Source organism: Bacillus sp. AFS029637 (assembly GCF_002584985.1).
Classification (GTDB): domain Bacteria; phylum Bacillota; class Bacilli; order Bacillales; family Bacillaceae_G; genus Bacillus_A.
Window position 1 is genome coordinate 1 of record NZ_NUPZ01000038.1, and the last position, 44,776, is coordinate 44,776.

Sequence of the window (44,776 nt, forward strand, 5' to 3'; positions counted from 1 at the left end):
ACTACTATAATTTCATAACCGTTATTCAATAATTCAACACATGTATGACTACCAATATATCCTGCTCCACCTGTTACAAGTATTGCCATAATTCTAGTCCCCCATATCATATTTAATATGAATTCACCAAATTATACCATGTATTTCTTATCACATGTTTATTATGTGAACACAGAAGCTCACATTTATTTTGTACAACACACCATTCTACTCCAACAATCAAAAACGCCACATAATCTTTGTTATGTGGCGTTTTTATATTAAATTACGTAACAATATACACTTAGAAAATGCGCAAGACTACCTAACAATACAAAAACATGAAAAATTTCATGGTGTCCCATATATTTAAACTCCAACCATTTTGGCTTCGCACCGTAAATAAAACCACCAATTGTATAAAAAATACCTCCAAGTACTAAGAAAAAAATACCTCCTGTACTTAAATTCTCAGCTAGCGGTGCAAAGAATAGAACAATTAACCAACCCATCAAAAGATAAATTGCAGTTGATAACCATCTCGGGCAATTAAACCAAAACATTTTAAAAACAATACCACAAATCGCGGTTGCATAAACTAAACAAAATAATAGCAAACCATTTGCCGAATGTAATGTAATTAAACAAAAGGGTGCATATGTACCTGCAATTAATATAAAGATCATAGAATGATCTAATTTCCTAAAGAAATAAATAACACGTTCACTGGCTACAACACTATGATACACAGCTGACGCCATATAAAGTACCATCATCCCGATACCAAATAAAATAACTGCTGTAATTGCCGCAAAAGATGGCATCTTAACAGAAACCTTTACAAGCATAGCTAATAATGCAACAAATGATAATACTGCTCCTCCTAAGTGCGTTAATGCATTAACCGGTTCTCTTACATAAGCATTCATATAAACACCCCTCATATAATTACATGTAGTTTTGATAACTACATGTAATTATATACACATTATTCATGTGGGTCAACATTTACAATTCATTTGTTTCGTAATACCATATTTAAAGATATACTAAACATTAAGTTCCACTAAGTTATAAAAGTGAGGGGTTCTACGTGGAAAATATAAATAAATTACTTGAATCATTACATTTAGAAAAAAATATTAAACTTGAGGATATCCCAAATGTCGACTTATATGTAGACCAAGTTGTTCAACTATTTGAGAATACTTATGCGGATACAACAAGAACCGATGATGAAAAAGTATTAACGAAAACAATGATTAACAATTACGCAAAAGGGAAATTATTCATTCCAATCAAAAATAAAAAATACTCAAAAGAGCATATGATTTTAATCAGCTTAATTTATCAATTAAAAGGAGCCCTCTCTATTAACGACATTAAAAGCTCCTTAGAAAATATAAATGAATCGTTATTAACTGATGATACCTTTGCATTAGATACACTATATAAAGATTATCTTGCTCTTACTAAAATCAATGTTGAAGGCTTTAAGCAAGACGTAAATAACCGCGTTTCAGAAGTAAGCGATATCTCTTCCTTAGAAGATCCAAACTTAGAGAAATTTTTATTACTAACATCTTTCGTCACTATGAGTAATATGTATAGACGTTTAGCTGAGAAGTTAATTGATGATTTAAAAGGATCTTACTAACGATAAAATGCTACCTAATTGTTAGGTAGCATTTTTATCCCGCACTATCTATTGGAGTAATGATTAGGTTTTAATAACTAACACATGTAGCTATTCCAAGTATTATGCTTTTACGTTCTCTCTAACGACGTTTCAAAAAAACTATCCACCTTTACAGTGGATAGTTTCTCCTATTTAATCGCCTCATGAACTTTTAATTGTTTACCTTTTATTGTTGTATTCTTCATGACCTTTAAAACAAGTGATCCTTTTCCATTTAATATCTCAACGTACGAAACATTATCTTGGATTGTAATAATACCTATATCTTCAGCCGAAACACCTTGAATTTTAGCAATTGTACCGACGAAATCTACAGCCCTAATTTTCTTTTTCTTCCCGCCATTAAAGTACAATTTCATAATTCCTTTATTTATATCAGCATTTTTATCTTTCTTTATCATTGGTTTAGCATGTATTTTTTCTTCAAATACAGCCTTACCATTCATCACTTCTTCTTTTGAAGGTGCTTGTGCCTTCGGAATTGCAAATCCGATGTACGTCTCAATTTCTTCTAAAAATCTATTTTCATACGGCGTAATAAATGTAATGGCTTTTCCTTTCTTACCAGCTCGTCCTGTTCTTCCAGTACGATGCACATAACTTTCTTTTTCTAATGGAATATCATAATTAATAACATGTGTAATATTATCAATATCAATACCTCTCGCAGCTACATCCGTTGCTACTAAATAACGGAACTTTCCTTTTCTAAAATCATCCATTACCTCAAAACGATCTTCTTGCACCATGCCACCATGTATTTTGTCACAAGGGTAATTCACTCGTTTTAACTGTCTATATACATGATCTACGTTTTCTTGTGTACGGCAAAAAATAATGCAACTGTCTGGATTTTCAATTGTTGTTACATCTTTAAGAAGTGAAAGCTTTTCTTCTTCTCTCACTTCAAAAAGGGTATGTTCAATTTTATCTGTTGTAATCCCAGCCGCCTTAATTTCAATATGCGTTGGTGAATTCATATATGTACGAGATAACTTTTCAACATCTTCTGGAAGCGTTGCTGAAAATAGCATTGTCATTCGCTTTGTAGGTAACTCATCAATAATTGCTTCTACTTGATCGATAAAACCCATATTTAGCATTTCATCGGCTTCATCGATAACTAAGTACTTTAGACGCTCTAAAGAAAGCGTGCCTTTTTCAATATGATCTAATACACGACCAGGAGTACCCACTACAATATGTGTTTTTTGCTTTAATTCTAATTTTTGACGCGCAAATGGAGATTTTCCATAAACTGCTGCAGCCTTAATTCTTTTGAATCGACCTATATTTGTAATATCTTCTTTTACTTGAACAGCAAGTTCTCTCGTTGGCGTTAAAACTAATGCTTGTGGTTTATTTTCTTCCCACTCTACCATTTCACAAAGTGGTATACCGAACGAAGCTGTTTTTCCACTTCCAGTCTGCGATTTTACAACAAGGTCCTTCTTTTGCAATGCAACTGGAATAACCTCTCCTTGCACTTCTGTTGGATGCTCGTATCCTAAGCCAGTCAATGCTTGTACTATTTCTTTACTTAATGCATAATTACTAAAGTTCTTTTTACTCATATATTAACCTCATTTGATTTTAAATTTAAATAATTATATTCTTCATGCCTCACGTTGAATTATACCGCAATACTATTGTTTTTAATTCATTTCAGTCGCAATTTATCTAAGTATACTTTACAAATAGTAAAGGGCAGTCTTAATAATAAGTCTGCCCCATCTAAACCGTATTAATTTTTACGGAACTAATCTTTTTACAACAGGTATCCTTTGCAATACTAATGTAATCACCATGCTAAGAACAAGTGTAATTGTTACATTGATCGGTATTGCTAATATTGCGTGCACACGTTCATTTACCTTAGGAAAAATGATGTACAGATAGTTATTTAATAAGAAGAAGTGGAGAATATAGATTCCAAGGCTTGCTTGATTTATAAAACGTAATACGAATGGTAATTCTCGTTCTGAGTTTTGGAAAGCATATTTGAAAAATACAAATAATCCAATCGCCATAAGTACAACACCTGGCGCAAAATATCCGTACCAGAACTGATCTAACTGTCCATTCGCTTTTACTGTATAGTGATATGTAATAAAGAATGTACTAATAAATCCTACAAGTCCTCCAATATAAGAAATATTTCTCCATTTTTTCGAAATATCATAATTAGATAAATAATAACCAAGTAAAAAGTATCCTACATAATTTGTAACGTAAAATAATTCAATATTAAAATTGATAGGATAATAATATTTCACTAAATTGACTACAACAGATGCATATAGCCATAAAATTAAAAAGTATTCTATCTCTCGTTTTTTAGCGTTCTTCACAAAGATTTTTAGTAGAGGTGTAATTAAATATATACCTACAATCATGTATAGGAACCATAAATGTCCCCCGATCGTATCTGTTAAAAAGTGTTTTATCCCTTGCTTTAAAGATGCTGGAAAATATCCTGCATATGCTCCATATGCATAAAATATAGCACTCCAAGCGATAAAAGGTATAATCACTTTACTTGCACGCTTCTGTAAAAATTCCCCGATAGCAATATCTTTCGTTCCCTTTAATAATAACGCTCCACTAATCATCACGAAGATTGGAACACTGGCACGTGAAATAGATTCAAAAAAGTTACCAGCCAGCCAGCGCGACACGTTATTTGTATCTAACACGGAAACATAACCAGCAGTAACGTGAATTGTAACAACTGCTATTGTCGCTAATACACGCAACCAATCCATATATACTAAACGTTTCATTAATGCCCCTCCTAAATTTACCTATTTAACTTTTCTTTTCCAAACATAATTTTACATGAAATGATGTTATGTTAAAACACATTTTCATCATATGGACCTATAACATACGTATATAAAATTAAATTTTTAAATATAAACATGAAAACCTTTGACTTATGCGTGAAAATAATGTAAATTATCCTTTGGACGAACATTTTTAAATGAAATGAATAAAATATTCGTATTTTAGGGGTGTAAATGATGGAAAACGTATTCGACTATGAAGATATTCAATTAATTCCTGCAAAATGTATTGTAAATAGCCGCTCTGAATGTGATACAACTGTCACTTTAGGAAAACATAAATTTAAATTACCTGTCGTACCTGCAAATATGCAAACGATTATTGATGAGAGAATTGCAACTTATTTAGCTGAAAACAATTACTTCTATATCATGCACCGTTTCCAACCAGAGAAACGAATCTCATTCATTAGAGATATGCAATCACGTGGATTAATCGCTTCTATCAGCGTTGGTGTGAAAGAGGACGAGTATGAATTCGTACAACAATTAGCTGCTGAGCAACTAACACCTGAATACATCACGATTGATATCGCACACGGTCATTCTAATGCTGTAATCAACATGATTCAACATATAAAAAAACACTTACCAGAAAGCTTCGTTATCGCTGGAAACGTTGGAACTCCAGAAGCGGTAAGAGAATTAGAACATGCTGGTGCTGACGCAACAAAAGTTGGTATCGGACCTGGTAAGGTGTGTATTACTAAAATTAAAACTGGCTTTGGAACTGGTGGTTGGCAGCTAGCTGCACTTCGCTGGTGTGCAAAAGCTGCAAGTAAACCAATTATCGCTGACGGTGGTATTCGTACACATGGCGACGTAGCTAAATCTATTCGATTTGGGGCGACTATGGTTATGATCGGTTCTTTATTCGCTGGTCACGAAGAGTCTCCAGGGGAAACAATCGAAAAAGACGGCAAACTTTATAAAGAGTACTTCGGTTCTGCTTCTGAATTCCAAAAAGGCGAGAAGAAAAACGTTGAAGGTAAGAAAATGTTCGTTGAGCATAAAGGTTCTTTAGAAGATACGTTAATCGAAATGGAACAAGATCTTCAATCTTCTATCTCTTACGCTGGCGGAACAAAATTAGACTCGATTCGTACTGTAGATTATGTTGTCGTGAAAAACTCTATTTTCAACGGTGACAAAGTATACTAATTTTCAAATTTAACTCGAAGGACAAGCACACAAAATGCTTGTCCTTCTTTTTCATGTATTCATACGTTGAGGATTTTTAAATATGAGAAATAGGGGAGATATACTGGAGTAGATATGTCCAAACTAGATGCGTTCCGTAAAGCCATTTCTTACGTCGGTTCCTTCATTGATGAATTAGAAAATAAAAATAAGCCCTCGCTTTACGAGGGCTTATCCTATATTTACTTCCCAAATCTTTTACGGTATCCACATTTTCTACAGAGTTCTTCAACTGCAACTCTTTTCGAAAATCCATCAACAATATTTTGCGCTCTTTCACCTTCTATAATATTAGAAAATGAATCACTATTAATATTTCCAAGGTTGATAATCCCCTCACCATCTAAGCAACAAGGAATAACTGTTCCATTCGCTAAAATACCTGCTTGATTTCGAAGACCATGACAGAATCCTTTTCCATCATCCTCTTCCTCATGTAATGCTGGCCACTGGAATTCATAGTCCTGATTAATAAAAACGCGTTCCGCAATTTTTATACCTTTTCCCGGAGTAAGCTTCTCTTCAATTTGATAAGACAAATCAAACTCATTTTCAATTATGGATAATAACTCTCTATTTTTCTGAATTTCGGCATTTGTTTTATTATCCTGAGTTAAATTCCATAACCTTAATGAAACAATTAAATCCGATTGGCTAGTCGCCTCTCTAATGAAAGAAAGTATACTTCTTACATATCCTTCTTTGTCTTGTGATCCTGGGTGCCCATCAAAACTGTGCAGTGAAAAATTCATTTGTCTTAAAGCAGGCTTATTTAACAGTCTATGCCTTCTCTTATTAATTAACGTTCCGTTCGTTGTAATATTAACTTTAAACCCTTTTTCATGGCTTAAATCTAACAGTTGATCTATTTTCGGATGTAGCAACGGCTCACCCTTCACGTGCAAATAAATGTAGTCTGTATGAGGTTTAATTTGGTCTAATCTTTTAGCAAAATCCTCCACAGAAATGAACTGCTTCTGCCTTTCCGTCGGCGGACAAAAGCTGCACGCAAGATTACATACGCTCGTAATCTCCAAGTAAAACTTTTTAAACTTCTTCACCTTTAATTCCTCACTTCTCTGACTACTTATAATTTTTTCCTCTTCATATTACAGCATACTTTTTTAGAAATAGAAACATACTTATTTTAGGAAATCGATATACCACCTATTAATGTGTAAAAGACCATCGGTGATTTTTGTCCAATGGTCTTTTTTACTCTTTTTATATACAAAAAGTAATTTTATTTATGATACGGTTCACCGCGATTAATACGATATGCTCTATACACTTGCTCAAGCAATACTAATCGCATTAATTGGTGTGGCAATGTCATCTTTGAAAAAGAAAGTGACTCATTTGAACGCTTCATTACTTCTGAACTTAGTCCAAGTGATCCACCAATTACAAATGCCACTTTACTCTTTCCATATGTAGCAAGACGATCTAGACTTACCGCAAATTCTTCTGATGATTTTTGTTTTCCTTCTATCGCTAACGCAATCACATGCGTATCATCAGAAATTTTATCCAGTATACGTATACCTTCTTTTTCCTTTACAATTAGCATTTCAGCTTCACTTAAATTTTCTGGTGCTTTTTCATCTGGCAATTCAATTACTTCTACTTTTGCGTATGCAGATAATCGTTTTAAGTATTCTGCTATACCTTGTTTTAAATATTTTTCTTTTAATTTCCCAATTGAAATAATCGAGATATTCACACGTATTCCCCACCTTACAAACATGTTATCCACACAACTTATCCACATATCCACAATTGTTACCCACATATTGTGTGGGAATCTGTGTTCGATACAACATATGTCGCCTCGTTTTGACAAAATTCACATGTTTTTTTCTCATTTTCAGAGTTATCCACATTGTTGATAACCGGCGCGACTTCACATTCATCCACAATAATATCTAGCGCTAATTCCACGTGTTCTAAACAACAAGGTAAATTCATATTCTTCACCTCACTTTTCTACAATAGAAAACAGGAGGTAGGCCCTCCTGTTTTTAATACTTTTGAATGCCTAATTTCACCGTTGTTGTTGCTCGTTTTGTACCACGATAAAATGTCAAAGTCATTTTATCATTAATTTTCTTATCATATAAGGCCGTGCGGAACCCAATAATATCGCGGATCGGTTTTCCATCTACCGCCACAATAACATCATGTTCTCGTAAACCAGCTTCTGCACCTGGAGAAGGGCTTTTCACATCTAAAATACAAACGCCCTCCGTCACATTTCCTGGTAACTGTAATGTTTTTGACCAATAATAATTCGGAATTTCATTTAATGACCTAAGTTCAATGCCAACATAAGGTCTTCTTACTTTTCCGTACTTCTCAAGTTCATTCATAATCGGAACCGCTCTAGTAACCGGAATTGCTAGTCCAATTCCTTCTACTTCCTTTGCAGCAATTTTCATTGAGTTAATACCGATTAATTGTCCTGCTGCATTTACAAGCGCACCACCACTATTACCTGGATTAATCGCTGCATCTGTTTGCAATACTTCTACTTGCCAATCATAATGCCCATCTTGATCTAGATCTACAGGAACAATGCGTTCACTAGCTGAAATAATACCTTGTGTAACAGTCCCAGAAAATTGCAGTCCAAGCGGGTTTCCAATCGCAATGACTGGTTCCCCTCTACGAACAGTATTAGAATCGCCAATTTCAATTACCTTTTTCACATACTTCGCATCTATTTCTAGTACTGCTAAGTCCGTGACTACATCAGTTCCTAATACTTTACCTGGAACTTTCTTACCGTCACTTAAGCTCACTTCAATGCGATTCGCCCCAGCAACAACGTGGTTATTTGTTACAATATACGCATGTCCACCTGTTTTCTTATAAATCACACCAGAGCCTGTACCGGCTTCCGAATCAGCCTCCGAAAAATCGTCTCGTTGAATATTAATAACACCAACAACAGCCTCCGAGGCACGATCAACAGCGTCTACAAAGCTAACTTGTTTAACAGGTACATTTCCATTTTGAGCTTCAGCCATATTTTTTTCACTTGCTTCAGCTTGCGGAAGCTTACCTGCATCATTTGAAAATAAAGGAGCTCCAAATGCAAACAATGAAGCCCCTACAATTGTTCCGGCTATACTAGAAATAACAATACCTTTATGTTTCTTTTTCCCTGCACGTTTAATACGATATTTTTCTTCATCAATAAAGGACATATTTGTTCACCTATCTTCCTGAAAACAACTATATTCACCTTTATTGTTTACTAAAATGAAGAATTATACGTATTGAATTTTCGTAGGCATTTTTGGATCTGTATCATGTATTTCAAAGGATTCTCCTACTCCAAATCCCTTTTCCTCTAATACTTGTGATACAGACATACGTGCTAATTCTTTCATATTGTTATCTAAGCTTAAATGGGCTAAATAAATATGTTTTGTTTCATCTGTAATTACATCTGCCATCGCCAATGCAGCATCCTCATTACAAACGTGTCCCACATCGCTTAAAATACGTCGTTTAATACTCCACGGGTAACGCCCCATACGAAGCATTTCCACATCATGATTACTTTCAAATACGAAAGCATTCGCTCCCTTAATAACACCTTTCATACGGTCACTTACGTATCCTGTATCTGTAATAAGGGCTAACTTTCTATTGTTGTTATGAAAAGCATAAAACATCGGTTCTGCCGCATCATGAGAGACCCCAAATGATTCAACCTCAATATCCCCAAATGTTTTCACATCTCCAACTGAGAAAATAAACTTTTGCTCAGTTGGGATATTTCCTATTAAATGTTCCATTGCATTCCATGTTTTCTCGTTCGCATAAACCGGTAAATCATATTTACGCGCCAATACACCTAATCCCTTAATATGATCACTATGCTCATGTGTCACGAGGATGCCTGATATGTCATTTATATTCAGTTCAGCTTGCTTAAATAAAGCCTCTGTAGCTTTACCACTTAAACCTGCATCGACGAGTAATTTTTTTTCATCTGTTCCTACATATAACATATTCCCTGTACTTCCACTTGCAAGTACACTAAAATGCAACCCCATTCTTTCTCACTCCAGTATGTTCATCAACCACTTGATTTTCCTTTTCTCCTAATTCCATAACCTGTCCTTCAATCGCATTCACAAAGAAATCCTGCTTCTGATCCGTTTTTAAATTCCATGTTGGAGCGAGCACTTGGTTATTAGAAGTAGAAGCGGTAAGTGTGGCATAACCAATTTGCGCTTCTTTTACATGCGTATTTCCATGAATTTTATTTTTTAAATACAAATTTTCTAAAGCCGTTTGAGCAGGAATAATTTCTTGCTGTTTCGTTTTCTCACTCTCGCCCATTTCTTTTAAATCCGTTAGCATCGTCTGGGTGTACGAAACAAGCTCATTTTTTTCATTTAATTCCACAACAATCATTGCCTGATCATTATAGAAAATAGGCTTATCTTTATATTTCTGGAAGAAGTAAATTTTAGAGTCTTTCATCGCTCCAAACTCATACTTTTGTCCATCCAATACATAGTTCTTCAAAAATTCATTATACTTATCTTTTGATACTGATTTTGTATTTAAAAACGGTTCTTTTAACTTACTTTCTATCTTGTACATATTTTGTAGATGCGCCGTTTGATTTTTTAAAGACTGTATATCTTCTTCTTTAAAGGCCTTGTTCTCCGCCCTAATAAACGACTCTTTTTTCGGTTCTTTAGGGAAATTACCCATTGTAATTTTGTTTGCTTTTAATTCTTGATCTATTTTTGTTTCTGCAATAAGCTCCAATTGATTACTATCTTGCTTTTGAATGAATTGAAAAATGAGAAAGAGGTCCAAAACAAAAAAGGTCACAATAAATATAGTTTTAATCCGATCCCAATCCATTTAGTCCTCCCTCACTCCACTCATATATTTTTTGTTTACCAGCTTCATCTTCAGCAAGCTTTACATACCAAATTGGCTGTAGTCGAACTACTTGCCCATCTAGTGATAACTTATATCCAATACCAATGTCTTTAATTAATCGTTTATCTATCTCTGCATTCTTTTCTAAGGATGCTATTACAACATGCCCTGATGGAAGAGTAACATTTTGTTCTATGCCCTTCGTATTTAAAGACAGCAATGGTCTTTCATATTCCATCACTTCTTCTGATCCCCATACTTGTTTCAATTCAGCTAACCCCTCTGTATTGAATACGGAATATCCATCTTCATGCAAACGAAATACTGAATGGCCTTTATTCACATAGTCCAAACGATAGGAATCCAAGCTCCCACTGTGACCACTCACAAATTCAAAACTTTTTTGTAAAAGCATTAAATTATCTATAGCTTTCTCGCTTGAGACAGAAGAGTTTTTATACTTTAGCATGTGATGATCGTTTTCAATCTCCATGGACCTAATACCATCTGTAAATGTTTCTTTCGATCCCTCGGTAATAGGGCTTAAATAACGTGGATCACTAAAAAGAGAATTCTTAAATGTATCCACTGCCAAATTAGATGAAATATATGTGATATTGTTTAATTCTGTCGTTCCATCTGGTAAAAATATCTTTTTCGTATCATTAATTTGATAATCAAAATATGGTTTTGCTGATACTATAAATTGATTTTGCGCATTAACAATATCTTTTAAATACACACCACTTAATTTTGCTTCATATATTCTAAAGTTATCGTCATAAGACACAAAGTTAATTTTAATTTCTTGATCCCTACTTCTAGAAGGGTCGAGAATAATGCGATTAAAATGTTTAGGCCTATCTATACTTTTTTCTTTCAGATTAAACATAGATTTAACTGCATCAAATGGGATATTGGTAGGGAAAATAAGCTCAATTTTCCCTTCACCATGTACATAAGAAAGGAAATCACCCTTAGCGATCGAGATTTCTCTAAAATCATGTAACTCCCCTGTTTCCAAGGGTCTATAGATTGATTCTATATCTTCCTCTCTTCTGCTTCCATAATGATTTTTATCTTTATGCACGATGATAGAACTGGGACGGATTACATCAGAAATTTTCGTTTGACTAGTTCCTTCATTCCCCTGCACAAATTTTGTATTTTGCATAGACGTGGAATCCGGCACATATGTCCATAAGTTAAAGGTAAGGAATAGACTAATTACAACTAAATTAATTAAAACTATCGTTTTAAAGTTTTCCATACTCATTCCCAATCGTCCTCTTCATCCGCTGCCATCGGCAATGTGAAGTAAATAGTTGTCCCTTTTCCTTCCTCACTTTTCGCCCAAATCGAACCACCGTGCGCCTCAATCATTTCTTTCGCAATTGCTAATCCAAGTCCTGTACCACCCATTTGCCTTGAGCGCGCTTTATCTACGCGATAAAAGCGCTCAAAGATTTTATCAACGTTTTCTTTCGGAATACCCATCCCTTGGTCACTTATACTAATTTCTAATAAATCCCCGCGATCACGCAAACGATATGTTACCGTTCCACCTTCTGGTGAATACTTTAATGCATTAGAAATAATGTTATACAAAACTTGGGTAATTTTGTCCGTATCCATATCAATAAATCGGGATTTCTTAGAGAAAGATCGTTTGAAACTTACATTTTGCTCTTTAGACATTTCAAATCGATCAATAATGTTATTAAAGAAGTCAGTAAAGTCGACCCACTCTTTCATTAAACGATGTTCTGTACTATCGAGTTTAGATAGTTGCAACAACGCATTTACAAGTCTAATCATTCTTTCTGTTTCTTCTTGTGTAACTGTTAAAAATTGTGGCGCAATATTTGGATCTTGCCATGCGCCATCCGTAAGCGCCTCTAAGTAACTACGCATTGTTGTTAATGGCGTTCTTAATTCATGAGAGACGTTCGCCACAAATTCACGGCGTTCTCGCTCTATACGCTCCTGCTCTGTTACATCATATAATACAGCAATTAAACCATTTGCCTTTCCTGTCTCTTTTTGAATAACAGAGAAACTAGCACGTAAAATATATGGTTCATTTCTTGTACTAAAATCTAATAAAACAGAGTCTGGTTCTTCATATAAATGATCAAGCGTAAATTCTTCCTGTATCCCTAATACCTCTAAAACAGATTGGTCGAGCGCTGTTTCACGCGAAACATTTAGCATCTTTTCCGCAGGGTCATTTAATAAAATAATATCTCCTTTTCGGTCAGTAGCAATTACTCCATCTGTCATATGTGATAAAACGGATGATAATTTACGTCTTTCGCTTTCTGTTGAAGAGCGAGCTTGTTGTAGTTTTTTTGATAAATTATTAAAAGATAATGCTAGTTGTCCAATTTCATCATGGCTATGCACTTTTACTTTTCTTGAATAGTTTCCTTTTGCCATTTCAATTGCTTGTCTTCGCATATCTGAAATTGGTCTCGTAATAGTTTGAGCTAACAAAATTCCAAGTACAGCTGTTACGAGTAATGCAATAACTGTTCCAGTTGCAAAAATTTGATTAATATCCTTCATTTGTTTATAAACATCTTCCATAGATGCAACAACGTAAATAACACCAAGTGCATCCTTGCCGTTATCATCCAGAATAGGCGTAATCATCACTTGTACACGATGACCTGTACGACCATCCTTCTCAATTTTCACTTCCGGCTTTTTTTGTACCAATACTCGCTGAACAGCTATATCAGTTGATGTTCTATTCACCTTATTTTGCTTCGACTCATCTGAAATAGCTATTAACTTCCTATTCGAATCAAATACACTTACCTCTTGAATATCTTTCTTTCGATCAGAGGCAAATTTTCGAATGGAAGTTTTTATCGTTTCGTCTGTTGATTCTGTTTCTCCTTTTGTATAACTTTTTTTAAACTCTTGTTTCAAGTTATATGCTAATAAGTTTGTTTGCTGTGTTAAAGAATCCCTAAAACCTTGTACAAGGCTCTTTTCTAACTCCCTCACGAAGTATACCCCAATAACTTGCATAGCTATCAATATTAATAACATATATATGAGCACAAATTTTAAATGAATAGATTGAAAAAAACCAACTTTCTTCATATACTATTCCTGCTCTGGGTCACGCAAGTAATACCCTACTCCACGTCTAGTTACAATTAAAGTAGGATGGCTTGGATTATCTTCAATTTTTTCACGTAAACGACGTACTGTTACGTCTACTGTACGAACATCTCCAAAATAGTCATAACCCCAAACTGTTTGTAATAAATGTTCACGTGTCATAACTTGTCCTAAATGTTTGGCTAAATAATGTAGTAATTCAAATTCACGATGTGTAAGCTCAATATTTTCTTCACGCTTTGTTACACTATAGGCATTTGGATTAATAACAATTGGCCCAATAACCATTTCCGTATTTTCTTCTTTTTCTGCAGCACCACCTTGCTGATGACGGCGTAAATTCGCCTTAACACGAGCAAGTAATTCCCTTGTACTAAATGGCTTTGTTACGTAATCATCAGCTCCAAGCTCAAGCCCTAATACTTTATCAATTTCAGAGTCCTTTGCTGTAAGCATAATAATCGGCATTTCTGAGCTTTTTCGTATTTCACGGCAAACCTCTAAGCCATCTTTACCTGGTAGCATAATATCTAATAAAACCATATCTGGCTGTTCTTCATTTGCTTTCTCAATTGCTTCATCACCATCATGCGCCATTACAATTTCAAAGCCTTCTTTTTCTAGGTTGAACTTCAAAATATCCGCAATCGGCTTTTCATCATCAACTACTAAAATTTTCTTTCCCATCATCGTCTATTTCCTCCTTATAAAGTGAAACTTTAATCGGTCGGGGAGGTTCTTCATCTCCCACCGATTATTAGCCAGCACCAATCGGGCATTTACGGGCAGTTGATCCCGCAGCTAACTTCTTTACCTCCGCTGAATTTTGAGGTAGGGTCTTACTGCCCGGTAAATAGCGGGGTAAAAATATGGTCAATAATCCCTAAACACATTGATGTCTACATAGTATGTCCCCTATATGACCGCATCCCTTGTTTAAGTACTTCTCCTCTATTCTCACAGACTCACGTATGATCCACTTTTACACGGAATCCTATACGATCTATAGAAAAACCTCTAGCTTCAACTGCTAGAGGCTCCTCGTTCTATTTTAAAATAACTACTCACTTTTGTAAAATTACACAAATAAAAAGGATATTAAGTGGGCCCACTTAATATCCTGAGAGTGGCTCGGGACGGAATCGAACCGCCGACACGAGGATTTTCAGTCCTCTGCTCTACCGACTGAGCTACCGAGCCAAAACTATATATAAAACCACTAATGGTGGTATAAACAAAAGTGGCGGTCCCGACCGGGGTCGAACCGGCGATCTCCTGCGTGACAGGCAGGCATGTTAACCACTACACCACGGGACCAAAAATGAACATAAAAAAAACATGACCCGTACGGGATTCGAACCCGTGTTACCGCCGTGAAAGGGCGGTGTCTTAACCACTTGACCAACGGGCCACGAAAAATAAAATGGTGAGCCATGAAGGACTCGAACCTTCGACCCTCTGATTAAAAGTCAGATGCTCTACCAACTGAGCTAATGGCTCATACTCACCAACGTCATATTTTCGTGACGACAAGATGTATCATAACATATTATCTTTTATTTTTGCAATACCTTTTTTTATTTTTTTATAAAAGATAAGAAAAAACCCATGAAAACATGAGTTTTTTCTTAAAAATATCAATTAAGCTTCGTATACGTTACGAACGATATTTGTTTGGTTACGATCCGGTCCAACTGAGAACATAGATAATTGAATTCCTGTTAACTCAGAAACACGTTCTACGTATTTTCGTGCATTTTCAGGAAGTTCGTCTAATGATCTTACACTAGTAATATCTTCTTCCCAACCTGGAAGCTCTTCATATACAGGCTCACATTTCGCTAAAATGTTTAAGTTTGCTGGAACTTCATCAATAACTTCGCCATTGTATTTGTAACCAACACAGATTTTAAGAGTTGGAATACCTGTTAGAACGTCGATAGAATTTAATGATAGATCCGTTAAACCACTAACACGACGTGCATGTCTTACAACAACGCTATCGAACCAACCTACACGGCGAGGACGACCAGTTGTCGTTCCATACTCACGACCAACTTCACGAATTTGATGACCAATTTCATCATGAAGCTCAGTAGGGAACGGGCCATCACCAACGCGGCTTGTATATGCTTTACATACACCTACAACGCGAGTGACTTTCGCAGGACCAACTCCAGTTCCAACTGTTACACCACCAGCAATCGGGTTAGAAGATGTAACAAATGGGTACGTACCGTGGTCAATATCAAGCATAACACCTTGTGCACCTTCAAATAGTACACGGTGATTGTTATCTAATGCATCATTTAATACAACAGACGTATCACATACATATTGTGCGATTTGCTGTCCGTACTCGAAGTACTCTTCGAAGATTTCCTCTACACTGAAACCTTCTGTATCGTACATTTTTTCAAATAAACGATTTTTTTGTGCTAAGTTGCGCTCAAGCTTCTCTTTAAATGCTTCACGGTCTAAAAGATCAGCCATACGAATACCAATACGAGCAGCTTTATCCATATATGCAGGACCGATACCTTTTTTCGTTGTACCGATTTTGTCATCACCTTTGCTAGCTTCTTCTAACTCATCTTGTTTTAAGTGATAAGGTAAAATAACGTGCGCACGGTTACTTACGCGTAAATTATCAGTACTTACACCACGATCGTGTAAGTATTTTAACTCTTCAAGTAATGCTTTCGGATCTACTACTAAGCCGTTTCCGATTACACAAATTTTTTCTTTATAGAAAATACCAGATGGGATTAAGTGTAATTTATATTTAACTCCGCCGAAAACAATTGTATGTCCCGCGTTATTTCCACCTTGATATCTTGCAACTACTTCCGCATGCTCAGAAAGAAAGTCAGTAATTTTACCTTTTCCTTCATCGCCCCATTGTGTTCCTACAACTACTACTGAAGACATTATTCAAGCACCTCCGCAATTTTCAAACGATCTATTCAAACAATATAATTGTACCAAAACCGAAAGAGAAGTCAACCAAAAAGCGAACATTTTTTTATCAAAAAACATTTTCGTTCGTAAGAAATATGAATTTCCCTTGTGAAAGCCTTATCTTTACTATAAAAAAAAAGAAACACATCTTATTATAAGAAATGCGTTTCTTTTTTATACTATCTTTATGCAGGTGGCGCATGTCCATCCTCGAAGCGACGTTCTAAGTTAACGAACTTATTGAACTCTTTAACGAATGCAAGCTCTACTGAGCCTACGGGACCGTTACGCTGCTTTGCAATAATAATCTCAATTGTATTTTTGTTTTCTGTTTCGCGATCATAGTAATCCTCACGATATAAGAAGGCTACAATATCAGCATCCTGCTCGATACTTCCTGATTCACGAATGTCAGACATCATCGGGCGTTTATCTTGACGAGATTCTACACCACGAGATAACTGCGATAAGGCAATAACAGGCACTTGCAATTCACGTGCGATTCCTTTTAATGTACGTGAAATCTCAGATACTTCCTGCTGACGGTTTTCTCCTGATTTTCCGCTCCCTTGAATAAGCTGCAAGTAGTCAATCAAGATCATACCAAGACCCTGTTCTTGTTTTAATCTACGACATTTTGCTCGAATCTCATTTACTTTAATCCCTGGCGTATCATCAATATAGATACCGGCGTTAGAAAGGCTACCCATTGCCATTGTTAATTTCGCCCAATCATCAGAAGTTAATGATCCAGTACGAAGTCTTTGTGCATCAATATTTCCTTCTGCACAAAGCATACGCATAACAAGCTGATCAGCACCCATCTCTAGACTAAAAATCGCTACATTTTCATCTGTTTTCGTCGCTACGTTTTGTGCGATATTTAATGAAAATGCCGTTTTCCCTACCGATGGACGTGCCGCCACGATGATTAAATCATTTCGCTGGAACCCCGCCGTCATCTTATCTAATTCAGTAAATCCAGTTGGTATCCCGGTAACTTCACCTTTTTGATTATGCAAAAGTTCAATTTTATCGTAAGCATCTACAAGAACGTCTTTAATATTTTGGAATGCTTTCGCATTCGTTTGATGTGATACTTCTAGTATTTTTTTCTCAGCCTCATTTAAAAGACCATCCACATCGTCTTCTCTCTCATATCCATCAGAAACGATATGAGTCGCTGTACGAATTAAACGACGTAACAGCGCTTTTTCAGCGATGATGCGTGCGTAATATTCTACGTTAGCAGCAGTTGGAACAACTTCCGCTAACTCTGCTAAGTAAGAAACCCCGCCAACTTCTTCTAGTAACCCTTGATCAGCCATTGCTGACGTCATCATTACTAAGTCGATTGGTTCCCCCTTATCAGACAGCCCAAGCATAACTTCAAAAATCTTTTGATGTTTCGTTCGATAGAATGAATCAGGTACCAATAACTCTGATGCTGATGTTAACGCATCTTGATCAATCAATATGGCCCCTAAAACCGCCTGCTCAGCCTCTATATTATGCGGAGGGGTACGATCAGCAAGTACATCACTCATACGCAATCCTCCTTGCTTAACTTATTTTTATTGTTCACTAACATGAACTTTTACTGTTGCTGTTACTTGCGGATGCAATTTCACAGTAACGTTTGTATAGCCTAATGCACGAATTGCATCATCCATTTCAAATTTACGTTTATCAAGTTTAATCTTGTGTGATTTTTGCATAGCATCTACGATTTGTTTGCTTGTGATAGAACCGAATAAACGGCCGCCTTCTCCAGACTTAGCCTTTAATTCTACAGTTAGTTTCTCTAATGTTTCTTTTAATTCTTTTGCATTTTCAAGCTCTGCTGCCGCATCTTTTTCTTCTTTGCGCTTTTGAGCTTCTAAAGTTTTCATACTGCTATTTGTCGCTTCAGCAGCTAAACCTTGTTTTAGTAAGAAGTTATTTGCATAGCCATCTGGTACGTTTTTTACTTCTCCTTTTTTACCTTTACCTTTTACGTCTTTTAGAAAAATTACTTTCATGATTGTGTGCCTCCCTGTAAATAGTCATCAATAATAAATCGAAGCTTCTCCTCAGCTTCATCTACTGTAACATTTTTCATTTGTGTGGCTGCATTCGTCAAATGCCCGCCACCTCCTAAATTTTCCATGACTAGCTGCACATTCACTTCACCTAAAGACCTGCCGCTAATCCCAATGAAATTCTCTCCGCGTTTCGCAATAACAAATGATGCGATAATACCCGTCATTGTTAATAACGTGTCCGCTGATTGCGCAATAAGCACTTGGTCGTAGTAATCATTACTATCAACTTTTGCAATTGCAATTCCATTTTTATAAATGTACGCATTTTTAATAGCTTTTGCAACTCGTAAATACTGATCCATATCTTCTTTTAACAATTCTTGTACAAGTACAGTGTCTGCGCCATGTGAGCGTAAATAAGAAGCAGCATCAAATGTACGAGCTCCCGTCCGGAATGTAAAGCTTTTCGTATCAACAATAATACCTGCTAACAACGCTGTCGCTTCTAACATTGTCATTTTTAAACTTTTTGGTTGATACTCAAGTAGTTCCGTAACAAGTTCTGCCGTCGAAGAAGCATATGGCTCCATATAAACAAGCAATGGATCTTCAATAAAGTCTTCCCCTCGGCGGTGATGGTCAATAACCACTACATTTTCAATTTTATGTAACAGTTTTTCCTCCATCACCATGGAAGGTTTATGCGTATCAACAACAACAAGTAAGGAATCCTCATTTGCAAATTCCATCGCTTGTACTGGTGTAATAAAGTGAGACCATAACTCTTCGTTTTGTTTCACTTTATCCATCAAACGCTTAATTCCCTTATCCGAATCATTTTCATCTAATACAATATATCCTTTACGCTCATTTAATTGAGCTACCTTTAAAATACCAATCGCAGCACCAATTGCATCCATATCAGGAGCTCTATGCCCCATTATAATGACATTACTACTTTCTAATACTAAATCCTTTAATGCGTGCGAAATAACTCTAGCACGTACACGAGTACGTTTTTCAACCGGATTTGTCTTACCGCCATAAAATTTAACTTTACCTGTCGCTTGTTTAATAGCTACTTGATCTCCACCACGGCCAAGCGCAAGGTCTAAACCAGATTGAGCCATTGCCCCAAGCTCTGATAAAGGTAAATCACCTGATCCGACACCTACACTTAATGTAAGCGGAATATTCCTTTTGGATGTTTCTTCACGTACTTGATCTAAAATGCTAAATTTCCCTTTCTCCATTTGCGCTAAAATACTTTCATTTAGTACAACGAAGAATCTTTCTGAAGATGCACGTTTTAAATACGCCCCATACTTAAGAGCCCATTCATTTAATCTAGATGTCACAAGACTTGTTATATTCGTACGTAATTGATCATCTAATCCTTGCGTAACCTCATCATAATTATCTAAATAAATGACAGCTAACACAGTACGTTGATCCTCATACATCTTTTCGATCTCCGTTTGTTCCGTTACATCAAAGAAATAAATTAACTTTTCTTCTTTTCTTACAAAAACACGAAACTTTCGATTATTCAAAGAGACTATATCATCAGATGTTTCCCCCTTAATAAAAAGAAGTAACGTTTCTGATACATCGTAAAGGTGCCATCCAGCTAATGCGTGTTGCCCCAGACATGACGATAAATAAGGATTCGCCCAATCAATCCCATAATCCTTATTGTATAACAAAATACCAATAGGCATTTGGTTAAATGCTTCATTACTCACTTTCTTTACCCTTGTAATCATATCTGTCGTATTTTTTTCGAAATTCCTTTGAAAGGTAAGTTCAAATCGTACAACAACAAAAAGCACAATACAAAAAATAAAAAAGGAAGATATCCCCATAATTAAATGAAAATAACAGAGGATTGAAATCAGCACAAACACGAAAAATGCCAATACATAAACAGGATATAAAAACCACTGTTTCTTATAAAATTCAGGCATGTATACAACTCCTATAAAGTAAAACTAACTCACCTTCCAGTTAGTTAAACAGATTAAAATAGTATAAGGAATATTATTTTATCCTCCTATTTTAGAACGTAATGAAATCCCTAAATCAATTATACCTAAGATTGTTACAAGAGGAAACAGCATCGGGATAAACATACAGGCAATAAAACTAATAATAGGAACCCCTTTAGTAAAACCTTTTCTATGTGCTAAAAAGGTGATAAATGTCAGACCTTGCAGTACGAGTAGTAGAGCAAATATGACATTTAGGTTAGAAAATACCATATGTAAATATGATGTTGGTTCTACTTTTATAAAAGTTGCTAACAAAATAAATATAACGTAATACCAGACAATACTCTTAGGCAATTGTATATCCTTAAATTTAGGCCAAGGTGTAACATCATACTTTAACTTTTTTAAAACACTACCCGATACCATAACTGTAATCCAAGAAAAACATACCGAAACCATTACAAGCAAACTTGGGAATAAAGTTTGTAATATATCATTAAATTGCCCAAATAACTCTTTTTGTTCCTTACTAATCGGCATACCTGCTGCACTTACTATTTTCTCGCTTTGTGCAATACTTTCACTAAACATTTTTTGCATTTGCTTTATTAGATCTATGTCAAAAAACTTTATACTTCCGACATAAATAAGCATCATACCGATTAAATATCCCATTGTCCCAGCTATCAATATTTCCACTGGTTTTTTCCCTTTTTTATACATGTACCCTAATACAACACCTATTAATCCGAACATGACCGTCTTTATGAGACTAAGTGGCTGACTCACGATAACTGTAATAAAAAGTGCTGCTACAAAAATTACAAGTACATTGGATAGTCTATGTCTTAGCGCTAATAATATAAATGGTAACGGCAACGCAAACGTTACAACAGTACCTAAAATAGGAACATACATAGATATAAGCAATAAAATTGCATATATCGCTAACAATGCTGCACCTTCAGTAATAAACTTTGTTTGTTTCATCGTTTAACCTCTCTTTCAAAAAGAAAAGCATAGCAAAATGCACAGTAGAGTCCGACTCTACTGTGCATTTCATACGCTATTATTCACCAACATATGGTAAAAGTGCCATTTGACGAGCACGTTTAATTGCAACTGTAAGTTTGCGTTGGTATTTTGCGCTTGTTCCTGTTACACGACGAGGTAAAATTTTACCACGCTCAGAAACGAAACGTTTTAATAAATCAACATCTTTATAATCGATGCGAGTGATGCCGTTAGCTGTGAAGAAACACACCTTACGACGTTTCGCACGTCCACCTTTGCGTCCTGCCATGTCTATTCCCTCCATTCTTTGTTAAAACTAACAAATTTACTGTATTAGAACGGTAAATCGTCGTCGGAAATGTCGATCGGTTGACCTACATTTGAAAATGGATCGTCATTCTTCGTAAAGCCAGAGTTACCTGAGTTACCCGGATTACTAGATTGACCAAATGGGTTAGAGCTTTGGTTACCGAAACCAGCTCCCGATGGTTGCTGATTGAATGAACCACGTTGCTCCCCACCGCCATTACGCGGCTCTAAAAATTGTACGCTCTCCGCAAGAACTTCTGTTACATATACACGTTTACCATCTTGTCCATCGTAATTACGAGTTTGAAGACGTCCATCTACGCCTGCTAAGCTACCTTTTTTCAAATAATTTGCTACGTTTTCTGCTTGTTTACGCCATATTACACAATTAATAAAGTCAGCTTCACGCTCACCTTGTTGATTCGCAAATGCGCGATTCACAGCTAACGTAAAAGTAGCTACTGCAACACCATTGGGCGTGTAACGTAAGTCAGGGTCCTTAGTTAAACGACCAACGAGGATAACACGATTCATCAATCGAACCACTCTCCCTATATATCAATTATTTTTCTTCTTCTTTAACAACGATATGACGAAGGATGTCTTCGTTGATCTTAGCTAAACGGTCGAATTCGTTAATCGCTTCTGCGTTAGAGTTCACGTTTAAGATCATGTAGAAACCTTCACGTAAGTCGTTGATTTCGTAAGCTAGACGACGCTTACCCCACTCTTTCGTGTTAATGATTTCTGCACCATTGTTTGTTAAAACACCTGCAAAACGTTCAACTAAAGCTTTTTGAGCTTCTTCTTCAACGCCAGGACGAATGATGTACATAATTTCGTACTTTCTCATTACACTTTCACCTCCTTTTGGTCTAAACGGCCCATAATGGGCAAGGAGCAATTAATTTATAGTAATTACTCACGAGTTTAGATTATATCATAGTAAGTTATATGAATCAACTCACCAATACATAAAAAACTTGGCAAACACATAATATATTTGCCAAGCTCATATCTTTATTTTTCCTAGGAAATATTAAATTAAACATTAAAACGGAAGTGCATAACATCTCCGTCTTTTACGATGTACTCTTTTCCTTCTAAACGTACTTTACCAGCTTCTTTTGCAGCTGTCATAGAACCATTTGTCATTAAGTCATCGTAAGACACTGTTTCCGCACGAATAAATCCACGCTCAAAGTCTGTATGAATAACACCAGCACATTGTGGTGCTTTCATACCTTGTTTAAACGTCCATGCACGTACTTCTTGCACACCAGCTGTGAAGTAAGTAGCAAGTCCTAATAAATCGTATGCTGCACGAATTAATTGATCTAAGCCAGATTCTTCAATACCTAGTTCTTCAAGGAATACTTTTTTCTCTTCCTCATCTAACTCAGCGATTTCTGATTCGATTTTTGCACATACAACGATTACTTGAGAATTTTCATTTGCAGCAAATTCTTTTACCATTTGTACATATTTATTTTCAGAAGGGTCAATAACATCGTCTTCACTTACGTTCGCTACATATAGCATTTCTTTCGTTGTAAGTAAATGAAGGCCTTTAACAATCTTCATTTGCTCTTCTGTAAATTCAACAGTACGAGCCGGTTTTCCCTCTTCAAACGCTTCTTTTAAACGTACTAAAATTTCATGCTCATATACTGCTTCTTTATCTTTTTGTCTTGCTAACTTTGCAACACGCTCGATACGTTTATCAACAGATTCTAAATCTGCTAAGATTAGCTCTAAGTTGATTGTTTCGATATCATCAATTGGATCTACTTTTCCTGAAACGTGCGTAATATTTTCATCTTCAAAACAACGAACAACTTGGCAAATTGCATCTACTTGGCGAATGTGAGATAAGAATTTATTTCCTAATCCTTCACCTTTACTTGCGCCTTTTACGATACCTGCAATGTCAGTAAATTCAAATACAGTCGGAACAGTTTTTTTCGGTTCTACTAATTCCGTTAATTTATTTAAACGCTCATCTGGTACCTCTACGATCCCTACGTTTGGATCAATTGTACAGAATGGATAGTTCGCAGATTCTGCTCCTGCTTGTGTAATTGCATTAAATAAAGTGGACTTCCCTACGTTAGGTAATCCAACAATCCCAGCCGTTAATCCCATATTTTTCACTCCTATGTCTCAATCTTTCATCATTATAGATAGTAACGAAAAAAATGACAAGTTTCCTCCAAACGAAAAAAAGTAACAGTTACCCGCTGCAACTGCTACTTTCGCTCTATTCTTCATGCTTCACAAGTATTTTTTTCACCTTACGATCAAACTCTCTTCGAGGAATCATTACTGAATGGTCACATCCCTCGCACTTAATGCGGATATCCATTCCCATACGAATAATCTTCCATCGATTCTCACCACATGGGTGGGCTTTCTTCATTTCCACAACATCGTACAAGTTATATTGCTTTTGCTCCATTCTCCAAACTCCTCTCCATACTAAATTGCTTTTCCACTAACCAACTCTTCACGATTATATAAAACCATACGTGGATATGGAATCTCAATTCCATGTAAATCGAGACGGTTTTTAATTTCTTTACGAAGGGCTCTTGCAATAACTGCATGTTGCATTGGCTCTACTTCAGCAATAACGCGTAATATAACTTCTGATGCAGCTAATGTTTGTACACCTAACAATTGAGGCGTTGTTACCATCTTCTCATACTTTGCAGGTAATTCTACTAATAAATCTTCAATAACTTGCTCAGCTTTTGCAATGTCAGCCTCATACGAAATAGATACATCAACAAATGCTACACTGTTACTTACTGAGAAGTTAGTAACTTGAATGATACTTCCGTTTGGTAAGGTATGAATTTCACCTGTCCAACTCTTTATTTTTGTTGTACGAAGTCCAATTTCTAAAACGACTCCTTCAAATTGACCAATTTTAACATAGTCTCCAACTGAAAACTGGTCTTCTAGTAAAATAAATAATCCTGTAATGACATCTTTCACTAAACTCTGTGCACCAAATCCGACTGCTAAACCAACTACCCCAGCACCTGCTAATAAGCCCGATGCATTAATTTCAAATACACCTAAAATTGCTATTAACATGATAAACATAACAACATATGCCACAATATTTTCAAGCAATTTCGCTACTGTAACTGTACGACGTTCTGAAATTTGAATCGGTGAACGACTTCCCATTCGAAACGCATTTCGTACAACCGCTCTTGCAACTCGCACAACGATGGCACCAAGTATTAAAATAACGACTATTTTTAGTGATTTCACACCTATATTTGTCCAATCAATGGACTCAAACCATTTCAATGCTAAATCCATGTACCTCTACCTCTCCAGCCAAAATTTCTTTTTAGTTATCTTTTTTATTGTATCAGAAGTCTCTCTGATTGCTAAAAAAAATTTATAACTTTAATTCCATTTGTTAACTTCCATCCAGGTATAAAATGGAGCGAATATATATATACTAGTACTATTATTTCCGTTTTCATTCATAGTTTGTAAAAGCATGCACTTATAATTTTCCATTTCACTTAACGTATTGTGAAAATTTATTAAAAGGATGGGTGCTTCATGAATATTAGAAGTTTTCGCTTACCTTTTTTTGAAAAAGAAACCCTAAATGTTATGCATCAAGACTTAGAGGCCTCCGAGACAATCAGTAATTTCTTACTTTCCCACATTCCTATTAAAACTAATATACCACTCACTCTCGTTTGTATCGGAACAGATCGTTCCACTGGCGATGCACTAGGTCCTTTAGTTGGCTCAAAACTAGAGCAAGTAGAAATCAAAAACTTCCAAGTGTTCGGCACACTAGATGACCCAATACATGCGTTAAATTTAGAGGAGAAAATTCAGAATATACAGAAAAGCGATCCTGCTTCATTTATCATTGCTGTTGACGCATGCTTAGGAAAATCCCAAAGCATCGGTTCAATCACTACCGGAAAGGGCCCAAGTAAGCCTGGGGCTGCGATGAATAAAAATTTACCTGCAGTTGGCGATTTGCATATACATGGCATCGTAAATTTAAATGGTTTCATGGAATTTTTCGTGCTTCAAAATACAAGGTTAAGTTTAGTTATGAAAATGGCTGATGTCATCGCACAAAGCGTAAAGGAAACGGATCAAAAATTATCTGTGTTAAAAAAAGCAAACCATCTATAAATAATAAGATGGTTTGCTTTTTAATTTTCCTGCGATAACAATTCTAAGATACGATTTAAATCTTCTTTATTAAAAAATTCAATTTCAATCTTACCTTTTTCTTTTTTCGTTTCTTTAATTTTCACATCTGTACCAAATTTTTCTCTTAAGAACGTTTCGCGTTCTACAAAAAATATATTTCTCTCTTTTTTTACTTGTTTTGTTTCACGTGAAACGCTTTGATTAATCTCCTGAACAATTTTCTCTAATTGACGAACATTTAATCCTTCTTTTTCGATTCGTTTCAATAAAGATTTCAATTGCTCTTCATCTTTTATTGTAAGCAAAGTTCTTCCATGAGCCATTGAAAGTTGACCATTTGCAATCATATCTTGCACGAACGAAGGGAGGCTTAGTAACCGAGTATAATTTGCGATATAAGGCCGGCTTTTACCAAGACGTTTTGCTAATTGTTCTTGTGTTATATTCAACTCATTCATTAACATCTGATATGCCATTGCCTCTTCCATAGGATTTAAATCTTCCCGTTGCAAGTTTTCTAGCAATGCAAACTCCATCATTTGCTGTTCACTTAATTGCCTTACAACTGCAGGTACTTTTTCGAGCCCAGCCTCTTTGGCAGCACGATACCTTCTTTCACCTGCAACAATTTCATATCCTTTAATACTCTTTCTAGCAATTAACGGTTGTAATATGCCGTGTTCTTTAATAGAAGTCGCTAATTCCTGAATCGCTTCTTTATTAAAGTGTTTACGTGGTTGATATGGATTCGGCCTTAATTCGGTTACTATAATCTCCTGAATCTTTTCTTCTTCTTTCACATCTAAATCAGGAAAAAACACATTAATTCCTCTTCCTAATCCCTTAGCCACCTGCAATCACTTCCTCTGCTAAATCTATATACACTTCTGCTCCTCTTGATTTAGCGTCATACTGCATAATCGGTTTCCCATGACTTGGTGCCTCACTTAAGCGCACGTTACGAGGAATAATCGAGCGGTATACTTTATCTCTAAAGTATTTTTTCACTTCATCTATCACTTGAATCCCTAAATTTGTACGGGCATCCAACATTGTTAGCAATACACCTTGAATTGCTAGATTTTTATTTAAGTGCTTTTGCACAAGTCGAACTGTATTTAATAGCTGGCTTAACCCTTCTAGTGCGTAATATTCGCATTGAACAGGAATAATAACAGAATCTGCTGCTGTTAATGCATTAATCGTTAATAACCCTAAGGACGGTGGACAGTCGATAATAATATAATCATATTCATCACGAACTGGCTGTAATGCCCTTTGCAAACGTACTTCCCGGGAAATAGTCGGTACCAATTCAATTTCAGCACCTGCTAATTGAATTGTAGCGGGTAGAACATCTAAGTTTTCAGTTGCGGTTTTCCGTATAACCCCTTGAACATCTGCATCTTCCACAAGAACGTTGTAAATACATTGATCTAATTCGGATTTTTCAATTCCCACACCAGTCGTTGCATTTCCTTGAGCGTCAATATCTACAAGAAGGACCTTTTTACCTGCTTGTGCCAATCCAGCCCCTAAATTAACAGATGTTGTTGTTTTACCAACACCACCTTTTTGATTGGCAATAGCAATGATTTTTCCCATGATGTCACCTACTTTCAACCTTTCTATCTTATTCTAGTAATAATTACGTTTATTGTAACATGAAATAAAAGTTTTTCTTTTACGTCCTTATTAAACTTCAAAATTTATTTCTAAACTCCTTCTTCATTTAACAAGAAAATATAGCAAAAGAGACCTCCCCGATAGGATAAGGTCTCTAACACGCCACTATTATTTCTTTTTTGGAATTTTAATTGTAATTTGATAGTATTCATCAAATTCTTCTTCCTCAGAATTGACATTTAAACCACTGTCAGCAACCATTTGTAATGACTGTCTAATTGTATTCATGGCAATTCTCGTATCTCGACTTACTGCTTTTTGCTTTGCCTTACGCTTCGGTTTTGCTTCCTCTAATAATTTTGCAATTCGTTCTTCTGTTTGCTTTACATTCAGTTGTTTTTCCACAATTTCCTGTAAAACCTTCAGCTGTAATTCCTCATTTTTTAAAGGAATAAGGGCGCGGGCATGACGCTCTGTAATACTCTTTTCTAATAATGCACTTTTTATTTCTTCAGGCAACTTTAACAATCGCAACTTATTTGCGATTGTAGATTGTCCTTTTCCAAGTCGTTGTGCCAATGCTTCTTGTGTTAAATTATGTAACTCAATTAGCTTTTGATATGCCACAGCTTCCTCGATCGCTGTTAGTTCCTCACGTTGTAAGTTTTCAATTAAAGCTACAGAAGCCGTCTCTGTATCATTTAAGTTCTTAATAATTGCCGGAACTTTTTCCCATCCTAACTTTGTTGCCGCACGGAAGCGTCTTTCTCCAGCAATAATCTCGTACTTATCATCCTCATATTGTCTCACAACAATTGGTTGAATAAGTCCATGTGTGCGGATCGTTAACGCTAGCTCCTCAATACGCGCATCATCAAAAACTGTGCGTGGTTGATAACGATTAGGTGTAATATTCACTATCGGAATTTCTTGTATTTCTTCATATACCTTTTTATCTATTTCTTCATGGCTTTCGTCTTGTAATTCGAATTCGCTCTCTTTATCTCCAAAGCCAAATAAACGAGAAAACGTATTTTTCATACATATTCCACCACCTTTTGGGCCTATTGACTGTTCTCCATAAAATGTTTCCTATGAAACATTTACGTTTTCATTTATATAATTAATCTTACGTCTAATAAGATTTATTTTTCAATAGGTAATTTATTGGGTGTTCCCGGTTTGCGTGGATATTTCTTTGGTGTCTTGCGCTTTTTCTCGATTAATAAAATATTACGTTCACTTTCTTCAAACGGTAATTGGAATGTAGACATTTCTTTTAAATTCCCGCCTAGCACCTCTAAAGCATACTTGCCATTTTCGATTTCTTCATTCGCCGCTGCACCTTTCATTGCAATGAATGTTCCTCCAACTTTTACAAGCGGTAAACATAGCTCGCTTAATACAGAAAGACGTGCAACTGCCCGTGCCATTACAATATCGTATGATTCACGTACACCTTCTTTTTTCCCAAATGTTTCAGCACGATCATGACAAAATGCAACATCACTCAATTCTAACTTTTGTGCTAAGTGATTTAAGAAATTAATACGTTTTTGCAATGAATCTACAATTGTTACTTTTAGGTGCGGGAAACAGATTTTCAAAGGGATACTTGGGAATCCAGCTCCTGCACCAACATCGCAAATTGAGAATGGTTTTGAAAAATCATAATAAAAAGCAGCTGTAATAGAATCAAAAAAGTGTTTTAAATATACTTCTTCTTTCTCTGTAATAGCCGTTAAATTCATTTTTTCATTCCACTCTACTAATGTTTCAAAGTAGATTTTGAACTGCTCTAACTGTCTAGAAGAGAGGATGATACCCTTCTCTTCTAGCATAGATTGAAATTGTTCTATGTTCATCTAGCAATAGCTCCTTACTATTTATTGGTTCGATACGCGCGCAATTTTTCCTTGTTCAATATAAACAAGTAAGATGGAAATATCCGCTGGATTTACGCCAGAAATACGTGAAGCCTGCCCCATTGAAAGTGGACGAACATCTTTCAATTTCTGTCTAGCTTCTGAGGCAAGGCTAGAAATCGCATCATAATCAATATCCACAGGGATTTTTTTACCTTCCATTTTCTTCATACGCTCTACTTGCTGTAACGATTTTTCGATATATCCTTCGTACTTAATCTGAATTTCAACTTGTTCTGTAACTTCATCACTTAATTCTACTTCACTTGGTACTAAAAGGTGAATATGCTCATATGTCATCTCTGGACGACGTAATAAGTCACTTGCACGTATTCCATCTTTCAATTCACTTCCACCAATACCGCGAATTAATTCCTGAACTTCAGGACGTGGTTTAATAATAATGCTACTTAAACGTTCCTTTTCCTGTTCAATTTGTAATTTTTTATTTGTAAATCGCTCATAGCGCTCTTCTTTAATTAATCCAATTTCACGACCAACTTCAGTTAAACGAAGATCTGCATTGTCGTGGCGTAATAATAGACGATATTCTGCACGAGACGTTAGTAAACGATATGGTTCATTTGTACCTTTCGTTACAAGATCATCAATTAAGACACCAATATAAGCATCCTCGCGACCTAAAATAACTTCTTTTTTGCCTAAAGAACGACATGCTGCATTAATTCCAGCCATAAGTCCTTGTCCTGCCGCCTCTTCGTAACCAGAAGTTCCGTTAATTTGTCCTGCTGTATATAAATTTTTAATTTTTTTCGTTTCAAGTGTTGGCCATAGTTGTGTTGGCACGATTGCATCGTATTCAATTGCATAACCTGTACGCATCATTTCAACGTTTTCTAGACCAGGAATTGTTCTAAGCATATCACGCTGTACGTCTTCTGGTAAGCTTGTGGATAAACCTTGTACATACACTTCTTGTGTATTACGTCCTTCTGGCTCTAAGAAAATTTGGTGACGTGGCTTATCATTAAACCTTACTACTTTGTCTTCAATTGAAGGACAATATCTAGGCCCTGTTCCTTTAATCATACCAGAATACATAGCTGAACGATGCAGGTTTTCATCTATTAAACGATGTGTTTCCGTACTTGTATACGTCAACCAACATGGAATTTGATCCATAATAAATTTTGTCGTTTCAAAAGAAAACGCACGTGGTTTATCATCACCTGGCTGAATTTCTGTTTTACTGTAATCAATCGTATTACTATTTACACGAGGAGGTGTACCTGTTTTAAATCTAACAAGATCAAATCCAAGCTCCTCTAAATGTTCTGATAAAGTAATAGATGGTTGTTGATTATTCGGACCGCTCGAATATTTTAAATCTCCCATAATAATCTCACCGCGTAAAAACGTTCCAGTCGTAATTACAACTGTTTTTGCTGTATATTCAGCACCAGCTTGCGTAATTACCCCTTTACATTCGCCATCTTCAACGATTAAGCGTTCTACCATTCCTTGGAACAACGTTAAGTTGGGTGTTTCTTCAATTGTTTTCTTTAATTCATGTTGGTAAGAAAACTTATCTGCTTGTGCTCGAAGTGCACGTACAGCCGGTCCTTTACCTGTATTTAACATACGCATTTGAATATGCGTTTTATCAATGTTGCGTCCCATTTCTCCGCCTAATGCATCAATTTCACGAACAACAATCCCTTTTGCTGGTCCACCAACAGAAGGGTTACATGGCATAAACGCTACCATATCTAAGTTAATTGTTAACATTAATGTTTTGGAGCCCATTCGTGCTGCCGCAAGACCAGCTTCACATCCTGCATGACCTGCACCGATTACTATGACATCGTATGAACCGGCATTGTATCCCATTGCTTATTCCTCCTAATAATCACTATCTTTCTAAAACATTTTTATATTATTTTCCTAAACAAAATTGAGAGAACAACTGGTCAATTAAGCTTTCATGAACGGTATCACCAGTAATTTCACCAAGTATTTCCCACGTTCTTGTTAAATCAATTTGCACCATGTCAATTGGAACACCATTTCCTATCGCCTCAATTGCATCTCCAATTGTCTTTCCTGCTTGTGTTAGCAATCCAATATGCCTCGCGTTAGAAACATATGTCATATCCGCAGAATCAATTGTTCCTTCAAAGAATAACTCAGCTATTGCCTTTTCAAGCTCATCTATTCCTTGCTCCTCAATTAAAGACGTTGTAATAATACGATTTCCTACTGCCAATTCTGTAACACGTTCCATATCGATGGCTTGCGGTAAATCTGTCTTATTTACAATAACAATGAAATCTTTTCCTTGTACGGCACGGAATAGATCTTCATCCTCATTCGTTAAAACTTCACTATAATTAACGACAACTAACACTAAATCAGCTTGGCTCATCATTTCTTTTGAACGCTCTACACCAATTCGTTCAACAACATCTTCTGTTTCGCGAATTCCGGCTGTATCTATAAGTTTAAGTGGTACACCACGCACATTAACGTACTCTTCAATAACATCACGAGTTGTTCCTGCAATATCGGTTACAATTGCTTTTTTCTCCTGAACGAGACTATTTAATAACGATGACTTCCCAACGTTAGGCCTACCGATGATTGCAGTTGCAATACCTTCTCGCAAAATCTTTCCTTGCTTCGACGTTTCTAATATTTTTGCAATTTCAGTACGAACATGTGTCGCTTTCTCAATTAAAATATTATGTGTCATTTCTTCCACATCATCGTATTCTGGATAATCTATATTTACCTCAACATGAGCTAATGTTTCTAATATTTCTTGACGCAAATGGCCGATTAATTTAGATAATCGTCCTTCCATTTGATTAATTGCTACATTCATCGCACGATCTGTTTTTGCACGGATTAAATCCATAACAGCTTCTGCTTGTGATAAATCAATACGTCCATTTAAAAAAGCTCGTTTTGTAAATTCACCAGGCTCTGCTAATCGTACTCCTTGTGCTAAAATAAGTTGTAATACTTTATTTACCGAAACAAGTCCACCGTGACAGTTAATTTCTACTATATTTTCACGTGTAAAAGTCCTTGGTGCACGCATAATGGATACCATAACTTCTTCAATAACCTGATTTGTATCTAAATCCACAATATGACCATAATGAATTGTGTGAGAAGGAACTTCCGTTAAATCCTTCCCTTTAAAAATACGATTCACTTTCTCAACAGCATCATCCCCACTTACTCGAACAATGGCAATTGCACCCTCTCCAAGAGCTGTGGAAATCGCGGCAATTGTATCGAATTCCATGTCCTTTCACCTCACTTGCTTATTTATCTCTATCTCAACATGATTATTTTCTTCACTAAATTATTAGGATACCATAACGAACCTATCTACAAAAGAATAATAACTCATTTTATTATGTCCTCATGTAAAAAACACTAAACTTATTCACAGTGGATAAGTTTAGTGTTTTTTAGTTATCCACAGCCGTTTTTCCCTCAAAAAAACCGGCACTCATTTGAGTAACCGGTCATTTGGAAGATATTACAACATGCCGATGAGGTTCATTTCCTTCAGAAGTTGTATTGATACCTTGATGATTCGATAATGCTTGATGAATAATTTTTCGTTCAAAAGATGGCATTGGCTCTAAAACAACTCTTTTTTTCGTATTAGACACTTGTTTTGCTAATCGATAAGAAAGCGACTCTAACGTACTTTTTCTTTTGCTACGATAATTTTCAGCATCTAGTGTAATACCAATATACTGCTTCGTATGACGATTCGCGACAAGTTTTGTTAAATACTGTAAAGAGTTCAAAGTATTACCTCTTTTTCCAATCAAAACACCTACATTATCACCCAAAATTGTAAATTCAACTTCGCGTCCTTTTACAATTTTACTAATCTCAACCTCAACACCCATATTGCGAATAACATTTTTCAAATATTCTTCACATTCTTGAATTGGATCCTTCTTCAGTACAACTTCTACTACTGCAGGACGATTCCCAAATAAACCTAAGAACCCTCTTTTACCTTCATCGATAATTTTTATATCTACTCGGTCTTTTGAAACATTTAACTGCCTTAAAGCATCTTGTACTGCCAGCTCGACTGTTTGTCCTTTAGCAGTAATTATACTCACTTGCTTGATCCTTCTGCCTTACCAGCCTTAATTTCTGGCCCTTTGATCAAGTACATTTGAGCGATACCAAAGATATTACCAACAACCCAGTAAAGTGATAATGCAGCTGGGAAGTTAATTGCAAAGACTAAAATCATAATCGGCATAAGCCAAATCATCATTGCCATTTGCGGGTTTTGACCAGCTGTTCCTGCCATTGCAAGCTTTTGCTGAATAAATGTCGTAATTGCCGCAACAACCGGTAAGATATAATACGGATCTGCCTGCCCTAAATCGAACCATAAAAATGTATGTTTACTAATTTCTGATGTTCTCATAATCGCATGATAAAACGCGAATAAAATAGGCATCTGAATAAATATTGGTAAACAACCTGCTAATGGGTTTACACCATTTTTTTGATATAACTGCATCATTTCTTGTTGTAGTTTTTGCTGTGTTGCTTGATCTTTTGAGCTATATTTCTCTTTCAATTTCACCATTTCTGGTTGTAACGCTTGCATTGCCTTTGTGCTCTTCGTTTGTTTAATCATTAATGGTAATAATGCAAAACGAATGATAAGAGTTGTAACCACGATTGCTAAACCGTAATTATTACCAAATAATTTTGCAAAATACGTGATTAACTGAGAAAGCGGGTATACGAAATATTCATTCCAAATTCCAGTACTTTTCGGTGTAATCGGCTGATTCGTTTCACTACAGCCAGTAGCAATTGCCATTAATAAAACAACCATGGCTAGTAAACCTAGTTTCTTTTTCAAATCCTGCTCCTCCTTGTTTCGGTATGTATATAGTGTAATTCATTTCCTTACGCTACTTTTTTATTCTTTTCATACCAGAGCGTTTAAAGACATGAATTAAGCTTTTCTTTACTTCTTCATATGTCATCTCTGCACAAGGCTTCCTTGCTATTATAACAAAATCTTTTCCAGAATCTATCTCATCTTTTAATTCTATAATCGCTTGGCGAATCATACGCTTAACACGATTACGAACTACTGCATTTCCTATTTTTTTGCTAACAGAAAGGCCGATGCGAAAGTATGGCTGTTTTTCTTTATTTAATTGGTATACAACAAACTGACGATTAGCATTCGATTTTCCTTTTTGAAAAACCGCCTGAAATTCATCATTCTTTTTTATACGATTTTTTTTCTTCATATCAATTGACACTCCTGTATTTCATCAGCGGAAATTCATTATTATTAGAAAAAAAGACCACTGAACGATCAGTGGTCTACGCAGATAATACTTTTCTTCCTTTACGACGACGAGCTGCTAGCACTTTACGTCCGTTCGCTGTGCTCATACGGCTGCGGAAACCATGTACTTTGCTGCGCTTACGTTTATTTGGTTGGTAAGTTCTTTTCATTATATGACACCTCCCTGAGGAATATCTGTTAAAGACAGTCTAATAAATTATAGTAAATCAAATAGGAAAATGTCAATGCTTCTCGAAATTTTCATCAAATATTCATTTTGAACCTATTCACATACTTTTTCACAGACCCTATATTTTCTTGTGGATAAATGTTTTTTCTTGTTTTTTATATCCACAAACTCTTTTTGTACTTTTACACAGTATATCGTGTTGTGGACAAGTTTATTCCACAAGGTATTGATTTTGTGGATAACTTTCTTAATTTCATTGCTATAGCTACTTTTTTTTGATATTATAGTTGTGTTTTCACTTTGAATAAGTTTTCCACATCTTTATCTTATCCACAAATTGTGTATAACATGTGGACAGTTTTAATCACATGTGGGTAAATGATTATCCACATTTACTTTTTTGTCGAAAACCCTATCTCATATACAAACGACGTTTTTTGGTTTTAAAATACGTTTCGTATAAATATACATTTTATATTTATTAGGTTGTACATTTGTTGCGCAACCTTATTCTTTTACCATCTTAGTAAAGGAGGGACACCTTTGGAAAACATCTCTGATTTATGGAATAGTGCCTTAAAAGAACTAGAAAAAAAGGTCAGTAAACCTAGTTATGAAACATGGTTAAAATCAACAACCGCACATAACTTGAAGAAGGACGTATTAACAATTACGGCTCCAAATGAATTCGCTCGTGATTGGTTAGAATCTCATTATTCAGAGCTAATTTCGGAAACACTTTATGATTTAACAGGGGCAAAATTAGCTATTCGCTTTATCATTCCCCAAAGTCAAGCTGAAGAGGAAATTGATTTTCCTCCTTCAAAACCAAATGCAGCACAAGATGACTCGAATCATTTACCACAGAGTATGCTAAACCCAAAATATACGTTTGATACGTTTGTTATTGGCTCTGGTAACCGTTTTGCTCACGCTGCTTCATTAGCCGTGGCTGAAGCGCCCGCTAAAGCATACAATCCCCTCTTTATTTATGGGGGAGTTGGGCTTGGAAAGACCCATTTAATGCATGCGATTGGCCATTATGTAATTGAACACAATCCAAATGCGAAGGTTGTATATTTATCATCAGAAAAATTTACAAATGAATTCATTAACTCTATTCGTGATAATAAAGCGGTCGATTTTCGTAATAAATACCGCAATGTAGATGTTTTATTGATAGATGATATTCAATTTCTAGCTGGAAAAGAACAAACTCAAGAAGAGTTTTTCCATACATTTAATGCATTACACGAAGAAAGTAAACAAATTGTAATTTCAAGTGATCGGCCACCAAAAGAAATTCCAACTTTAGAAGATCGTCTTCGTTCTCGCTTTGAATGGGGACTTATTACAGATATTACGCCACCAGATTTAGAAACACGAATTGCAATTTTACGTAAAAAGGCAAAAGCTGAAGGGCTCGATATACCAAATGAGGTTATGCTTTATATCGCAAATCAAATTGATTCAAATATTCGTGAACTAGAAGGGGCACTAATACGAGTTGTAGCTTATTCATCTTTAATTAACAAAGATATTAATGCTGATTTAGCAGCTGAAGCACTTAAAGATATTATTCCAAATTCTAAACCAAAAATTATCTCTATTTATGATATTCAAAAAGCTGTTGGGGACGTTTATCAAGTGAAGTTGGAAGATTTTAAGGCGAAAAAGCGAACAAAATCTGTTGCCTTTCCTCGCCAAATTGCAATGTATTTATCACGCGAACTTACAGACTCCTCTTTACCTAAAATAGGTGAAGAATTTGGCGGACGTGATCATACAACAGTTATCCATGCTCATGAAAAAATTTCTAAGCTATTAAAAACGGATACGCAATTACAAAAGCAAGTCGAAGAAATTAACGATATTTTAAAGTAGTAGCTGAATAGTGTGAATAACTTCCCTTGTTTTACGCACAGTCTATCCACATGTAGATAGGCTGTTTTTACATCCTCTAATGGGGTTATCCACATATCCACAGCCCCTATTACTATTACTACTATATTTTATCTTTATTAATTAAATAAAATCTTATACTTACCGGAGGTTTTTCGTTATGCGTTTTACAATACAAAAAGACTATCTTGTAAGAAGTGTACAAGATGTAATGAAGGCAGTTTCTTCTCGTACGACAATTCCGATCCTTACAGGAATTAAAGTTGTCGCTACTGAAGAAGGAGTTACGTTAACAGGAAGCGATGCTGATATTTCTATCGAATCTTTTATCCCAGTTGAAGAAGATGGAAAAGAAATTGTAGAAGTAGCACAATCAGGAAGTATTGTTTTACAAGCAAAGTATTTCAGTGAGATTGTAAAAAAATTACCGAAGGAAACTGTTGAAATTTCTGTGGAAAATCATTTTATGACAAAAATAACATCTGGAAAATCAGAGTTTAATTTAAATGGTTTAGATTCCGCGGAATATCCATTATTGCCGCAAATTGAAGAACATCATGTTTTTAAGATTCCAACAGATTTACTTAAACATATGATCAGGCAAACTGTATTTGCAGTTTCAACTTCTGAAACAAGACCAATCTTGACAGGTGTAAACTGGAAAGTATATAACAGCGAATTAACTTGCATTGCAACAGATAGTCACAGACTAGCACTTCGAAAAGCAAAAATTGAAGGACATAATATTGCAGATGAGTTTCAAGCGAATGTTGTTATTCCAGGTAAAAGCTTAAATGAATTAAGCAAAATTCTAGATGAGTCTGAAGAAATGGTAGATATCGTTATTACGGAGTATCAAGTATTATTCCGTACGAAACATTTATTATTCTTCTCAAGATTGTTAGAAGGAAATTATCCTGATACAACTCGTTTAATTCCAGCAGAGAGTAAAACTGATATTTTTGTAAATACAAAAGAATTCTTACAAGCAATTGATCGTGCCTCTCTGTTAGCAAGAGACGGTCGTAATAATGTTGTAAAATTATCAACTTTAGAACAAGAAATGCTAGAAATTTCTTCGAATTCACCAGAAATCGGAAAAGTAGTAGAAGAAGTTCAATGTGAAAAAGTAGATGGGGAAGAGTTAAAAATATCTTTTAGTGCAAAATATATGATGGATGCACTAAAAGCCTTAGATAGTACAGAAATTAAAATTAGCTTTACTGGGGCAATGAGACCATTCTTAATTCGCACAGTAAACGATGAGTCCATTATTCAATTGATTTTACCAGTTCGTACTTACTAAGTAAGAACTGAGGGTTGCTAGTTTAAAGATGCTAGTAGCCCTTTATTTGATTTTTGGGTATTACTTTCCTAATGTTAGTTTATTTAGTACAATGAAAGAATGAACACTTTCAGAAAGTGAGCGATTTTATGAAACGTATTAAAATTTCAACAGAGTATATTACACTAGGACAATTTTTAAAGTTAGCTGATGTAATTGATACAGGTGGCGCTGTAAAATGGTTTTTACAAGAATATGAAGTGTACGTGAATCAAGAACTTGAAAATAGAAGAGGTCGCAAATTATATGCGAACGATATTATTGAAATTCCAGGAAGCGGAAGTTTCCAAGTTCAGTCATAAAGGGGGAGCCCTTTGTTTATTTCAGAAATACATTTAAAAAACTATCGCAATTATGAAAAGTTAGAGCTTTCCTTTGAAGATAAAGTAAACGTGATTATCGGCGAAAATGCGCAAGGGAAAACGAATTTGATGGAAGCTATTTATGTTTTAGCGATGGCGAAATCTCATAGAACCTCTAATGATCGTGAGCTTATCCGTTGGGATGAAGAATTCGGTCAAATTAAAGGGAAGTTACAAAAGAGAAATAGTTCTTTGTCTTTGGAATTAAATATTTCGAAAAAAGGTAAAAAGGCAAAATTAAATCAACTTGAACAACAGAAATTAAGTCAATATATTGGCGTGATGAATGTTGTCATGTTTGCCCCAGAAGATTTAAATCTTGTAAAAGGAAGCCCTCAAGTAAGAAGACGCTTTTTAGATATGGAATTAGGTCAAATAGCTCCGGTCTATTTGTATGAATTGAGTCAATATCAAAAGGTGCTCACGCAACGAAATCACTTGCTAAAGAAGATGCAAGGGAATAGTAAGAATGAGGAAACGATGTTGGATGTATTTACACTTCAACTTATTGAGCATGGTACAAAAATATTGCAAAAACGGTTTGAATTTTTGCACTTACTACAAGAATGGGCAGCTCCGATTCATCGCGGTATAAGCCGTGGTTTAGAAGAATTAGAAATTGTTTATAAACCAAGTGTAGATGTATCAGAATCAATGGATTTGTCGAAAATAAAAGAAGTATACTATGAAAGTTTTCAATCCGTGAAACAACGTGAAATTTTCCGTGGTACGACTTTAATTGGTCCTCATCGTGATGATTTACAATTCTTCGTTAATAGTAAAAATGTTCAAGTCTTTGGTTCACAAGGACAACAACGAACGACCGCACTGTCCCTAAAATTAGCTGAAATTGAATTGATTTACTCAGAAGTTAAGGAATATCCGATTCTTTTATTGGATGATGTATTATCAGAGTTAGATGATTATCGTCAATCACATCTGTTAAATACAATTCAAGGAAAAGTGCAAACATTTGTGACAACGACGAGTGTCGACGGAATTGAACACGAAACGTTAAAAGAAGCGAAAACAATTCATGTAACGAACGGCACGGTAGATTGTGAAATAGATAGGGCATAATTCCCTGTTTAAATGGAAAAGTAGGTGATCTTTGTGTCAATGGACCAAAAACAAATGCAAGAGAATGCATATGATGAAAGCCAGATACAGGTGCTTGAGGGACTAGAGGCAGTTCGGAAACGTCCGGGTATGTATATTGGATCTACAAGTGGAAAAGGACTTCACCACCTTGTATGGGAAATTGTCGATAATAGTATCGATGAAGCATTAGCAGGATATTGCGATGAAATTAATGTTAGCATCGAAGAAGATAATAGTATTCTTGTAACTGATAATGGACGTGGTATTCCAGTTGGTATACAAGAAAAAATGGGACGCCCTGCAGTAGAGGTTATTATGACTGTTCTTCATGCCGGTGGTAAATTTGGCGGCGGCGGTTATAAAGTTTCTGGCGGTTTGCATGGTGTTGGTGCATCTGTTGTAAATGCCTTATCAACAGAACTAGAAGTATTTGTACATCGTGATGGTAAAATTCATTACCAAAAGTACGAAAGAGGTATTCCAGCTGCGGATTTAAAAGTAATTGGTGATACAGATAAAACGGGAACAATAACTCGCTTTAAGCCGGACCCAGAGATTTTTAAAGAGACGACAGAATATGAATTTGATACGTTAGCGACTCGTATGCGTGAATTAGCATTTTTAAATCGTAATATTAAATTAACAATTGAAGATAAGCGTGAACATAAGCAAAAGAAAGAATTCCATTATGAAGGTGGAATTAAATCATATGTTGAGCATTTAAATCGCTCAAAACAACCAATTCATGAAGAGCCTGTGTATGTAGAAGGGTCAAAAGATGGTATTCAAGTTGAGGTTTCCTTGCAGTATAACGAAGGATATACAAATAATATTTACTCATTTACGAATAACATCCATACGTATGAAGGTGGAACACATGAAGTAGGGTTTAAGACAGCTTTAACTCGTGTAATTAACGATTATGGTCGTAAAAATAGTATTTTAAAAGATGCGGACAGCAATTTAACGGGTGAGGATGTTCGTGAAGGTTTAACTGCGATTGTATCAATTAAACATCCGAATCCACAGTTTGAAGGACAAACGAAGACGAAACTTGGGAATAGTGAAGCGAGAACGATTACAGAGTCTGTATTCTCAGAGGCATTTGAAAAGTTCTTACTAGAAAACCCAAATGTTGCGCGAAAAATTGTGGAAAAAGGTACAATGGCTGCACGCGCACGTGTAGCTGCGAAAAAAGCACGTGAATTGACACGCCGAAAGAGTGCACTAGAAGTTTCAAGCTTACCTGGTAAATTAGCAGATTGCTCTTCGAAAGATCCAGCGATTAGTGAAATTTACATCGTAGAGGGTGACTCTGCCGGTGGATCAGCGAAACAAGGGCGTGATCGTCACTTCCAAGCGATCTTACCACTTAAAGGTAAAATTATTAACGTTGAAAAGGCACGATTAGATAAAATCTTATCTAATGATGAAGTGCGTACAATCATTACTGCTATTGGTACGAACATTGGTGGAGATTTCGATATTGAAAAGGCACGTTATCATAAGGTTATCATTATGACCGACGCCGACGTAGATGGTGCACATATTCGTACCCTATTATTAACGTTCTTCTATCGTTATATGCGTCAAATAATTGAGTGTGGTTATATCTATATTGCGCAGCCGCCATTGTTTAAAGTACAACAAGGTAAAAAAATTCAATATGCTTACAATGATAAAGAACTTGAAAAAATACTAGCTGAATTGCCGGCACAACCTAAGCCTGGGATTCAGCGTTATAAAGGTCTAGGGGAAATGAATCCAACTCAGCTATGGGAGACAACAATGGATCCAGAGGTACGTTCGTTACTTCAAGTTTCTCTTCAAGATGCGATTGAAGCGGATGAAACATTTGAAATTTTAATGGGAGATAAAGTAGAGCCGCGTCGTAACTTTATCCAAGAAAATGCAAAATACGTGAAAAACCTTGATATTTAAGTGAGTAATGACAGGAATTTAAGTATTCCTGTCTTCTACATATAAATCAATGTATGTGTAACGGAAATGTAAGAGGAGGTGCTCGTTGATGTCAGACAATCAACAACAAGCACGAATTCGAGAAATTAATATTAGTCATGAAATGCGTACCTCATTTTTAGATTACGCAATGAGTGTTATCGTATCTCGTGCATTGCCGGATGTTCGTGATGGGTTAAAGCCAGTGCATCGTAGGGTTTTATATGCGATGAATGATTTAGGAATTACAGCTGATAAAGCATATAAGAAGTCAGCGCGTATTGTCGGCGAAGTAATTGGTAAGTATCACCCGCACGGTGATTCAGCGGTTTATGAAACGATGGTACGTATGGCGCAAGATTTTAGTCAACGGTATATGCTTGTTGATGGGCATGGTAACTTTGGTTCTGTTGATGGAGATTCGGCGGCAGCAATGCGTTATACAGAAGCAAGAATGTCTAAGATTTCTATGGAATTGATACGCGATATTTCAAAAAATACGATTGATTATCAAGATAACTATGATGGCTCTGAAAGGGAACCAGTTGTATTACCAGCACGTTTTCCTAACTTATTGGTAAATGGTACGACAGGTATTGCGGTTGGTATGGCAACAAACATTCCACCGCATCAACTTGGAGAAGTAATTGACGGTGTGTTGGCATTAAGTCATAACCCTGATATCACTATCGCGGAATTAATGGAATATATTCCTGGTCCAGACTTCCCAACATCAGGTTTAATCTTAGGGCGAAGTGGAATTCGAAGAGCTTACGAAACAGGTCGCGGTTCTATTATACTTCGTGCTAAAGTTGAAATTGAAGAGAGAGCAAATGGTAAACAATCTATTATCGTAACAGAACTACCTTATCAAGTGAATAAGGCGCGATTAATTGAAAAGATTGCAGAATTAGTTCGTGATAAGAAAATTGAAGGCATCACAGATTTACGTGATGAATCGGATCGAAATGGTATGCGTATTGTTATGGAAGTACGTCGTGATGCCAATGCCAATGTACTATTAAATAATCTATATAAACATACAGCACTTCAAACGAGTTTCGGTATTAATATGTTGTCTCTTGTAAATGGAGAGCCACAAGTCCTAAATTTAAAACAAAATCTATATTATTATTTAGAACATCAAAAGGTAGTGATTCGTAGACGTACTGCTTATGAATTAGAGAAAGCAGAAGCGCGTGCTCATATTTTAGAAGGGTTACGAATTGCTTTAGATCATCTGGATGAAGTTATTACGTTAATTCGTAGTTCGAAAACGGCGGATATTGCAAAGCAAGGCCTAATGGAACGTTTCGGTTTAAGCGAGAAACAAGCGCAAGCGATTTTAGATATGCGTCTGCAACGTTTAACGGGATTAGAGCGTGAAAAAATCGAGCAGGAATATCAAGACTTAATGAAGTTAATTGCTGAATTAAAAGCAATCTTAGCAGATGAAGAAAAAGTTCTTGAAATTATTCGTGAAGAGTTAACAGAAGTAAAAGATCGCTTCAATGATAAGAGACGAACAGAAATTACAATCGGTGGTATGGAATTTATTGAAGATGAAGATTTAATTCCTGAGCAAAATATTGCGATTACGTTAACTCATAACGGTTATATTAAGAGGTTACCAGCTTCTACGTACAAAACACAGAACCGTGGGGGACGTGGTGTACAAGGAATGGGTACGAATGATGATGACTTTGTTGAACACTTATTAACAACGTCTACTCATGATCATATTTTATTCTTTACAAACAAGGGTAAAGTATACCGTACAAAGGGATATGAAATTCCAGAATATAGTCGTACGGCAAAAGGACTACCGATTATTAACCTATTAGGGGTAGATAAGGGTGAGTGGATTAACGCCATTATTCCAATTCGTGAATTTGGTGACGATCAGTTCTTATTCTTTACGACGAAACAAGGTATATCTAAGAGAACGCCGCTGTCATCGTTTGCAAATATACGTACAAACGGTTTAATTGCAATTTCGCTTCGTGAAGAAGATGAGGTGATTTCTGTACGTTTAACATCTGGTGATAAAGATATTATCGTAGGGACAAGCAACGGTATGCTAATTCGCTTCAATGAACAAGATGTACGTTCTATGGGTCGTAATGCAGCTGGTGTAAAAGCTATTACACTAGGCGAAGAGGACCAAGTAGTAGGTATGGAAATTGTTGAAGAAGATACGAATGTCTTAATCGTAACGAAAAACGGGTATGGTAAGCGTACACCGGTTGAAGAGTACCGACTACAAAGTCGCGGTGGTAAAGGTCTGAAAACTTGTAACATTACAGATAAGAACGGTAAATTAGTAGCTGTTAAATCTGTAACAGGTGAAGAAGATATCATGTTAATTACAGCAGCGGGTGTTATTATTCGTATGCCAGTTGATCAAATCTCTCAAATGGGACGTAATACACAAGGTGTTCGTCTAATTCGATTAGAGGATGAGCAAGAGGTAGCGACGGTAGCGAAAGCACAAAAAGATGAGGAAGAAGAAACGAGCGAAGAAGTTTCTTCTGAAGAATAAGAGAGGGGGATTTCCCCCCTCTTTATTTTTTTATAATAATACTTGCATAGAGAAGAGAAAGCTTATATAATAGGCAGAGTCAGCAAATGAGAGATACAAGTTATCGAAAAAAACTTGTTGACGAAAATAATATACTATGATATATTATAAAAGTCGCTGAAACGCGATGTTGAACTTTGAAAACTAAACGAAACAAACAACGTGAAACGTCAATTTTTATTTT

At 35.8% G+C, this 44,776-nt stretch carries 43 protein-coding genes, 4 tRNA genes and 1 pseudogene; 10 read left to right on the plus strand and 38 right to left on the minus strand.

Annotation, left to right across the window (positions count from 1 at the left end; all coding sequences use genetic code 11):
- A partial coding sequence (locus COE49_RS20380; RefSeq protein WP_141524808.1) for an NAD-dependent epimerase/dehydratase family protein occupies positions 1-89 on the minus strand: 89 nt, incomplete at its 3' end.
- A gap of 171 nt (positions 90-260) precedes the next feature.
- Entirely contained in the window at positions 261-908 is a 648-nt protein-coding gene (gene trhA, locus COE49_RS20385; RefSeq protein WP_088233078.1) for a PAQR family membrane homeostasis protein TrhA, read from the minus strand.
- Between the two features lie 164 nt (positions 909-1,072).
- On the opposite strand from trhA, the gene COE49_RS20390 reads away from it, so the two are divergent.
- Positions 1,073-1,636, plus strand: a complete 564-nt coding sequence (locus tag COE49_RS20390) for a DUF1836 domain-containing protein (protein ID WP_088233077.1) — start codon at positions 1,073-1,075, stop codon at positions 1,634-1,636.
- Positions 1,637-1,806: 170 nt separating this feature from the next.
- On the opposite strand, the gene dbpA is transcribed toward COE49_RS20390, so the two are convergent.
- Positions 1,807-3,252, minus strand: a complete 1,446-nt coding sequence (gene dbpA / locus COE49_RS20395) for an ATP-dependent RNA helicase DbpA (RefSeq protein WP_088233076.1) — start codon at positions 3,250-3,252, stop codon at positions 1,807-1,809.
- A gap of 177 nt (positions 3,253-3,429) precedes the next feature.
- A complete protein-coding gene (locus COE49_RS20400; protein WP_088233075.1) occupies positions 3,430-4,461 on the minus strand; it encodes an acyltransferase in 1,032 nt (343 codons plus the stop codon).
- 240 nt (positions 4,462-4,701) lie between these two features.
- Here COE49_RS20400 and guaC point away from each other — a divergent pair, with 240 nt between their 5' ends.
- Entirely contained in the window at positions 4,702-5,685 is a 984-nt protein-coding gene (gene guaC / locus COE49_RS20405; RefSeq protein ID WP_088233074.1) for a GMP reductase, read from the plus strand.
- 96 nt (positions 5,686-5,781) lie between these two features.
- Positions 5,782-5,865: pseudogene (locus COE49_RS28510) on the plus strand (oligoendopeptidase F); the annotation flags it as partial.
- A gap of 41 nt (positions 5,866-5,906) precedes the next feature.
- Here COE49_RS28510 and COE49_RS20410 read toward each other — a convergent pair.
- The 24 genes from COE49_RS20410 to COE49_RS20525 form a co-directional block, all read right to left on the minus strand.
- On the minus strand, positions 5,907-6,785 hold the full coding sequence (locus COE49_RS20410) for a radical SAM/SPASM domain-containing protein (RefSeq protein WP_088233073.1): 879 nt from the start codon (positions 6,783-6,785) through the stop codon (positions 5,907-5,909).
- A gap of 182 nt (positions 6,786-6,967) precedes the next feature.
- Positions 6,968-7,447, minus strand: coding sequence for a 23S rRNA (pseudouridine(1915)-N(3))-methyltransferase RlmH (gene rlmH, locus COE49_RS20415; protein ID WP_088233072.1), 480 nt, complete (start codon positions 7,445-7,447; stop codon positions 6,968-6,970).
- A 59-nt stretch (positions 7,448-7,506) separates the two neighbouring features.
- A complete protein-coding gene (locus COE49_RS20420) occupies positions 7,507-7,692 on the minus strand; it encodes a CxxH/CxxC protein (RefSeq protein WP_098253418.1) in 186 nt (61 codons plus the stop codon).
- Positions 7,693-7,745: 53 nt separating this feature from the next.
- The gene (locus COE49_RS20425) at positions 7,746-8,933 is read right to left on the minus strand and encodes a S1C family serine protease (RefSeq protein WP_088233070.1); all 1,188 of its coding nucleotides are present in this window, start codon (positions 8,931-8,933) and stop codon (positions 7,746-7,748) included.
- 63 nt (positions 8,934-8,996) lie between these two features.
- Entirely contained in the window at positions 8,997-9,791 is a 795-nt protein-coding gene (locus COE49_RS20430) for an MBL fold metallo-hydrolase (protein WP_000522832.1), read from the minus strand.
- Positions 9,775-10,617, minus strand: a complete 843-nt coding sequence (locus tag COE49_RS20435; protein ID WP_088233069.1) for a two-component system regulatory protein YycI — start codon at positions 10,615-10,617, stop codon at positions 9,775-9,777. The genes COE49_RS20430 and COE49_RS20435 overlap by 17 nt, the downstream gene beginning before the upstream one ends.
- Positions 10,598-11,914 carry a YycH family regulatory protein gene (locus COE49_RS20440; RefSeq protein ID WP_088233068.1) on the minus strand — a complete coding sequence of 439 codons (1,317 nt, stop codon included), beginning with the start codon at positions 11,912-11,914 and terminating at the stop codon, positions 10,598-10,600. Before COE49_RS20440 ends, COE49_RS20435 begins: the two co-directional genes overlap by 20 nt.
- Positions 11,911-13,752: a cell wall metabolism sensor histidine kinase WalK gene (gene walK, locus COE49_RS20445; protein WP_088233067.1), complete on the minus strand. Its 1,842-nt coding sequence runs from the start codon at positions 13,750-13,752 to the stop codon at positions 11,911-11,913. Before walK ends, COE49_RS20440 begins: the two co-directional genes overlap by 4 nt.
- A gap of 3 nt (positions 13,753-13,755) precedes the next feature.
- Entirely contained in the window at positions 13,756-14,463 is a 708-nt protein-coding gene (gene walR, locus COE49_RS20450) for a cell wall metabolism DNA-binding response regulator WalR (RefSeq protein ID WP_000971865.1), read from the minus strand.
- 437 nt (positions 14,464-14,900) lie between these two features.
- A tRNA-Phe gene (locus COE49_RS20455) sits at positions 14,901-14,973 on the minus strand.
- A gap of 41 nt (positions 14,974-15,014) precedes the next feature.
- Positions 15,015-15,090, minus strand: a tRNA-Asp gene (locus COE49_RS20460).
- Between the two features lie 22 nt (positions 15,091-15,112).
- Positions 15,113-15,184: transfer RNA gene (locus COE49_RS20465), tRNA-Glu, on the minus strand.
- Between the two features lie 13 nt (positions 15,185-15,197).
- A tRNA-Lys gene (locus tag COE49_RS20470) sits at positions 15,198-15,273 on the minus strand.
- A gap of 141 nt (positions 15,274-15,414) precedes the next feature.
- On the minus strand, positions 15,415-16,704 hold the full coding sequence (locus COE49_RS20475; RefSeq protein ID WP_088233066.1) for an adenylosuccinate synthase: 1,290 nt from the start codon (positions 16,702-16,704) through the stop codon (positions 15,415-15,417).
- 215 nt (positions 16,705-16,919) lie between these two features.
- Positions 16,920-18,281: a replicative DNA helicase gene (gene dnaB, locus COE49_RS20480; protein ID WP_001286148.1), complete on the minus strand. Its 1,362-nt coding sequence runs from the start codon at positions 18,279-18,281 to the stop codon at positions 16,920-16,922.
- 27 nt (positions 18,282-18,308) lie between these two features.
- Complete coding sequence (gene rplI / locus COE49_RS20485; RefSeq protein WP_000864228.1) at positions 18,309-18,755, minus strand: 50S ribosomal protein L9; 447 nt, start codon at positions 18,753-18,755, stop codon at positions 18,309-18,311.
- Positions 18,752-20,725 (minus strand): DHH family phosphoesterase, encoded by a 1,974-nt coding sequence (locus COE49_RS20490; RefSeq protein ID WP_088233065.1) that lies wholly within the window; start codon positions 20,723-20,725, stop codon positions 18,752-18,754. The genes rplI and COE49_RS20490 overlap by 4 nt, the downstream gene beginning before the upstream one ends.
- Positions 20,726-20,803: 78 nt before the next feature.
- Positions 20,804-21,739, minus strand: coding sequence for a YybS family protein (locus COE49_RS20495; RefSeq protein WP_088233064.1), 936 nt, complete (start codon positions 21,737-21,739; stop codon positions 20,804-20,806).
- 79 nt (positions 21,740-21,818) lie between these two features.
- Complete coding sequence (gene rpsR, locus COE49_RS20500; RefSeq protein WP_000918873.1) at positions 21,819-22,052, minus strand: 30S ribosomal protein S18; 234 nt, start codon at positions 22,050-22,052, stop codon at positions 21,819-21,821.
- Positions 22,053-22,096: 44 nt separating this feature from the next.
- Positions 22,097-22,609, minus strand: coding sequence for a single-stranded DNA-binding protein (gene ssb, locus COE49_RS20505; protein ID WP_088233063.1), 513 nt, complete (start codon positions 22,607-22,609; stop codon positions 22,097-22,099).
- A gap of 25 nt (positions 22,610-22,634) precedes the next feature.
- The gene (gene rpsF, locus COE49_RS20510; protein ID WP_001233781.1) at positions 22,635-22,925 is read right to left on the minus strand and encodes a 30S ribosomal protein S6; all 291 of its coding nucleotides are present in this window, start codon (positions 22,923-22,925) and stop codon (positions 22,635-22,637) included.
- 191 nt (positions 22,926-23,116) lie between these two features.
- Positions 23,117-24,217 carry a redox-regulated ATPase YchF gene (gene ychF, locus COE49_RS20515; protein WP_000524667.1) on the minus strand — a complete coding sequence of 367 codons (1,101 nt, stop codon included), beginning with the start codon at positions 24,215-24,217 and terminating at the stop codon, positions 23,117-23,119.
- A gap of 115 nt (positions 24,218-24,332) precedes the next feature.
- A complete protein-coding gene (locus COE49_RS20520; protein ID WP_000436051.1) occupies positions 24,333-24,530 on the minus strand; it encodes a DUF951 domain-containing protein in 198 nt (65 codons plus the stop codon).
- 20 nt (positions 24,531-24,550) lie between these two features.
- Positions 24,551-25,408 carry a mechanosensitive ion channel family protein gene (locus COE49_RS20525; RefSeq protein WP_088233062.1) on the minus strand — a complete coding sequence of 286 codons (858 nt, stop codon included), beginning with the start codon at positions 25,406-25,408 and terminating at the stop codon, positions 24,551-24,553.
- A 252-nt stretch (positions 25,409-25,660) separates the two neighbouring features.
- Between COE49_RS20525 and yyaC the strand changes: the two genes are divergently transcribed.
- Complete coding sequence (yyaC, locus tag COE49_RS20530) at positions 25,661-26,257, plus strand: spore protease YyaC (RefSeq protein ID WP_088233061.1); 597 nt, start codon at positions 25,661-25,663, stop codon at positions 26,255-26,257.
- 20 nt (positions 26,258-26,277) lie between these two features.
- Here the strand turns inward: yyaC and spo0J are convergent, their stop codons facing one another.
- The 10 genes from spo0J to rpmH form a co-directional block, all read right to left on the minus strand.
- Positions 26,278-27,129, minus strand: a complete 852-nt coding sequence (gene spo0J / locus COE49_RS20535; RefSeq protein ID WP_088233060.1) for a stage 0 sporulation protein Spo0J — start codon at positions 27,127-27,129, stop codon at positions 26,278-26,280.
- The gene (gene soj / locus COE49_RS20540; RefSeq protein ID WP_000516111.1) at positions 27,122-27,883 is read right to left on the minus strand and encodes a sporulation initiation inhibitor protein Soj; all 762 of its coding nucleotides are present in this window, start codon (positions 27,881-27,883) and stop codon (positions 27,122-27,124) included. Before soj ends, spo0J begins: the two co-directional genes overlap by 8 nt.
- Positions 27,884-28,072: 189 nt before the next feature.
- On the minus strand, positions 28,073-28,945 hold the full coding sequence (gene noc, locus COE49_RS20545) for a nucleoid occlusion protein (protein WP_000799026.1): 873 nt from the start codon (positions 28,943-28,945) through the stop codon (positions 28,073-28,075).
- 104 nt (positions 28,946-29,049) lie between these two features.
- A complete protein-coding gene (gene rsmG / locus COE49_RS20550; protein WP_088233059.1) occupies positions 29,050-29,769 on the minus strand; it encodes a 16S rRNA (guanine(527)-N(7))-methyltransferase RsmG in 720 nt (239 codons plus the stop codon).
- Positions 29,770-29,790: 21 nt separating this feature from the next.
- Positions 29,791-31,680 (minus strand): tRNA uridine-5-carboxymethylaminomethyl(34) synthesis enzyme MnmG, encoded by a 1,890-nt coding sequence (gene mnmG, locus COE49_RS20555; protein ID WP_088233058.1) that lies wholly within the window; start codon positions 31,678-31,680, stop codon positions 29,791-29,793.
- A 46-nt stretch (positions 31,681-31,726) separates the two neighbouring features.
- Positions 31,727-33,103: a tRNA uridine-5-carboxymethylaminomethyl(34) synthesis GTPase MnmE gene (mnmE, locus tag COE49_RS20560; protein WP_088233057.1), complete on the minus strand. Its 1,377-nt coding sequence runs from the start codon at positions 33,101-33,103 to the stop codon at positions 31,727-31,729.
- Between the two features lie 226 nt (positions 33,104-33,329).
- Positions 33,330-33,947, minus strand: coding sequence for an RNA-binding cell elongation regulator Jag/EloR (gene jag, locus COE49_RS20565; protein WP_088233056.1), 618 nt, complete (start codon positions 33,945-33,947; stop codon positions 33,330-33,332).
- Positions 33,944-34,711 (minus strand): YidC family membrane integrase SpoIIIJ, encoded by a 768-nt coding sequence (gene spoIIIJ, locus COE49_RS20570; protein WP_088233055.1) that lies wholly within the window; start codon positions 34,709-34,711, stop codon positions 33,944-33,946. The genes jag and spoIIIJ overlap by 4 nt, the downstream gene beginning before the upstream one ends.
- Before the next feature lie 52 nt (positions 34,712-34,763).
- Positions 34,764-35,111 carry a ribonuclease P protein component gene (rnpA, locus tag COE49_RS20575; RefSeq protein WP_088233054.1) on the minus strand — a complete coding sequence of 116 codons (348 nt, stop codon included), beginning with the start codon at positions 35,109-35,111 and terminating at the stop codon, positions 34,764-34,766.
- 76 nt (positions 35,112-35,187) lie between these two features.
- A complete protein-coding gene (gene rpmH, locus COE49_RS20580; RefSeq protein ID WP_000831901.1) occupies positions 35,188-35,322 on the minus strand; it encodes a 50S ribosomal protein L34 in 135 nt (44 codons plus the stop codon).
- Positions 35,323-35,885: 563 nt separating this feature from the next.
- On the opposite strand from rpmH, the gene dnaA reads away from it, so the two are divergent.
- The 6 genes from dnaA to gyrA all read left to right on the plus strand — a co-directional run bounded on the left by dnaA (position 35,886) and on the right by gyrA (position 44,553).
- On the plus strand, positions 35,886-37,226 hold the full coding sequence (dnaA, locus tag COE49_RS20585) for a chromosomal replication initiator protein DnaA (protein WP_000428019.1): 1,341 nt from the start codon (positions 35,886-35,888) through the stop codon (positions 37,224-37,226).
- A gap of 178 nt (positions 37,227-37,404) precedes the next feature.
- Entirely contained in the window at positions 37,405-38,550 is a 1,146-nt protein-coding gene (dnaN, locus tag COE49_RS20590) for a DNA polymerase III subunit beta (RefSeq protein ID WP_088233053.1), read from the plus strand.
- Between the two features lie 128 nt (positions 38,551-38,678).
- Positions 38,679-38,891: a S4 domain-containing protein YaaA gene (gene yaaA, locus COE49_RS20595; RefSeq protein ID WP_000821367.1), complete on the plus strand. Its 213-nt coding sequence runs from the start codon at positions 38,679-38,681 to the stop codon at positions 38,889-38,891.
- A 12-nt stretch (positions 38,892-38,903) separates the two neighbouring features.
- On the plus strand, positions 38,904-40,031 hold the full coding sequence (recF, locus tag COE49_RS20600) for a DNA replication/repair protein RecF (RefSeq protein WP_088233052.1): 1,128 nt from the start codon (positions 38,904-38,906) through the stop codon (positions 40,029-40,031).
- Between the two features lie 39 nt (positions 40,032-40,070).
- Positions 40,071-41,993, plus strand: coding sequence for a DNA topoisomerase (ATP-hydrolyzing) subunit B (gene gyrB, locus COE49_RS20605; RefSeq protein ID WP_088233051.1), 1,923 nt, complete (start codon positions 40,071-40,073; stop codon positions 41,991-41,993).
- Between the two features lie 88 nt (positions 41,994-42,081).
- Positions 42,082-44,553, plus strand: a complete 2,472-nt coding sequence (gene gyrA / locus COE49_RS20610; RefSeq protein WP_088233050.1) for a DNA gyrase subunit A — start codon at positions 42,082-42,084, stop codon at positions 44,551-44,553.
- Positions 44,554-44,776 lie beyond the last annotated feature (223 nt).

Excerpts from the sequence above, each read along its gene's own strand:
- COE49_RS20440 (WP_088233068.1), bottom strand. The coding sequence starts at position 11,914 with ATGAGTATGGAAAACTTTAAAACGATAGTTTTAATTAATTTAGTTGTA.
- COE49_RS20420 (WP_098253418.1), bottom strand. The coding sequence starts at position 7,692 with ATGAATTTACCTTGTTGTTTAGAACACGTGGAATTAGCGCTAGATATT.
- mnmG (WP_088233058.1), bottom strand. The coding sequence starts at position 31,680 with ATGGGATACAATGCCGGTTCATACGATGTCATAGTAATCGGTGCAGGT.
- COE49_RS20475 (WP_088233066.1), bottom strand. The coding sequence starts at position 16,704 with ATGTCTTCAGTAGTAGTTGTAGGAACACAATGGGGCGATGAAGGAAAA.
- dbpA (WP_088233076.1), bottom strand. The coding sequence starts at position 3,252 with ATGAGTAAAAAGAACTTTAGTAATTATGCATTAAGTAAAGAAATAGTA.
- yaaA (WP_000821367.1), top strand. The coding sequence starts at position 38,679 with ATGAAACGTATTAAAATTTCAACAGAGTATATTACACTAGGACAATTT.
- noc (WP_000799026.1), bottom strand. The coding sequence starts at position 28,945 with ATGAAAAATACGTTTTCTCGTTTATTTGGCTTTGGAGATAAAGAGAGC.
- soj (WP_000516111.1), bottom strand. The coding sequence starts at position 27,883 with ATGGGAAAAATCATTGCTATTGCCAATCAAAAAGGTGGTGTTGGTAAA.
- COE49_RS20495 (WP_088233064.1), bottom strand. The coding sequence starts at position 21,739 with ATGAAACAAACAAAGTTTATTACTGAAGGTGCAGCATTGTTAGCGATA.
- ychF (WP_000524667.1), bottom strand. The coding sequence starts at position 24,217 with ATGGGATTAACGGCTGGGATTGTTGGATTACCTAACGTAGGGAAGTCC.
- COE49_RS20400 (WP_088233075.1), bottom strand. The coding sequence starts at position 4,461 with ATGAAACGTTTAGTATATATGGATTGGTTGCGTGTATTAGCGACAATA.
- walR (WP_000971865.1), bottom strand. The coding sequence starts at position 14,463 with ATGATGGGAAAGAAAATTTTAGTAGTTGATGATGAAAAGCCGATTGCG.
- COE49_RS20525 (WP_088233062.1), bottom strand. The coding sequence starts at position 25,408 with ATGGATTTAGCATTGAAATGGTTTGAGTCCATTGATTGGACAAATATA.
- dnaN (WP_088233053.1), top strand. The coding sequence starts at position 37,405 with ATGCGTTTTACAATACAAAAAGACTATCTTGTAAGAAGTGTACAAGAT.
- COE49_RS20490 (WP_088233065.1), bottom strand. The coding sequence starts at position 20,725 with ATGCCTGAATTTTATAAGAAACAGTGGTTTTTATATCCTGTTTATGTA.
- trhA (WP_088233078.1), bottom strand. The coding sequence starts at position 908 with ATGAATGCTTATGTAAGAGAACCGGTTAATGCATTAACGCACTTAGGA.
- walK (WP_088233067.1), bottom strand. The coding sequence starts at position 13,752 with ATGAAGAAAGTTGGTTTTTTTCAATCTATTCATTTAAAATTTGTGCTC.
- yyaC (WP_088233061.1), top strand. The coding sequence starts at position 25,661 with ATGAATATTAGAAGTTTTCGCTTACCTTTTTTTGAAAAAGAAACCCTA.
- rnpA (WP_088233054.1), bottom strand. The coding sequence starts at position 35,111 with ATGAAGAAAAAAAATCGTATAAAAAAGAATGATGAATTTCAGGCGGTT.
- rpmH (WP_000831901.1), bottom strand. The coding sequence starts at position 35,322 with ATGAAAAGAACTTACCAACCAAATAAACGTAAGCGCAGCAAAGTACAT.
- COE49_RS20425 (WP_088233070.1), bottom strand. The coding sequence starts at position 8,933 with ATGTCCTTTATTGATGAAGAAAAATATCGTATTAAACGTGCAGGGAAA.
- rsmG (WP_088233059.1), bottom strand. The coding sequence starts at position 29,769 with ATGAACATAGAACAATTTCAATCTATGCTAGAAGAGAAGGGTATCATC.
- dnaB (WP_001286148.1), bottom strand. The coding sequence starts at position 18,281 with ATGAGTGATGTACTTGCTGATCGTACCCCTCCGCATAATATAGAGGCT.
- COE49_RS20520 (WP_000436051.1), bottom strand. The coding sequence starts at position 24,530 with ATGGAGCAAAAGCAATATAACTTGTACGATGTTGTGGAAATGAAGAAA.
- guaC (WP_088233074.1), top strand. The coding sequence starts at position 4,702 with ATGGAAAACGTATTCGACTATGAAGATATTCAATTAATTCCTGCAAAA.
- rpsF (WP_001233781.1), bottom strand. The coding sequence starts at position 22,925 with ATGAGAAAGTACGAAATTATGTACATCATTCGTCCTGGCGTTGAAGAA.
- COE49_RS20430 (WP_000522832.1), bottom strand. The coding sequence starts at position 9,791 with ATGGGGTTGCATTTTAGTGTACTTGCAAGTGGAAGTACAGGGAATATG.
- rplI (WP_000864228.1), bottom strand. The coding sequence starts at position 18,755 with ATGAAAGTAATTTTTCTAAAAGACGTAAAAGGTAAAGGTAAAAAAGGA.
- rpsR (WP_000918873.1), bottom strand. The coding sequence starts at position 22,052 with ATGGCAGGACGCAAAGGTGGACGTGCGAAACGTCGTAAGGTGTGTTTC.
- gyrA (WP_088233050.1), top strand. The coding sequence starts at position 42,082 with ATGTCAGACAATCAACAACAAGCACGAATTCGAGAAATTAATATTAGT.
- mnmE (WP_088233057.1), bottom strand. The coding sequence starts at position 33,103 with ATGGAATTCGATACAATTGCCGCGATTTCCACAGCTCTTGGAGAGGGT.
- COE49_RS20435 (WP_088233069.1), bottom strand. The coding sequence starts at position 10,617 with ATGGATTGGGATCGGATTAAAACTATATTTATTGTGACCTTTTTTGTT.
- gyrB (WP_088233051.1), top strand. The coding sequence starts at position 40,071 with ATGGACCAAAAACAAATGCAAGAGAATGCATATGATGAAAGCCAGATA.